Below are 57,671 nucleotides of genomic sequence, written 5' to 3' on the forward strand. Positions count from 1 at the left end.
TCCCCGCCGCGGCCTGCCTGTCCCGGGTCGCCGATTCGGCGCCCGCGCTCGCGGGGACCCTGACCGGGGCGCTGGGCGGGGCGGCGACCGTGCCCGCGGGCTGGCGGGAGGCCTGCCGGACGCTGGCGGGGTGTGCGCTGCCCCGGCTCGCCGGCACGGACCTCATCGAACTCGCCGGGCAGCTGGCAGCCACGGAACCGGCCACCCCGGGTGGACAATTCCGGCATGGCACACAAAACATCCGAACCGCTCGCGGCCGGCACCACCACGACGCTCACCCTGGATGAACGCATCACCGGAGCCCTCGTCGGCGCGGCCGTCGGGGACGCGCTCGGCGGCCCCGTCGAGGGCTGGACACCCGAGCAGATCGCCGAGCGTCACGGCGGCCGGGTGACGGGCGTCGTCGGGCCCTGGTACGGCGACGACTGGCGCACGGCACGCCCCATCGCCCCGTACCACAAGGGGGACGGACACGTCACCGACGACACCTTGATGACCCATGCGCTGGTCCGGGTGTACGAGAAGGTGCGCGGCCACCTCGACGCGTACGCCGTCGCCGACCACCTCGTACCGGACCTGATGTCACGGCCCCGCTGGATCCCGGAGCTGGAGGCCGAGGCGCTCCCCCTCCAGCGGATCTTCCTCGCCGAGAAGTGGATCGTCACGCGGCTGCACTACGGGCACGCCGACCCCCGCGAGGCCGGATCGGGGAACATCGTCAACTGCGGGGCGGCGATGTACATGGCCCCGGTCGGCCTCGTGAACGCCGCCCACCCGGAAGCGGCGTACGCGGAGGCGCTCGACGTCGCCGGCGCCCACCAGTCCTCGTACGGGAGGGAGGCGGCCGGGGTCCTGGCCGCCGCCGTCGCCGCCGCGTGCGCCCCGGAGGCCAGCCCCGCCTCCGTCGTCGAGACGGCACTGGCGCTCGCCAAGGACGGCACCCGGTCGGCGATCGAGTCGGCGTGCGAAGTCGCCTCCCGCTACACGGACTTCGAGTCCGCGCTGGTGCCGTTGCGCGCCGCCGTCGCCCCGTTCGACACGGTGGGGCCCCACTACCGCGACCCCTCTCTCGGCGCCCGGCGGCCCTCGCGGCTGCACTCCGTCGAGGAACTGCCGGTGGCGCTCGGAATGCTGCTCGTCGGTGACGGCGACTACCGGCACACGGTGCTCGGCTCGGTCAACTACGGCCGCGACTGCGACTCGATCGCCACGATGAGCGGCGCGCTCGCGGGCGCGCTCCACGGCGAACAGGCGATCCCCGCGACATGGGTGAAGACGGTCGCCGAGGCCAGCCGCCTCGATCTGCACGCCCCGGCGCGGGCCCTCGCGGAGGTGGCCCGCGAGATCTTCGTACGGGACACGAAGCGGCGCCGCGCGCACGAGGCGGCTTTCGCCGCACTGACGGGCCCCGGCCGGTGACCGTACGCCTGACCTGGGTCCAGCCCGAGGACCTGGTGGGTCACGAGCTGCGCCAGGCCGCACAGGACGGCCGGGACGTCGGGGACGTCAGGGACGTCGAACAGCGCTGGTACGCGGCGGGCGGCGCCCCCGCCCCGGAGCGTGCGGGGGCTTCGGAGCCCCCCGCGCCGCGCGGCCTGCGGGCGCTCGCCGAACAGCTGCTGGACGAACTCGCGCTCATCGAGAGCCCGTTGGCCGAGGACGAGCCGACCGGGCTCTCCGGGATCCGGGCCGCCTGCACCCGATGGCCCGCCCCGCGCACGCGCCCCGTGACCCTCGGGCCCGACCGTCTGCACGCGGCCTGGCTGGGCCGGGCCGCGGGCTGCCTGCTGGGCAAACCGGTCGAGAAGCTTCCGCTGGCCGGCATCCGCGCCCTGGCCCGCGCCACCGGCAACTGGCCGCTCACCACATGGTTCACCGCCCGGGGCCTGCCCGGTGAACTGGCCGCAGCCCACCCCTGGAACCGCCGCTCGGCGCCCACCTCCCTGGCGGAGAACATCGACGGGATGCCGGAGGACGACGATCTCAACTACGCGTTGCTGACCGTGCTGTTGCTCCAGAGGCACGGACGCGGTTTCAGCACGTCCGACCTCGCCCGGCTGTGGCTCGACGAGCTCCCGGCGGGCCGCGTCTTCACCGCCGAGCGCGTCGCGTACCGCAATCTGCTCGACGGCGTCGAGCCGCCGGACACGGCGCGTCACCGCAACCCGTTCCGGGAGTGGATCGGCGCCCAGATCCGGGCCGACGTGCACGGCTGGACCCACCCCGGCGACCCGGGCGCCGCCGCGGAACAGGCCCACCGGGACGCGGTCCTGACCCACACGGCCAACGGGGTCTACGGCGCGATGTTCACCGCCGCCGCCCTGGCGGAGGCGGCGGGCGGGGAGACGGATGTGCACGGCTGCCTGGCGGCGGGGCTGCGCGTGGTGCCGCCCCGCTCCCGGTACGCCCGCGCGGTGCGCCTGGGTGTCCAGGCGGCGCGCGCGGAACGGGACTTCGACACGGTCGTGGACCGTCTCCACGACACCTACGGATCCACCCACCACTGGGTGCACGTCCTGCCCAACGCGGCGCTCCTCGCCGCCGCCCTCACCCACGCGGACGGGGACTTCGGCCGCTCCATCGGCTGCGCGGTGTCCGGTGGCTGGGACACCGACTCGAACGGTGCGACGGCCGGCTCGCTCGCGGGGCTGCTGGCCGGGCGGGCCGCCGCACTGCCCGACCACTGGACCGCCCCGCTCAAGAACCGCCTCGCCACGTCCGTGCCCGGATTCGACTCCGTCGGCTTCGACACCCTCGCGGAACTGACCTACCAGGAGGTACGCCGCTCATGACAGCGATCGCGGTGCTCGGAAGCACCAACATGGACCTGGTCGCCTACGTCGCCCGGGCACCCGGGCGCGGGGAGACCGTCACCGGGCGGGAGTTCCGGACCGTCCCCGGCGGCAAGGGGGCGAACCAGGCCGTCGCCGCGGCCCGCGCGGGAGGGGAGGTGGTGATGATCGGCGCGGTCGGGACCGACGAGTACGGTTCGCTGCTCCGCACGAACCTGGAGCACGCAGGCGTGGACACGGAACTGCTGCACACCGTGGCGGGGCCCAGCGGCACCGCGCACATCGTCGTCGACGACGAGGGGGCCAACGCGATCGTGGTGATCCCCGGCGCGAACGGCTCGGTGACCGCCCTCGGCCCCGGAGGGCAGGCAGCCGTCGCCGCGGCGGGCCTGCTGCTCCTGCAGCTGGAACTCCCGATGGCCGCCGTGACCGAAGCGGCGCGCACGGCGAAGACCCACGGTGTGAGGACGATCCTCACCCCCTCCCCCGTGCAGCCGCTGCCGTCCGGGCTGCTGGACGCCGTCGACCTGCTGATCCCCAACGAGCACGAAGCGGCGGCACTGACCGGCTACGAGGAACCGCACGCCGCGGCGCAGATCCTGCTCCGCGAGGTCCCCGAGGTGGTGATCACGCTCGGCCGAAAGGGCTGCCTGTACGCGGCCCGGGGCAGCGAACCGGTCCTCTTCCCGGCCCCGGAGGTGACCGCGGTCGACACGACGGGCGCCGGGGACACCTTCGTCGGCACGCTCGCCGTGGCGCTCGGCGAGGGCCGGGCCGTGCCCGAGGCGGTGGCCTGGGCGTCCTCGGCCGCGGCGCTCTGTGTGCAGAGACCCGGCGCCTCGACGTCCATGCCCTACCGCAGTGAGATCGGTGCGGCATGACTGCTGCTCCGACGACGCCGCCGCTCGCCGGCCTGCGGGTCCTGGATCTCGCCACACTCTTCGCCGGGCCGCTCGCGGCCACCATGCTCGGGGACTTCGGGGCCGAGGTCATCAAGGTCGAGCACCCTCGCAAACCCGATCCCTCGCGTGGTCACGGCCCCGCCAAGGACGGCATCGGCCTGTGGTGGAAGCTGCTCGGCCGGAACAAGCGCACACTGACCCTCGATCTCTCCGCCCCCGGCGGCCGGGACGTCCTGCTGCGGCTCGCCGCGGACACCGACGTGATCATCGAGAACTTCCGGCCGGGCACCCTGGAACGCTGGGGACTGGGCTGGGAGGAGCTGCGTGCCGTCAACCCCCGGCTGGTGCTGGCCAGGGTCACGGGCTTCGGGCAGAAGGGCCCGTACGCCCACCGGCCGGGCTTCGGCACGCTCGCCGAGGCGATGAGCGGCTTCGCCGCCGTCACCGGGGAGCCGGACGGGCCGCCGACCCTGCCGCCGTTCGGGCTCGCCGATTCGATCGCGGCGCTGGCCACGGCGTACGCGGTGATGACGGCGCTGGCCGGGCGTGACCGCACCGGAGCCGGGCAGGTCGTGGACATGGCGATCATCGAGCCGATCCTGACCGTGCTGGGGCCGCAGCCTCTCTGGTACGACCAGCTCGGCTACGTCCAGCCGCGCACCGGCAACCGCTCCCGCAACAACGCGCCGCGCAACACCTACCGCACCGCCGACGGCCACTGGGTCGCCGTCTCGACCTCGGCCCAGTCGGTCGCGGAACGCGTGATGCGACTGGTGGGGCGCCCGGAACTGATCGAGGAGCCGTGGTTCTCCGCGGGGAGCACACGCGCCGAGCACGCGGACGAACTCGACGAGGCGGTGGGCCACTGGATCGCGCGGCGCACCCGGGAGGAGGCGGTGGACGCGTTCGAGAAGGCCGAGGCGGCGATCGCGCCGATCCACGACGTGCGGGATGTGATGGAGGATCCCCAGTACCGGGCGCTGGGCACGATCACCGAGGTCGACGATCCGGAGCTGGGACCGCTGCGGATGCAGAACGTGCTGTTCCGGCTCTCGGAGACCCCGGGGGCGGTCCGCTGGGCCGGCCGGCCGCACGGAGCGGACACGGACGAGATCCTGGCGGAGGCCGGCCTCTCCGCGCCGGCGATCGCGGAGCTGCGGGACGAGGGCACGCTGTGAGCAGCCCGGAGGTGGCGCTGACCTGGCTGTACGTTCCCGGGGACCGTCCCGGGGTGGTGCGCAAGGCGCTCGGCTCGGGCGCGGACGTGGTGATCGTCGACCTGGAGGACGCGGTCGCCCCGGACCGCAAGGAGTACGCGCGGAAGGCGACGGCGGAGCTCCTCTCGGATCCGGTCACGGTGGACCCGCTGTCCGTGCCGGTCCATGTCCGGGTGCACGGCGAGGACGACGTGAAGGCACTGGCGGGGCTGCCGGGGCTGGCCGGGATGCGGCTTCCCAAGATCACACACGCGGCGTCCGTGCACCATGTCGCGGCTCTTGCGCCGGGCGTACCGCTGTATCCGCTGCTGGAGTCCGCACTGGCCATCGAGCACGCGTACTCGATCGCCGGGGCACATCACGCCGTACGGGGGGTCGCACTGGGCGAGGCGGATCTCCGGGCGGACCTGGGGGTCCAGGGCGATCCCGGTCTCGACTGGCCGCGCAGCCGTGTGGTGACCGCCGCACGGGCCGCCGGTCTCGACCCGCCCGTGATGTCGGTGTACCCCGATGTCCGGGACCTGTCCGGGCTGCGGTCGTCCTGTGCGCACGGGAGGGACCTCGGTCTGCTCGGACGGACGGCGATCCATCCCCGCCAGCTGCCGGTCATCGAGCGGGCGTTCCGGCCCACGGCGCGCGAGGTCGAGGCGGCGGAACAGATCCTGGAGGCGTCCCGGACCGAGGCGGGGGCGCAGGCCCTGCCGGACGGGAGGTTCGTCGACGCCGCGGTGGTCGCGACCGCGGAACGGACACTCTCGCTGGCGCGGCGGCGTTGAGGCCGTGGCATGCGCGAAGGGGCCGCCGGACCTCTACGGTCCGGCGGCCCCTTCGGCGGTCTGCGGAGCGTCAGCTCCTGTCGGCCTTCTGCGGAGTTTCGCCGGCCTCCGACCCCGTCGCCTGCGACTCGGGATCATCGGCGTCGGCGTCCGGGGAGGAGCCCGCGCCGGAGGAGGCGTCGGCGGCCGGGGAGGAGCCTGCGCCGGAGGAGGCGTCGGCGGCCTTCTCGCCGTCCTTGGTGAGGTCCACCGCGGCCGGCTCGACGATCTCCTCGCGGCCGGGGCGCGTCCTCGCCGAGATCACGATGTACGTCACGGCGAGCGCGAACACGATGATCGCGGTCCACACGTTGAGCCGGAGGCCCAGCACGTGGTGCGCCTCGTCGACACGCAGGTACTCGATCCAGGCGCGTCCCGCGCAGTACGCCGCGACGTACAGCGCGAAGGCCCGGCCGTGTCCGAGCTTGAAGCGGCGGTCCGCCCAGACGACCAGGAGCGCGACGCCGACGCACCACAGCGACTCGTACAGGAACGTCGGGTGGTAGGTGCCCTCGACCCGGTTCGCGCCCTCGCTGATCTTCAGCGCCCAGGGCACGTCCGTCGGCTTGCCGTACAGCTCCTGGTTGAACCAGTTGCCCCAGCGGCCGATCGCCTGGGCGAGGGCGATGCCGGGGGCCAGCGCGTCCGCCCAGGCGGGAAGCGGGATCCCACGGCGGCGGCAGCCGATCCAGGCACCGACCGCGCCGAGCGCGATCGCGCCCCAGATCCCGAGGCCGCCCTCCCAGATCTTGAAGGCGTCCACCCAGTTCTCACCGTCGCTGAAGTACAGCTGGTAGTCGGTGATCACGTGGTAGAGCCTGCCGCCGACCAGGCCGAAGGGCACGGCCCAGACGGCGATGTCGGCGACGGTGCCGGCTTTGCCGCCTCTGGCGATCCAGCGCTTGTTGCCGAACCAGACGGCGACGAAGACACCGATGATGATGCAGAACGCGTAGCCGCGGAGCGGGATCGGGCCGAGCTCGATCACCCCGGTCGACGGGCTGGGAATGAAGGCAAGGTTCATGACGAGGTCGACGCTACCCTGCCGGACGGGACGTACGGCAAGCCGTCCGGCAACTTCTGGATAACGGGACCCCCGGCGGAGTATCCGCCGGGACGCCCTCCCGGCCTACGGCGTGGCCCCGACGGTGCCCGGTTTCTTGCCCTTGTTCGCCTCTTCGACCCACTTCTTGAGGTTGGCCACGGAGATCTGCTCGTCCCCCTTCTTCGGGAAGACCGACTCGCCGTTGAGCAGCGCGGTCGGCGTGCCCTCGAACCCGCCCTCGGTGAAGGCCTTGTTGGACTTCTCGACCCAGCCGTCGTGCGTGCCGTCCTCCACACAGCTGCGGAAGGCGGGGGTGTCCAGGCCGTCCACCTTGCCGGCCAGCTCGATCAGCTTGGCGTTGTCGCCGAAGGCGTCGTCGGTCTCCGCGGGCTGATTGCGGTAGAGGACGTCGTGGTACGGGGCGAACTTGCCGACGTCCTGGGCGCAGGCGGCCGCGTTGGCCGCGCGCAGCGACCCGCTGCCGCCGAGATTGCCGTCGATGATCGTGGCCAGGTGGTACTCCACCTTGAGCTGTCCGCTGTCCGTGAGCTCCGTGATCGTGTCGCGGAAGGCGTTCTCGAACTGGGCACAGACCGGGCAGCGGAAGTCCTCCCAGATCGTGAGCGTGGACGGCGCGTCGTCGGCTCCGACCTGGAGGGCGAGTCCGTCCTCCCCCATCGCGCCGGACGGGGTGACGGCGGGCCCCGCTTCGCCGTCCTTCCCGCTCTTGCCGGCGTTGGCGGCGATCACGCCGATCACGGCGGCGAGCGCCAGCACTCCCACCACGGCGGTCGAGACGATCAGCGTGCGGCGGCGGCGGTCCCGCGCCCGGTCCTGCTCACGCTGCTGGACGAGCCGGTCACGCGCGGCTCTTCTTCGGTCTTGGTTCTTCTCGCTCACACCGCGTGAACGAACCGGGGAGGCACGTCAGCGCCTCCCCGGTCCCAGGTCCACCCGTACGGATGACGAGTGCTGTCAGCGCTTTCGAACGCCTTCGGCCAGTTCGCCCGCCAGCGCACGGACGGCGGCGAGGCCCGCGGCCTCGTCCGGGGCGTCCAGCATCCGCTTGACGAAGGCCGAGCCGACGATCACCCCGTCGGCGAAGCCCGCGACCTGCCGGGCGTGCTCGGCGGTGGATACGCCGATGCCCACGCAGACCGGCAGGTCGGTGGTGGCGCGGGTGCGCCGCACCAGGTCCTGGGCCTGCTCGCCTACCGATTCGCGGGTGCCGGTGACACCCATCAGCGAGGAGGCGTACACGAAACCGGAGCCCGCCGCCGTGATGGTGGCGAGGCGCGCGTCCTTGCTGCTCGGGGCGACGACGAAGACGGTGGCGAGACCGTGCTTCTCGGCGTGCTCCCTCCACAGTCCGGACTCCTGGACCGGCAGGTCGGGCAGGATGCACCCGGCGCCGCCCGCGTCGGCGAGTTCGGCGGTGAAGCGCTCCACGCCGTAGCGGTCGATCGGGTTCCAGTACGTCATGACGAGGATCGGCGCGCCCGTCGCCTCGTGCGCCTCGCGGACCGTGCGCATGATGTCGGCGATCTTGACCCCGCCGCGCAGGGCGATGTCGTCGGCGGTCTGGATGACGGGCCCGTCGAGCACCGGGTCGCTGTGCGGGAGTCCCACCTCGATGACGTCGGCGCCGCCCGCGACGGCGGCCTTGACGGCGGCGATGCCGCCGTCGACGGTCGGGAAGCCGCCGGGCAGGTAGGCGATGAGCGCCGCCCGGTCCTCGGACGCCGCCCCGGCCAGCGTCGCTTCGAGAAGCTCTCGGTTGCCGCTCACTTGGTGACCTCTTCCTCTCCGTCGGCCACATCGGCCTCGACGACCGCGTCGGCACCGCCGTACAGCCCGAAGTACCGCGCTGCCGTGTCCATGTCCTTGTCGCCGCGGCCGGACAGGTTGATCAGGATCAGCCCGTCCTCGCCGAGCTCCCGCCCGACCTCCAGGGCCCCGGCCAGCGCGTGCGCGCTCTCGATGGCCGGGATGATCCCCTCGGTCCGGGAGAGGAGGCGCAGCGCCTGCATGGCGGCGTCGTCGGTGACCGCGCGGTACTCGCCGCGGCCGACGTCCTTGAGGTAGGCGTGCTCGGGGCCGATTCCCGGGTAGTCGAGCCCGGCCGAGATCGAGTACGGCTCGGTGATCTGGCCTTCCTCGTCCTGGAGGACGTAGGAGCGGGAGCCGTGCAGGATCCCGGGTTCGCCCGCGGTCAGGGTCGCCGCGTGCTCGCCGGTCTCCACGCCGTGTCCTGCGGGTTCGCAGCCGATCAGCCGGACGCCCGCGTCCGGGATGAAGGCGTGGAAGAGGCCGATGGCGTTGGAGCCGCCGCCGACGCAGGCGACGGCGGCGTCCGGCAGCCGGCCGGTGCGCTCCAGGATCTGGCGGCGGGCCTCGACGCCGATGACGCGGTGGAAGTCGCGGACCATCGCCGGGAAGGGGTGCGGCCCGGCGACGGTGCCGAAGAGGTAGTGGGTGCGGTCCACATTGGCGACCCAGTCGCGGAACGCCTCGTTGATGGCGTCCTTGAGGGTCCGGGAGCCGGACTTCACGGCGACGACCTCGGCGCCGAGCATGCGCATCCGGGCCACGTTCAGCGCCTGGCGCTCGGTGTCGATCTCGCCCATGTAGATGGTGCACTCGAGCCCGAAGAGGGCGCAGGCGGTCGCGGTGGCGACACCGTGCTGGCCCGCTCCGGTCTCCGCGATGATGCGGGTCTTTCCCATGCGCTTGGTGAGCAGGGCCTGGCCCAGCACATTGTTGATCTTGTGCGAACCGGTGTGGTTGAGGTCCTCGCGCTTGAGGAAGACGCGGGCCCCACCCGCGTGCTCGGCGAAGCGGGCGACCTCGGTCAGCGCGCTGGGGCGGCCCGTGTAGTCGACCATGAGCGCGTTGAGCTCGGCGGCGAAGGCCGGGTCCGCCTTGGCCTTGTCGTATTCCACGGCCACCTCGTCCACGGCGGCGACCAGCGCCTCCGGGATGAACTTGCCACCGAACGCGCCGAAGTACCCCTCGGCGCTGGGGATCAGACCCTCGGGGTCCGGGATGAAGAAGTCGGACGACATGCGACGTGCTCCTCGAATCGCAACGGGTGATGTCACCGTATGCGCCATGAGCGGAGCGCCACGCCGGCCGGTGGACGGTCGGTGCGGTGGGGCGTGCGGATCCCCCTGTACGGCGGGGGGCGACGGCCGGGGCTCGCTACGGCGCGGACCCCGTGCGCCATCGCATGCCGTTGACCTGACCGGGCTCGTCGCCGATCACGTAGCGCACACGCCGGCCGTGCACCCGCCGGGCCGGCGCGCGGCAGCCGCGGTGCCAGAAGGGCGGCGCGCAGCGCCTCGGTTGAGGGTGGCGGAGGGAGACGGCCGGGCGGCAGCCGCGCGCCGGCGGCGCGTGCGGGTCCCGGGCGCTCGCGGCGGCGGGGCGCAGGCCCGGCCGGATGCGGGCGGCGGGACGGTCGGCGGGCACGGGTGGGTTCAGTTCCGTCCGTGCCGGAGGGCCGGGTGGGCGCCGGCGGCGACCAGGTCGGCGACGGCGGCCCGGGGGTCGCGGCCGGTGACCAGGGACTCTCCGACGAGCACCGAGTCCGCGCCGGCGTTGGCGTAGGCGATGAGGTCGTGCGGGCCCCGGACGCCGGACTCGGCGACCTTGACGATGTGGTCGGGGATCTCGGGGGCGACGCGGTCGAAGGTGGAGCGGTCGACCTTGAGGTCCTTGAGGTTGCGGGCGTTGACGCCGATGATCTTCGCCCCGGCGTCCACGGCGCGCTCCGCCTCCTCCTCGTCGTGTGCCTCGACGAGCGGTGTCAGGCCGATCGACTCGGCGCGCTCGATCAGGGAGACGAGCGCCTCCTGGTCGAGGGCGGCGACGATCAGCAGGGCGAGGTCGGCCCCGTAGGCCCGCGCCTCCCACAGCTGGTACGAGGTGACGATGAAGTCCTTGCGCAGGACCGGGATGTCGACCTTGGCGCGGACGGCCTCCAGGTCGGCGAGCGACCCGCCGAAGCGGCGCTCCTCGGTGAGGACCGAGATGACGGATGCCCCGCCGGCCTCGTAGTCCGCGGCGAGCGCGGCCGGGTCGGCGATGGCGGCAAGGGCCCCCTTGGAGGGGCTGGAGCGCTTGACCTCGCAGATGACGGTCACGCCCTCGCCGCGCAGGGCGGCGACTCCGTCCTTGGCCCGGGGAGCGCGCGCTGCGCGTTCCTTGAGCTCGTCGAGGCTGACACGCGCCTGCCGCTCCGCGAGGTCGGCGCGGACGCCGTCGATGATCTCGTCGAGCACACTCACGCGAGCGGCCCCCTTCCGAAGCGGTGATGGGTACAGGATCAGCCATCTCGATGGTATCCGCAGGAGGGCTCAGGGCCCGCATCCGACGGTCCCACGTCCCACTGACTGGTCATTCACGGCGCGAGTGCCGAGCCGAAGGGCAGGTTCCTGACCACGGAGAACGCCAGCAGCAGCGCGCCGATGCCCCACCAGTAGCCGGGTGCGAGACCGATCCGCAGGTTCCGGCCCCGGCCGGCCCGGAACATCCACAGCAGCCAGACCACCGCGAAGACGGCGTAGCCGACGACGGCCAGGGCGTTGGCGCCGAGGGCCGCGGCGAGGTCACCGTGGGCGAAGGCGTGGGCGCTGCGCAGCCCGCCGCAGCCGGGGCAGAACACTCCGGTGAACCGGAGCATGGGGCACACCGGGTAGTGGCCGGGCTCGTTGGGGTCGACCGCGGCGACGAAACCGAAGGCGCCGACGACGGCTGCCATGACCCCCACGGGGGCGGCGAGCCGCCGCAGCCGGGAGGCCGGGGCGGGGGGCGTGTGAAGCTCCGGGCCGGGCACGGGGGCCGGGTCGGGGGCGGCGGCTGCGGGAGAGGCTGAGGCGTCCACGCGCCGATTGTCCCTGGTGTCGCGGAGAGGCGCAGCCCGGTCCGGGCTGCGCCTCGCGTCGTGTCCTGGAACCGGCGCCCTGCCGGAGGACGGTGTCAGGCCGTGATCTGGGCCTGGGAGGCGCGGGCCCTGGCGGCCGCCATCTCGGGGGACTCCTTCGGCATGCCGAGGCCGGCCATCTTCATGGCGAGACCGACGACTCCGCCGAGGATGGCGACGGCGACGCCGGCCCAGAAGCCGAGCGTGTTCGCCGCGACCATGAAGAGGCCCGCGATGCAGAAGCCGATGAAGGAGATGATGACACCGGTCCAGGCGGCCGGGGTGTGTCCGTGGCTGCTGCCCGCCATGAGTTGCTCCTTGTTGGTGGTGCGCTGAAGGTGATCGCTGCTGCGAAAGCTCACTGCCATTGTCCCGCACGTGCCGGGCGACGTGAGGCTGGGGGTCATGCCTCGCGCGTCGGGTCCTCGCCGCGGTCCAGGGCCTTCCACAGTTCCTCGGGCCGGTCGGGGTCGGGGGCGGTGCGGGCCGCCTTGCGGGGGCGGGGGGTGCCGTCGCGTTCGTACCGTCCCGACATGGCCGGCCAGCGGCTGCCGTAGCGCAGGGCCAGCAGTCCGGCGAGCAGGATGAGCAGCCCGCCGGCCGCGGTGACGTAGGGCCAGGCGGTGTGGCTGAGCGCGTGGACGGTGGCCGCGGTGTTGCCCGTGGTCTGCGCCGCCTGCTCGTCCAGGGCCCCTCTGTCCGAGGCGCCGGCGTAGGCGCTCAGACCGGCGCCGAGGCCGCTGAGGGCCAGGAGACCGGCGACGAGCCACCGGCCGGCGCCGCGGACGGCGAACACGGCGACGAGGGCGGCCAGGCCGACGACGGCCAGGGCCGCCGGGAGGCCGGTGACGTCCTGGCCGTCGGCACTGAGCGGCAGGGCGCCGCCGCCGACGGCGGCCTCGCCCTCGGCCCAGGTCTGTCCGGAGGCAAGGAGTACGACGGTGGCACCGGCCGCCCCGAGGAGCAGGCCGGCGGCCAGACTCCGGCGGTTTCCCGCGCTGTCGGGCGCGGAGGCGGCTCGGGCACGGGGCTGGGGTACGGGGACAGCACTCACGTACCCCACTATCCCCTACCGGCTCACCGCGCCCCGAGCCGGTTCGCCGTATGCACGGCCCGCAGGACCGCGGCGGCCTTGTTCCGGCACTCCGTGTCCTCGGCGGCCGGGTCGGAGTCCGCGACGACGCCCGCACCGGCCTGGACGTACGCGGTGCCGTCACGGAGCAGGGCGGTCCGGATGGCGATGGCGGTGTCGGAGTCCCCGGCGAAGTCGAGGTAGCCGACGCAGCCCCCGTACAGACCTCGGCGGCTGGGTTCGAGCTCCTCGATGATCTGCAGGGCGCGTGGCTTGGGGGCGCCGGAGAGGGTGCCCGCGGGGAAGCAGGCGGTGAGGACGTCGAAGGCGGTGCGGCCCTCGGCCACGCGTCCGGTGACGGTGGACACGATGTGCATGACGTGCGAGTACCGCTCGACCGACATGAAGTCGACGACCTCGACGCTGCCGGGGGCGCAGACCCGTCCCAGGTCGTTGCGGCCGAGGTCGACGAGCATCAGGTGCTCGGCGCGCTCCTTCGGGTCGGCGAGCAGTTCGTCGGCCAGCGCCTGGTCCTCCTGCGGTGTGGCGCCGCGGTGCCTGGTTCCGGCGATCGGATGAACCATCGCCCGGCCGTCCTCGACCTTGACGAGCGCCTCGGGGCTGGAGCCGACGACGTCGAAGCCGTCGAATCGGAAGAGGTACATGTACGGGGACGGGTTGGTGGCGCGCAGGACCCGGTAGACGTCCAGCGCGCTCGCCGTGCACGGCGTCTCGAAGCGCTGCGAGGGGACGACCTGGAAGGCCTCGCCGGCCCTGATGCGTTCCTTGACGTCCTCGACGGCGTCCATGAACGCCTGGCCGCCCCACAGCGCGGTGTAGGGCGGGAGTTCGGAGGGCGGCAGCGCGGCGGGAGCGTTCTCCACGGGCCGGGACAGGTCGCGCTCCATGGCGTCGAGCCGGGCCACCGCGTCGGCGTACGCCTCGTCTACCCCGGTCTCCAGGTCGTTGTGGTTGATCGCGTTGGCGATCAGCAGGACGGTGCCGTCACCGTGGTCGAGCACGGCGAGGTCCGAGGTGAGCAGCATCGTGAGCTCGGGGAGCTTCAGGTCGTCGCCGCCGTGCTCGGTGATCCGCTCCAGCCGGCGTACGACGTCGTAGCCGAGGTAGCCGACCATGCCGCCGGTGAACGGCGGCAGACCGTCGCCGCCGACCAGGTCGCGGGGGGTGTGCAGGGTCTCGACGGTGGCCCGCAGCGCCTGCAGGGGGTCCCCGTCGACGGGGACGCCCACGGGCGGGGTACCGAGCCAGTGGGCCTGTCCGTCGAGGGCGGTCAGGGTGGCGGCGCTGCGCACCCCGATGAAGGAGTAGCGGGACCAGGTGCGGCCGTTCTCCGCGGATTCGAGGAGGAACGTGCCGGTGCGCTCGGCCGCGAGCTTGCGGTAGAGCCCGACCGGGGTGTCACCGTCCGCGAGGAGCCGGCGGCTGACGGGGATGACACGCCGGTCGACGGCGAGCTTTCGGAAGGTCTCGAGATCCATGGCGGCTGACCTTATCGGGGCGCGGTGAGCGGAAGGACGTCCTTGTCGAAGCAGGTGCGGTCGCCCGTGTGGCAGGCGGCACCGGTCTGGTCGACCTTCACCAGGACCGTGTCGGCGTCGCAGTCCAGCGCGACGGACCTGACCTGCTGGACGTGGCCGGAGGTGTCCCCCTTGACCCAGTACTCCTGGCGGCTGCGGGACCAGTAGGTGCAGCGGCCCGTGGTGAGGGTGCGGTGCAGCGCCTCGTCGTCCATCCAGCCGAGCATGAGCACCTCTCCGGTGTCGTACTGCTGGGCGATGGCCGGGACCAGTCCGTCGGGTCCGCGCTTGAGGCGGGCGGCGACGGCCGGGTCGAGATTGCTGGCAGGCGTGGTGCCGGGCGTGCTGGTCATGCGCCCCATTGTGCCGCGCCCGGCGGCGCCTTCCGGCAGTGCGTCCACTGGGCGGACCGAGGTCGGCGGTCGTACGCTGGCGGGCATGTCGACCCATGCGAAGCGTGAACGTCTTCTGCTCGCCGACCTGTTGGAAGCGGCGGGTCCCGAGGCTCTGACCCTGTGCAACGGCTGGAAGACCCGTGACCTGGCCGCCCATGTCGTGGTGCGTGAACGCCGTGCTGACGCGGCGGGCGGGATCATGCTGGGGCCCCTGAAGAACCGGCTGGAGCGGGTGCAGGCCGAATTCGCCGCCAAGCCGTACGAGGAACTGATCCAGCTCATCCGTACGGGTCCGCCGCGCTTCTCGCCCTTCGGCCTGAAGCAGCTGGACGAGGCTGCCAACACCGTCGAGTTCTACATCCACGCGGAGGACGTGCGCCGCGCCCAGCCCGACTGGTCGCAGCGCGAACTCGATCCGGTGTTCGCCGACGTGCTGTGGTCCCGCACCGAGCGGACGGCCCGGATGCTGGGCCGCCGGGCCCCGGTGGGCCTGGTGCTGCGCCGCCCGGACGGCCAGACGGTGGTCGCCCACAAGGGCACCCCGGTGGTGACGGTCACCGGGGAACCGGGTGAGCTGCTGCTGTTCGCGGCGGGACGGCAGGACGCGGCGCGGGTGGAGCTGGACGGCGACAAGGACGCGCTGGCCCGGTTGCACACGGCCGAGCTCGGCCTGTAGCCCGGGGCCCGCGGCGGGCGGGCCCCGGGAAGCGCACCCGTGCCGGCCTCTCAGGCGCCGTCACGGGCGCGTACGGGCACCCAGCGTGCCCGGTGGCGGTGCCGCTCGTCCGGGGGTGCCGCGCCGGGATCCCGGCCCGACCCCAGCAGCCCCAGGAGGAATCCCGCCGGGATGGTGACCAGGCCCGGGGTCTGGAGCGGGAAGACGTCGAAGTCCCACTCCGGGAAGAGCGCGACCGGTGTGCCGGAGAAGGCCGGTGACAGGATCATCAGGATCCCGATCAGCGGAAGCGTCCCGTACACGGTCCACCGCACCCCGCGGGCGTTGAAGCGCGGTCGGAACAGGGCGTACAGCAGGACGGGCGGCAGGATGGAGGCCGCTGCCGCGAACGACAGGGAGAGCAGCACCTGCGGGTTGCGGTCGTGGGTGTAGGCCGAGAGGAGTACCGCGAGCGCCCCGATGCCGACGACGGCCCAGCGGGCGTGCCGGATCTCCCTGCTGGAGGCCTTGCCCTCTCCCTGCGCACCCGACTTGACCGTGAAGTCGCGGGCCAGGGACGAGGCCGCGGCGAGGGTTATCCCGGCGACCGCGGCCAGGGTGGTGGCGAACGCGGCGCAGGCCACGAGCGCGAACAGGGGGCTGTCGCGCGGCCCGGCCGCCCCGGGGTCGAGGGCGCTGGTCACCATCAGAAGGGCGGTGCCTCCGGCCGGATCGGCGGCGTGCAGCAGGTCCCGGCCCACGAGGGCGGAGGCGCCGAGTCCGACGACGACGATGCCGGCGCACAGCAGGGCGACGGGGCCCACGGCCCAGATGCCGGCCCGCCGGGCGGTCCAGGCGTCACGGATCGGATGGAGCCGCATCATGATGTGCGGCATGCAGGCGGCGCCGAGTACGAGGGTGGTCTGGAAGCCGATCAGGTCGAGTCCTCCCGCGAGTCCGTGGCCGAACTGCAGCCCGGGGCGCGCGTAGTCGCCACCCGCCTTGCTGCCCGCCTGCGCGGCGTCGAAGAGGGCGAACGGGGACCAGTCGAAGCGTGCGAGGACGAGTCCCGCGAGGAACGTGACCGCTCCCAGGACGACGGCCACCTTGAGGATCTGGATGTAGCCGGTGCCCCGCATCCCGCCGAACGCCGAGTAGCAGACCATCAGCGCGCCGCTGGCGACGGTGCAGCCGGTGAGCGCGCCTTCGGGCAGCCCGAACATGGAGGTCATGACGCGGCCGGCGGTGGTGAGCTGGACGAGCAGCAGCGGGGCCAGTACGACGAGGGTCGCCACGCCGAGCGCACGGCGTACGGATCCGTCGCCGAGCCGGTCGGCGAGGAAGTCGCCCATGGTGAACACGCCCTTGCGGCGCAGGCGTTCCGCGAAGAGGCGCATGACCAGGGCCAGTGAGGCGACGGTCGCCAGGGCGAAGAGCAGACCGTCGAAGCCGGCGAGTGCGACGGATCCGGTGGTGGAGAGCAGCGTGGCCGCGGAGACGTAGTCCCCGGCGATGGCCAGTCCGGCGCCGACGGGGCCCAGGGTGGCACCGCCCGCGTAGAAGTGCTCCGGATCGTCCTGGTCGGCCGCGGCGAGGCCGCACAGCAGCAGGGACACGGCGACGAAGCCGAGGAAGATGACCACGGCCAGGGACCGGGCGTCGATCGCGCCGCTCACCGGGTTCGCTCCCGGGGTACGGCTCTGCAAGGGGCAGCTGAAGGCATGCGGGCCATGGCACCAGCCGGGGCCCGGGCGGCACAGGGTGCGGCGGCGGGGCGCGGCGCCGGAACAGCCCGCCCGGCGCAGGAGTGTGCAGCCGCACAGTCACGGGGCCGCAGCGGCCCGGACGCGGCGGGCAGCCCGTCGAGCCCGCGCGGAGCCGGACGGAGTCCGGGGGAGATCGCGCGCCGGGGCCACGTGCGGGGAGCGGCGGAAAAGGGCGGGGAGAAGGCCCGCGCGGCAGCCGTCACCCGCGGGCCGGACCCCTCCGCCGCCAGCAGCCGCCGCGGACCGTCCCGCTCAGCCCGCCAGCAGCCGCCGCGCCGCCAGGGCCAGGGACACCTCGACCGCGTCCGACGGCCGGGTCAGGCAGCGCCCCGTCAGCTGCTCGAAGCGCCGCAGCCGGTTGAGCACGGTGTTGCGGTGGCAGTACAGCTTCGCCCCCGCCCGCTGTGCCGAGCCGTCCGAGTCCAGCCATGCGGTGAGCGTCTCGATGATCACGTCCCGGTCCGCGGGGTCGAGCCGGTCCAGCGGCCCGAGTACACGGTCGGCGAGTGCCGTTCCGAGGCCGGGTGAGGACACGACGAGCGCGGTGGGCAGGTGCTCGTCGAGCAGGATGGTGCCGCCTGACGCCGGGCAGGCCCGCAGCGCCGTCCCGGCGAGGCGCCGTGCGTCCCCGACGGAGGCGAGCCCGTCGACCACGGAGCTGATGCCGACGCGGGTTCCCGGAGGCGCCGTCAGGTCGTCGGCGAGTGCGGCGAGTTCGGTGGCGGAGGCCGCGGCGGGGCCGGGGGCGGGTGCGTTCTCCGTCTCGCCGTCGGCCCGTGGTTCCGCCTCGGCCGCCACCGGGGCCGCCCCCAGCGGCAGGATGGCGAGTTCGACGTCCCCCGCCGAGTGCCAGAGCGCGGCCGTGCCCTCGGGCAGGGCGAGCGGCGGGCGTCCGGTGCCGTGCGGGACGCGGCGGGCGCCGGCGACCGCGAGCACCGCGTACCGCCCCTGCACCGGAAGGCCCAGCATCACCGCGGCGTCCGGCAGGTCCGCGATCCGGGCGGTGCCGTCCAGGAGGGCCGCCGTCATCAGGCGCTGCTGGTTCTCACGGCGCCAGGAGAGCCGCCGCTCGGCCTGCCGGTAGGCCTCGGCCACCACGCCGCAGTGTTCGTCGACGAAGTTCCAGACGTCCGCAGCGACATGGACGAGGAGCCGGGTGTCCTCGGGGTGGCGGCGGGCCGTGTCGTCGACCAGGTCCTGCCAGACCATCGCCCCGCCCATCCGGAAGGCGTGCATGACCGCGTCGAGCGGTACGCCCTGCTCGGCCCGGCTCTCGCCGATCCACCGGGAGGTGCGGTGGGCGGCCTCCCGGAACTCCCGGGGCTGGATGAGGGAGGCGACGTTGTGCCGCAGTGAGTGGTGGACCTCCTGCCAGATCTCGGAAGGCTCGGTCTCCATCGCGGCGCGGTAGGCGGGTTCCTGCTCCCGCAGCGCCTCGACCAGCCGGTCCGTGAGCTCCGGCAGGGCCTCCAGCAGCCCGCGGGCCGCCCGGTGGAGCACCGCTACGGCCTCGCGGTCGGCCAGGGAGCGGGCGCGGTGCGGCAACGGTGATACGGGGGGCGGTCCGTGCAGCGCCCTGATCCGTGAACGTACGACCTGTGGCATGGCGGCCTCCACCGGGAATCGGCCGGCTGCGGTGTGGCCGGCCCCGGTGCGCGCCCGGCCCGGAATTGGGCGGGCGCACACCGATCGATCCTGACGACCGCAGAATGGCATACCGCCCGGTCGGTACCTAGAGGTCTGCGCGGTTCTTATCATCACGGTCCTGCAACCTCGCCCCGCCCCCGCGGTCCAGCAGCCTCGCGAGTTCGGTCCGGGACCGGACACCGAGTGCGGCGAAGACGTTGCGGAGATGGTGGTCGACCGTCCGCGGACTCACCGAGAGCCGCACCGCCACCTCGCGGTTGGTGGCGCCCTCCGCGACGCAGCGGGCGATCCGCTGCTGCTGCGGGGTCAGCCCGGCCAACGGGCCGGGGCCGCTCTGGTCCGGTACGTCCACCGCTTCCCCGGCGGCCCGCAGCTCCCCTCCCGCCCGCTCGGCCCAGACGCGCGCGGAGCAGCGTTCGAACGCCACCAGCGCGTCCCGCAGCGGGCCGCGGGCCTCACGGGTGCGGCGCAGACGGCGCAGCAGCTGGCCGTGGAGCAGCTGCGTACGGGCGCGCTCGAAGTCGCCGCCCGCACGGTCGTGGTGGGCGAGCGCCTCCTCGTACCGGGCCGCCGCCTCCTCGGGCGACGCCAGCAGGGCGCGGCAGCGGGCCAGCTGGGCGGGGACCTGGGGGTCGGTCGTCCTGGCGGTCCACAGGGTGAACTCCCTCAAAGCCGTGAGGAGTTCACCGGCTCCTTCGTCCGCGCGGCCGGACAGCACCATCGCCTCGATGTAGCACGGCACGGCGAGCATCCGGGTGGCGAAGTGTCCGGTCCCGGGGCCCGGCCTGACCAGCGGACGGAGCCGGGCCGCCGCCTCGCCCGGCCTCCCGGCCGCCAGGTCGGCACGGGCGACCGCCCAGGTGGCGAGCATGGCGGCCTGGGCCAGGCCGTGCGGTCCGGCCCCGGCCAGTGCGGCGTCGGCGTGGGCGGCGCACGCCTCCGCGGGCCCCTCCACCGAGGCGGCGAGCGCGAGCACGGCGTGCAGATGGGTGGCGGAGTTCCGCTGCCCGGTACGGCGGGCCGCGTGCAGCCCTTCCAGCGCGTGCGCCCGGGCCCTGGCGTGCTGACCGGCACGCAGTTCGGCGTAGGCGAGCTGTTCCAGGGCGTGCGGCAGCAGTGCCTCCGGCCCCCGCGTGCGTACGACGGCGAGTGCGCGGGCCCCCGCCCGGCAGGCCGCGTCGACCTCACCGAGCACCAGGGCCGAGGCTCCCGCCCGCAGGAGCTCGCCGGCGTCCTCGGCGCGGTCGGCGGAGTCCAGGCAGCACCTCAGGAGGGCGTGGCCACGGTCGGGGTGCCCGGCGAGCACGGCGCACATGCCGGCCCGGTACTGCGCCATGGACCGGTCGGCGGCGGCGACGGGGACACGGTTCATGGCGTCCAGGTACGCGATGGCGTCCCCCATGTCCCACGCCGCCTCCGCGGCGCCGAAGAGGGCGTCGAGCGTGCGGCGCGGGTCGTGCGGGGCGAGCAGCTCCGCCGCGGTCAGAAGGGCTTCACGGGCGTCGGCGGCGGGACCGTCGCGCAGGGCGAGCATGCCCCGCACGTAGGGCGTGGCGCCTCCGGCGAGGTGGGGGCCGACCCGGGCAAGCATGGCGCGGGCCCTGCCGGTGTCACCTGCCAGCCGCGCGTGCTCGGCGGCCGCGGTGAACCGTGCGGCGCGCAGGGCCTCGTCGGTGGAGAGCGCGGCGGCCCTGGCCAGTGCGGCCGAGCGTTCGCCGTGCGGGCGGGGGGCGACGGCCGCCGCCTCCAGTTGCCCGGCGAGGACGGCGTCCGGCCCGGGTGCGGCACAGGCCCGCTGGACGAGCGCCGGCAGGGGGGCCGGACCGGGCCCGGTGAGCAGCCCGGCGAGAAGCTCGTGCACGGCCCGGCGGCGGCCCGGGGCCGCCCGGTGCAGCACCGCGCGGCGGAGCAGCGGGTGGCTGAAGTGCACGCGGCTGCCCGCACGCTGGAGGGCTCCGGCGGTGCCGGCGGGCGCGAAGAGCACCCGGTCGAGGTGGGCGGTGGCCAGCCCGGCACGGGCGCCGGCCCGGAGCAGCAGGGCCGCGTCGGCACCGGCCCCGTCCGGCTCGTGCTCCTCCGCGGCCGCGGCCAGCAGGAGCAGGGTGTGGGTCTCGGGGGACAGACCGTCCAGATGCCCGGCGTGGGCGTCGAGGACGCTTTCGGCCCCGGGAAGCGGGTACGGCAGCGCGATGCGCCCCGCCAGCTGGCCGGGGGTGAGACGGCCGACCAGTCCGGCCAGCAGCCGGGGGTTCCCGGCCGCCTCGCGCAGGAGTTCGCTGCGTACGACGGGGTCGACGTCGGCGGTGCCGTCGGTGAGCCGGTCCAGGAGCGCGGTCGCCGCGTCGTCGTCGAGCGGGCCGAGTCGCAGCGCGGGCAGTCCGCCGAAGGCGGTCTCGTCGGCTGCGCCGATGACCACCGCGACCCGGCTGCCCGCGCCGAGTCTGCGGGCGGCGAACCCGAGGGCGGCACGGGAGTCGGGGTCCCAGGCGTGCGCGTCGTCCACGCAGACCAGCAGGGGCTGTTCGGCCCCCAGGTCCCGCAGCAGACCGAGCAGCCCGCCCGGGGAGATCCCGGAGCGCAGGATCGTGTCGGGGGCGACGGGCAGGGGGCCGGGCGCGGAGCAGAGCAGGGCGTGCAGTCCGCTGTAGGGCAGGCGCTGTTCGGCGGGGGCCGCGGCGGCGTACAGCACGGGGCCGCCGTGCCCTCCGAGGTAGTGGGCGGCGGCCTGCCGCAGCAGGGCGGTACGGCCGAGGCCGGGCGGCGAGGTCAGCACGAGCGCTCCGCCGTCCCCTGCTCGCAGCCGCGCCAACAAGGTTTCCAGGATGGCCAGTTCACCGCTGCGGCCGTACAGCCGGAGCGGACTGTGCACGGTCGTCGATGGGGTCACACTCTCACGTTACTTCCGCGTAAACAGCGTCGGAAGGCTCGCGTCCGCTCCCTGTTCCCGGCCGCCCCCGAGCGGTGCGGGCTCCCAACGGAACGGCGTCGGCGCTGTGCCGGGGCACAGTCCCGGCCCGTTCCGCAGCGGTCGCCCCTAACTTCGGTGCATGACTGGTGAATTGCGTACACACGACGGTTTGACCCTGCGTTACTGGTCCTGGTCGCGGGATCCGGACGACGCCCTGCCCCCGGTGGTGCTGCTGCACGGCTTCGCCGCGCACGCCCGGCTGAACTGGGAGGGCCCCGGCGTCGTCGAGGCGCTGGTGGCGCGGGGCCGGCGTGTGTACGCCCTGGACGCGCGGGGCCACGGCGAGTCGGACCGGCCGCACGACGACACGCACTACGGCGAGTCGCTGATGGCCCGTGACGTACGGCTGCTCATCGACCGCACCGGCGCGGACCACGTGCACGTCGCGGGCTATTCCATGGGCGCCGTGGTGGCGGTCCTGGCCGCGGCGCAGGACACGCGGATCAGCCGCCTCGTGGTGGGCGGGATAGGTGCCGGCGCGGTGGAGGTGGGAGGCCTGGACACCCGGGCGATGCCACCGGAGCTGGTCTCGGCCGCGCTGACGGCCGACGACGCGGCGGACGTGCCCGAACGGGCCCGGGGATTCAGGCTGCTGGCCGACGCCTCGGGCGCCGACCGTCACGCGCTGGCCGCGCAGATCCGGGCGGTGCACCGGGACGCGCTGCCGCTGGACCGGATCACGGTGCCCACGATGGTGCTGGCCGGCGAGAGCGATCCCCTGGCCGTGCGGCCCCGCGTACTGGCCGACGCGATCAGGGGTGCGGAGCTGGTCATGGTGCCCGGGGATCATCTGACGGCCGTGCGCGACCCGGGCTTCGCCGGGTCCCTCACCCGTTTCTTCGCCGAGGACTGAACGGCCCCGGCGGCACGAAGGGGCCGGACCGCGGTACGCGCGGTCCGGCCCCGGTCGCCCCCCGGATCAGTGCGGGCAGTTGCCCCGGTACTCCGCGATCGTCAGGCTGGCCGACGGGATCGGGCAGAGGAACTGCTCGTAGCGGGTGTCGTTGTCGATGAAGTCCGCGCCGACGATCAGCGTGGGGGTCCTCACCTCCGGCCACGTCTTGTCGAGGTTCCAGCCGGTCAGCGGGATCGCCGCCTTCAGCGAAGGCCGGTCCTTCGCGGCCTCGAGCGTGCCTCCGCCGCCCATGGAGTGGCCCATCACACCGAGCCGGGAGGAGTCGACCCGGCTCCGCACCGAACTGTCCTCGGTCAGGTAGTCCAGCGCGGCGAGCAACCGGCCCCAGCCAGGCGATGCTCGACTCGTAGGCGGTGAAGCCGGGCGAGATCACGACCGCGCCGAACGTGCCGTCCGAGGTGGACGTCGGGTAGTAGATCGTGCCGCCGCCGAAGCCTCTGACGAGCAGCGAGGACACGGACGTCTGTGACGTCGCGTACGAGCCACGGCTCGCCTCGATGCTCGAGTTGCTCGGCGCCGGGCCGCGCTCGTACGGGTTGTCGGCGGCCTGGGCTCCGCCGGGGACGAGCGCGGTGAGCAGACCGGCGGTCGCCACCGCGGCGGCCAGGGCGCCCTTGAAGGTGCGGGAGCGGCTCTTCGACATCCGGTGGCGGCGCGGGGAGATGTCGCCGGAGGGGAGGTGCGTCTGCACGGGGGTTCCTCTCGGTTGTGGCGGGACGGCATCGCGGCAGCCGGCGGCCCCGTCGTCCGGGGGCCTTCGGGTCGCACCGCGTCGGTTGCTCCGTCGTTCGTTGGCCTGCCGTCACTTTCGCGGTGCTTCCCCTGTGCGGGCATCGGCGAGATCGCCGGTCTTCGCTCCGGGCCGCGACCGTCCGGGACCGGCCCGCGTCAGCACGAGGTGGCCGGCCCGCGTCAGCACGAAGGGCCGGACCGCGTCAGCACGAAGGGCCGGACCGCGGTACGCGCGGTCCGGCCCCTGGTCCTCCCGGCAAGGATCAGTGCGGGCAGTTGCCCCGGTACTCCGCGATCGTCAGGCTGGCCGACGGGATCGGGCAGAGGAACTGCTCGTAGCGGGTGTCGTTGTCGATGAATTGTCGAGGTTCCAGCCGGTCAGCGGGATCGCCGCCTTCAGCGAGGGACGGTCCTTCGCGGCCTCGAGCGAGCCGCCGCCGCCCATGGAGTGGCCCATCACACCGAGCCGGGAGGAGTCGACCCGGCTCCGCACCGAACTGTCCTCGGTCAGGTAGTCCAGCGCGGCGAGCAACAGCCAGGCGATGCTCGACTGGTAGGCGGTGAAGCCGGGCGAGATCACGACCGCGCCGAACGTGCCGTCCGAGGTGGACGTCGGGTAGTAGATCGTGCCGCCGCCGAAGCCGCGGACGCTCAGTGAGGAGACGGAGGTCTGGGAGGTGGCGTACGAGCCGCGGCTCGCCTCGATGCTCGAGTTGCTCGGCGCCGGGCCGCGCTCGTACGGGTTGTCGGCGGCCTGGGCTCCGCCCGGGATCAGCGCCGTGACGAGACCGGCCGTCGCGGCCGCCGCGGCGACTGCGAGCTTGACGGTGCGGGAGCGGCTCTTCGACATCCGGTGGCGGCGCGGGGAGATGTCGCCGGAGGGGAGGTGCGTCTGCACGAGGGGGGATCCTCTCGGTTGTGGCGAACCACACCCGCGGCAGCCGGGGCCCGTCGTCCGGGGGCCTTCGGGGGAGCACCGCGTGGGGTGGCGCCGTCATTCGTTGACGGCGCCACTCTGGCGGCGCGCCCACCGCGCGGACATCGGCGAGATCGCCGGTCTTGGGGACCGGCGGTCTCCCTGACCGGGGTCAGCGAACGGGGTGTCCGGCCTCGCGCAGAGCGCCCTTGACCTCGGAGATCCGCAGGTCACCGAAGTGGAAGACGGACGCGGCGAGTACCGCGTCCGCGCCCGCACCGATGGCCGGTGGGAAGTCCGAAAGCCTGCCCGCACCGCCGGAGGCGATGACGGGGACGGTGACGTGGGCCCGTACCGCCTTGATCATCTCGGTGTCGTAGCCGTCCTTCGTGCCATCGGCGTCCATCGAGTTGAGCAGGATCTCGCCCGCGCCGAGCTCGGCGGCCCGGTGCGCCCACTCGACGGCGTCGATGCCGGTGCCCTTGCGTCCGCCGTGGGTCGTCACCTCGAAGGTGCCCTCGGGGGTGCGCCGGGCGTCGACGGAGAGCACGAGCACCTGGCGCCCGAACCGTTCGGCGATCTCGCGGATGAGGTCGGGGCGGGCGATGGCCGCGGTGTTGACCCCGACCTTGTCGGCCCCGGCGCGCAGCAGCTTGTCGACGTCGTCGGGGGTGCGGACCCCTCCCCCGACGGTGAGCGGGATGAAGACCTGCTCGGCGGTGCGGCGCACCACGTCGTACGTCGTCTCGCGGTCACCGCTGGAGGCGGTGATGTCGAGGAACGTCAGCTCGTCGGCGCCCTCGGCGTCGTACAGCTTCGCCATCTCGACCGGGTCGCCCGCGTCGCGCAGGTTCTGGAAGTTGACGCCCTTGACGACGCGGCCCTTGTCGACGTCCAGGCACGGGATGACCCGTACGGCGAGCGTCATCGTTCACCTGCCCGGTAGGCCTCGATCTCGACCTCGACGACCAGGGAGGGGTCGACGAGGCCGGACACGATGATCATGGAAGCGGCGGGGCGGACGTCGTCGAACAGCTCCTTGTGGGCACGGCCCACGTCGTCCACGTCCCGGGCGTGCGTGAGGTACATCCGGGTGCGGACGACGTCCTCACGGCCGAGCCCGACCTGCTTGAGGGCGTCGAACGCGACCTGGAAGGAGGCGACGGCCTGCTCGTACGGCCCGCCCGCGGAGATCTGGCCGTTGACCACCGACGTACAGCCGGAGACCAGGACGAGTCCGCCGGGGAGTTCCACCGCACGGGAGTAGCCGAACTTCTCCTCCCACGGGGCGCCCGAGGAGACGCGGCGTACGGAGTCCGTCATGCGGCGACCGCCTTCAGGGCCTCTTCGAGGGTGAACGCCTTCGCGTACAGCGCCTTGCCCACGATTGCTCCCTCGACGCCCTCCGGGACGAGCAGGGAGATCGCGCGCAGGTCGGCGAGCGAGGAGACGCCGCCGGAGGCCACGACGGGCTTGTCGGTGGCGGCGCAGACGTCCCGCAGGAGCGCGAGGTTGGGGCCCTGCAGAGTGCCGTCCTTGGCGATGTCGGTCACGACGTAGCGGGCGCAGCCCTCGGAGTCGAGGCGGGCGAGCGTCTCGTAGAGGTCGCCGCCGTCGCGGGTCCAGCCGCGGCCCCGCAGCGTGGTGCCCCGGACGTCGAGGCCGACGGCGATCTTGTCGCCGTGTTCGGCGATGACCTTGGCGACCCACTCGGGGGTCTCGAGGGCGGCGGTGCCGAGGTTGACCCGGCGGCAGCCGGTGGCGAGGGCGGCGGCGAGCGAGGCGTCGTCGCGGATGCCGCCGGAGAGCTCGACCTTGATGTCCATGGCGCCGGCCACTTCGGCGATCAGCGCGCGGTTGTCGCCGGTGCCGAACGCGGCGTCCAGGTCGACGAGGTGCAGCCACTCGGCGCCGGAGCTCTGCCAGGCGAGAGCCGCCTCGAGCGGGGAGCCGTAGGAGGTCTCGGAGCCGGATTCGCCGTGCACGAGGCGGACGGCCTGTCCGTCGCGGACGTCTACGGCGGGGAGCAGTTCAAGCTTCGGCATTACAGCGTCTCGATCCAGTTGGTCAGCAGCTGGGCGCCGGCATCGCCGGACTTCTCGGGGTGGAACTGGGTGGCCCACAGCGCGCCGTTCTCGACGGCGGCCACGAACCGCTCTCCGTGCGTGGACCAGGTGACCTTGGGGGCACGGATCTTGTCGTTGGTCACTTCGAGGGACCAGTCGTGCGCCGCGTAGGAGTGCACGAAGTAGTAGCGGGCCTCGGCGTCCAGGCCCGCGAAGAGCTGGGACCCCTCGGGGGCTTCGACGGTGTTCCAGCCCATGTGCGGCACGACGTCGGCCTTCAGCGGTCCGACGGTGCCGGGCCACTCGTCGAGGCCCTCCGTCTCGACGCCGTGCTCGATGCCGCGCTCGAACAGGATCTGCATGCCCACGCAGATGCCCATGACGGGACGGCCGCCCGAGAGCCTGCGGCCGATGATCCATTCGCCGCGTGCCTGCCTGAGACCCGCCATGCAGGCGGAGAAGGCGCCGACGCCGGGGACGAGCAGCCCGTCGGCGTTCATCGCGCGGTCGAAGTCGCGGGTGATCTCCACGTCCGCGCCGACGTGGGCGAGGGCCCGCTCGGCGGAACGCACGTTGCCGAAGCCGTAGTCGAAGACGACGACCTTCTTGCTTTCGCTCACAGTCCTGCCCTCAGTCCCAGATTCCCTGGATCCGCATGATGCCCGCTACCAGGCACATCACGGATCCGATCCCGAGAAGCACGACGACGCCCTTGGGCATCCCCTGCTTCCAGAAGGAGTAGACGCCGCCGGCCAGGAAGAGGCCGACGACGATCAGCACGGTGTTGAGGCCGGTCACAGGGCGCCCTTCGTGGACGGAAGGATCCCGGCTGCGCGCGGGTCGTGCTCGCTGGCGTAGCGCAGGGCGCGCGCGAGCGCCTTGAACTGGCACTCCACGATGTGGTGGGCGTTGCGGCCGTACGGGACGTGGACGTGCAGGGCGATCTGCGCCTGTGCGACGAAGGACTCCAGGATGTGCCGGGTCATCGTCGTGTCGTACTCGCCGATCATCGGCGCCATCTTCTCGGGCTCGGTGTGCACCAGGTACGGGCGGCCGGAGAGGTCGACGGTGACCTGGGCGAGCGACTCGTCCAGCGGGACGGTGCAGTTGCCGAAGCGGTAGATGCCGACCTTGTCGCCGAGCGCCTGCTTGAAGGCGGCGCCGAGCGCGAGGGCGGTGTCCTCGATCGTGTGGTGCGAGTCGATGTGCAGGTCGCCCTCGGTCTTGACCGTGAGGTCGAACAGGCCGTGGCGGCCGAGCTGGTCGAGCATGTGGTCGTAGAAGCCGACCCCGGTCGCGACATCGACCTTGCCGGTGCCGTCGAGGTTGATCTCGACGAGCACGGAGGTCTCCTTGGTGGTCCGCTCCACCCTGCCTACGCGGCTCATGCGTCGTGCTCCTTCTTCAGTTCGCGCACCGCATCGAGGAACGCGTCGTTCTCTTCCGGGGTTCCTGCGGAGACCCGCAGCCACCCCGGTACGCCGTTGTCCCGGACCAGGACGCCCCGGTCGAGGATCTGCTGCCAGGCGGTGTGGCTGTCGGCGAAGCGGCCGAACTGGACGAAGTTGGCGTCCGAGTCGGTGACGGCGAAGCCGAGCTCCCGCAGGCCGCCGACCAGCCGGTCGCGCTCACGCTTGAGCTGCGCGACGTACCCGAGCAGCGTATCGGTGTGTTCCAGGGCGGCGAGCGCGGTGGCCTGGGTGACGGAGGACAGGTGGTACGGCAGGCGCACCAGCTGGACGGCGTCGACGACCGCCGGATCGGCGGCGAGGTAGCCCAGGCGCAGGCCCGCGGCGCCGAACGCCTTGGACATGGTGCGCGAGAGCACCAGGTTGGGGCGGCCCTCGATCAGCGGGAGCAGCGAGGGGTGGTGGCTGAACTCGCCGTACGCCTCGTCGACGACGACCATCGACGGCCGGGCGGCCTGGGCGGCGTCGTACAGCGCGAGGACGGTGTCCGCGTCGACGGCGGTGCCGGTGGGGTTGTTGGGCGAGGTGATGAAGACCACCTCGGGACGGTGCTCGGCGATGGCCTTCCTCGCGGCCTCCACGTCGATCGTGAAGTCCTCGTTGCGCGGCCCGGAGATCCAGCCGGTGCCGGTGCCGCGTGCGATGAGGGCGTGCATCGAGTACGAGGGCTCGAAGCCGATCGCGGTGCGCCCGGGGCCGCCGAAGGTCTGCAGCAGCTGCTGGAGGACCTCGTTGGATCCGTTGGCCGCCCAGACGTTGGTGTACCCGACTCCGTGCCCGGCGGTGCGGGTGAGGTAGCGGGCGAGTTCGGTGCGGAGCTCCACGGCGTCGCGGTCGGGGTAACGGTTGAGGTTCCGGGCGGCCTCGCGGACACGCTCGGCGATGCGGTCGACGAGCGCGTCGGGGAGCGGGTAGGGGTTCTCGTTGGTGTTCAGCCGGACCGGTACGTCGAGCTGGGGCGCACCGTACGGGGACTGGCCACGCAACTCGTCGCGGATCGGGAGGTCGTCCCAGGCGTTGCGCGTGGTGCTGTCGTTGCTCACTGCTGCGGAACCTTCCAGCCGAACCTGGCCTTGAGCGCGGCGCCGTGGGCGGGGAGGTCCTCCGCCTCGGCCAGGGTCACCACGTGGTGGGTGACCTCGGCGAGCGCGTCGCGGGTGTAGTCGACGATGTGGATGCCGCGCAGGAAGGACTGCACCGACAGGCCCGAGGAGTGGCAGGCGCAGCCGCCGGTGGGCAGGACGTGGTTGGAGCCGGCGCAGTAGTCGCCGAGGGAGACCGGCGACCAGGGGCCGACGAAGACCGCACCCGCGTTGCGGACCCGGCCGGCGACGGCGGCGGCGTTCTCCGTCTGGATCTCCAGGTGCTCGGCGGCGTACGCGTCGACGACCTTGAGGCCGTCCTCCAGGTCGTTGACCAGGACGATCGCGGACTGACGGCCGGACAGCGCGGGCTCGATCCGGTCGGTGACGTGCCGGGTCGCGGCGACCTGCGGCTTCAGCTCGGCCTCGGTGGCGGCGGCCAGCTCCTCGGAGTCGGTGACGAGCACCGCGGCGGCCATCGGGTCGTGCTCGGCCTGGCTGATCAGGTCGGCGGCGACGTGCACCGGGTCGGCGCTCGCGTCGGCGAGGATCGCGATCTCGGTGGGCCCCGCCTCGGCGTCGATGCCGATGCGGCCCTTGAGGAGGCGCTTGGCCGCGGCGACGTAGATGTTTCCGGGTCCGGTGACGAGGTTGACGGGCAGGCAGTCCTCGGTTCCGTACGCGAACATCGCGACGGCCTGGGCGCCACCGGCGGCGTACACCTCGTCGACGCCGAGGAGGGCGCAGGCGGCCAGGATCGTGGGGTGCGGCAGTCCGCCGAACTCCTTCTGCGGCGGGGAGGAGACGGCGATGCCCTCGACGCCGGCCTCCTGGGCGGGGACGACGTTCATGACCACGGACGAGGGGTAGACCGAGCGTCCGCCGGGGACGTAGAGGCCGACGCGCTCGACCGGCACCCACTTCTCGGTGACGGTGCCGCCCGGGACGACCTGGGTCGTGTGCGTGGTGCGGCGCTGCTCACGGTGGACGAGGCGGGCGCGGCGGATCGACTCCTCCAGGGCGGCGCGCACGGCGGGATCGAGCGCCTCCAGGGCCTCGGTGATCGCACGGGCGGGAACCCGGATGGAGTCCAGCCGCACCCCGTCGAACTTCTCTCCCCAGTCGATCACTGCCGCGGAGCCACGATGGCGTACGTCCTCGCAGATGGGCCGCACCGTCTCCAGGGCGGCTTCCACGTCGAACTCGGCACGGGGCAGCAGGTCGCGAAGGTCGCCGCCCTCGGGGAGGGCGGTGCCGCGCAGATCGATTCGAGAGATCACACCGCAATTCTCTCAGACCGTTTCCGGCCTCCGGTCGTCCGTATCACTGGCTGATACATGTCCCGGCTGTCACTGCTGACCGTTAGCTTTCACACGGTCACACAGAGGGAAGAACGACTGTACGAAGCGCGGGACAGAACGCGCAGGCGGAGGTGAGGCAGTGACCGAACCGCACGACGGCGAGATCCCCGACGGGCTCAGTGCCGCGGAGCTGGGTATGTGGCAGTCCTTCCGGAACGGCACCACCTACGATCTGCGCTCCCACGATCCGGTCCGCGACGACCCGTTCGCCCCGCACGGCTGGGGGCCGGAGCGGAGCGTCGGCGCCCGGACGGTGGCGCGGCTGCTGCTCAGCGGTCCGCCGGCGCGGCCGGGCCGGGTGGCCGCGCTGAAGCTCAGGGGCGTCCGCATCACGGGGAAGCTGGATCTGGCGGGCGGGCGCGTCTCGCCCTACGTGGAGCTGACGGGCTGCCGCTTCGAGCAGGAGGTGGTGCTGCCCGAATGCCATTTCACGACGCTGCGGATGGTGGGCTGCGCGGTGCCGAGGCTGGACGCGGCCCGGCTGCACACGGAGGGCGACCTCCATCTGCCGCGCTGCCGGATCGAGCGCGGTATCCGGCTGACCGACGCACAGATCGGCACGGACCTGCTGATCAACCAGCTCCGCGTCGGCCCCGACCGGCGCGGCCGTGCCTTCGTGGGCGACGGGATGTCGGTGGCGCAGGACCTGCAGGCCGAGATGATCGAGACGCTCGGCGAGCTGAGTCTGCGCGGGGCGAAGGTCGGCGGCTCGCTCAGCCTGCGCGGCAGCCGGCTGCGCGCCACGGACGGACGGCGGGCGCTGAACGCCCCGCAGCTGAGCGTGGAGCGCACGCTGTACATGACGGAGGCCTGGGTGAGCATCGACACGGGGAACCAGGGCACCACTCCCCCGTTCGGTGTGGCGCGCGGCGGCGGTCCGGCGCGCGGGACGCGGGCGCAGGTCTTCGAGTGCCGTGGCGCGGTGCGGCTCGACGACGGGCGGTTCGGGGACGCGGTGGACCTGCACAAGGCCCGGTTCGTGCTCGCCGACCGTGAGGAGCTGTCGCTGCGCCGGATCGTCACCCCCGAGCTGCGGTTCAACGCGGAGCGCCCCCGGGAGGGCCGGGTCGTGCTGAACGGCGCGAAGGTCGTCACCCTGATCGACGTGTCGAGCAGCTGGCCGGGCCCTGGCGGCCTGGCGATGGGCGGCTTCGTCTACGAGAACCTCGTCCCGTACGGACACTTCCCGCTGTCCCGGCGCCTGGAGTGGGTGCTGGCCGCGACCCCCGAGTACGTGCCGGAGCCGTACGAGCGCCTCGCGGCGGTGCTCCGCAGCTGCGGGGAGGACGCGGACGCCCGGGAGGTGCTGCTGGCCAAGCAGAGGCGCCGGCGCGAGACGCTGCCGCCCGCGGGACGGATCTGGGGCTACCTGCAGGACTGGACCGTCGCGTACGGCTACCGGCCGGGGCGCGCCCTGGTCTGGATGGCGGTGCTCTGGGCGGCGGGCGCGGTGGCCTTCTCCCAGTACCGCCCGGAGTCGATCAAGGGGGACGAGCATCCGCAGTGGAATCCCGCGCTGTACGCGCTGGACCTGCTGGTGCCGGTGATCAATCTCGGGCAGGACGGTTACTGGCTCCTGGAGGGGGGCTGGCAGTGGACGGCGGCGGCCCTGGTTCTGGTGGGATGGATACTGGCCACGACGGTGGCGGCGGGCGCGTCCCGGCTGCTGCGGCGCGGCTGACCGGCGCGCGGGGTCCCGCCCCGCCGGATCCCGCGCGGGCACAGCGATCGAATGGCTGGCCGAGCCCCGGCAGGACGGGCGGTAATCGGCAACGGAAAGGTCGGGAACGAGCCACCTACGGGCGTTTCCTTTGCCCTTTCTTGACCTCGCCGAGGGCAACCCTCCCACTCGCTACAGAAGCTTCACAGAGACCCTCTGGCGCGGCCCCCACCAGGGCTTTTCAATGGTCTGCACCATGGCTTTCCTCCGCGCACTGCTGAGCTCCGCGCGCACGTTCCGATACGGCCCCGGGCTGTCGGCCGGGCTGCCGGCGGACGACGCGGTGATGCTCGACGCCCCCGACGAGCGGCTCTCCCCCGCGTTGGTGGCGGCAGCCCTGGGCGACTTCGAACCCGCGGCCAAGCTCCTCGCCACCACGCGGGACGCCGCGGACTGGGAGACCCGCGACCGCACCCTGGCCCGGCTGGTCGCCTTCGCGCGCGGCCGGGACGACTGGCTCACCGGCTGGCTGGCCGCCGCCCCGCGCGACCCGGACGCCCTGCTCGTCAAGGCCGCCCTGGCGGTGCGCCGCGCGTGGGAGTCCCCCGCACACGCCGAGCTGCTGCGCGAGGTGGGCCCGCTGATCACCGCTGCGGCCGAGGCCGATCCCCGCGACCCGGTGCCGTGGCGGCTCGCGCTCGACCACGCCCGTGGCACGCACGCCACGCACACGGTCTTCGAATCGCTGTGGGAGCAGGCCGTACGCCGCTCCCCGCACCACTACGGCAGCCATGTCGCCGCCCTCCGGTACCTCTCGGCCGAGTGGTACGGATCCCACCGCGAATGCTTCGACTTCGCCGAGCGGGCGGCCGAGGACGCGGCCGGCGACTCCCTCGTGCAGGCTCTCCCCGTGCGCGCGGCCTTCGCACTGCTGCGGGACGAGAGGGCGGCCGCGCGGGCGAACTCCGTGCAAGGTGACCGGATCGACGCCGCCGCCGACCTCGCGATCAGGTTCTCCGCCGGTTTCCCGGCCGGTGATCCCTGGCCGGCGGAGGTCCGCAACCTCCTCGCCTACGTCCTGGTCGCACGGGGCCGCGCGGCCGAGGCGCTGGAGCAGTTCCGGCTGATCGGCCCGTACGCGACCTCGTTCCCTTGGGCGGTCGTCACCGGGGAGGCGCTCGGCGGCTTCCTCGACGCGCGGGCGGATGTCCGGCTCCGGGTGGCCTCTTCGACACCCCTGTGCGGGAGGCCGGAACACAGCGGGCTCCGCGGCCATTAGGCTTGGCCGTTGTGACCACCGCTCGCCTGCCCCTCTTCCCGCTGAACGCGGTGCTGTTCCCCGGCCTCGTGCTGCCGCTCAACGTCTTCGAGGAGCGTTATCGCGCCATGATGCGCGAGCTGCTCGAGATCGACGAGGACGAACCGCGCCGCTTCGTGGTGGTCGCGATCCGCGACGGCCGCGAGACCGCTCCGACGGCCACCGGGATGCCGGACACCCTCGCGGTCGCGCCTCCCGCGGAGCGGGCCCCGGCGGACGGCTTCGGACCCGATCCCCTCCAGACCTTCCACCGGGTCGGCTGCGTCGCGGAGGCGGCCAAGATCCGCGAGCGCGCCGACGGGAGCTACGAGGTCCTGGCGACCGGCACCACGCGGGTCAGGCTTCTCTCCGTCGACGCGAGCGGCCCGTTCCTCACGGCCGAGGTCGAGGAACTGCCCGAGGATCCGGGTGCCGCCGTGGGTGAGGACTCGCCCACGGACGAGGCGGGGGCTCTGGCGGAAGGTGTCCTGCGCGCCTTCCGCAGCTACCAGAAGCGGCTGGCCGGCGCGAGCGAGCGTTCCCTGACGACCGGTGCGGACCTGCCGGACGACCCGTCCGTCGTCTCCTACCTGGTGGCGGCCGCCGCCGTGCTCGACATCCCGTCGAAGCAGCGGCTGCTCCAGGCCCCGGACACCGCCACCCGGCTGCGTGAGGAACTGGCGCTCCTGCGCAAGGAGACCGCGGTCATCCGGCACCTCCCGTCGCTGCCGGCGATCGACCTCACCCGCGACCCCACGTACCCCAACTGACCCGAGGACCTGCCCGGTGGCGAAGAAGTCCAGGAAGCAGCAGCCCGGCGGCACCCCGGCCACGGTGGCTCTCACCGCGGCCGGCACGGACTTCACGGTCCACGCGTACGACCACGATCCCTCCTCCCCGTCCTACGGCGAGGAGGCGGCGGAAGCCCTCGGGGTCCGTGCCGACCGGGTGTTCAAGACCCTGGTCGCCGATGTCGACGGCGAACTGGTCGTCGCCGTCGTCCCCGTCGCCGGATCGCTCGACCTGAAGGCGCTGGCGTCGGCGGTGGGCGGCAAGCGGGCGGCCATGGCGGACCCGGCGGCCGCGGAACGCACCACGGGCTACGTGCGGGGCGGCATCTCTCCCCTGGGCCAGCGCAAGCGTCTGCGCACGGTGCTGGACGCGTCGGCCGCGTCGCACCCCACCATCTGCGTCTCGGCGGGCCGCCGCGGCCTGGAGGTCGAGCTGGCCGCCTCGGACCTGGCCACCCTCACCGGCGCGACCCTGGCCGAGATCGGCCGGGCGTAGCGGGAGGCGTCCGCGCGCGGCAGCGGTCGGGGAGGACGCGCGGAATGGGGATCCGGGCGCGACCGTTGTGTCACAGGTGAACGCGTTCTCTTCCCATGTGCCCGCCGGAGCGGACGGCCGCGCGGCCGTCCGCGAACGGCTGTTGGCGGAACGCGGGGGGACGGAGGCCCGGATCTCGGCCCTGCTCGGTGACTTCGACGGGATCGTCGAGGCGAACGCGCTGGTGGCGGTCGACGACGAGCACGACCCGGAGGGAGCCAGCACCGCCTTCGAGCGAGCCCATGTCGCCTCGCTGCTGGCTCAGGCCCGCAGCCACCTGGGTGAGGTGGACCGGGCGCTGGAGCGCCTGCGGCGAGGCGACTACGGGCGCTGCGAGGGCTGCGGTGAGCCGATCCCTCCGGGCCGTCTGGAGGTACGTCCGGCGGCGACGACCTGTGTGAGCTGCGCCGCGGGCGCACCGCACTGAACAGGTCCGGGCCGTTCCGGGGAGACGCGGTCAGCGCTTGAAGGCGTCCTTGGACTTCTCCTTGGTGCCCCGGCCCTTGCCACGGGCCTCCAGAGCCGCTCCCTTGGCCGCGGTGGTGTCGTCACCGGCCGCGTGGGCCACCTTGCGTACGGCCTTACCGACGACCTGCTCGGCCTTTGCCTTGGTCTTCTCTCCGGCGCTCATGTCGGTCCTTTCGTAGAGGTGCTCACCCGGTCGCCTGCCCCTCACCCCGGAGCGGAAACGGCCTGGAAGCAGAAAGGCGCCGGGAGGGACCGGACGGGGCCCGCGGGCCTGCGGCCGGAGGTTCCGGCCGCCCGGCCGTCGGCCCGGAGGCGGCGGACCGGGCGAACCGCTACGACCGGCCCGGCCCGGCCGGCGGCGTGCCGTCCCCGGCCCCGGGGCCCTCGGCCATGCCGGGTGACGGGCCGGACGCCTTCCCCGATCCCGGTGCGTCGTGGGGCGTCCCGTACGGGAACTCCCACTCGGGCTCGGGGTCCCGGGGCCCGAACAGAGCCGTCAGCCCCAGGTGGACGAGCATCGCCGCGACGGGCCAGGCGAGCACTGCCGCGCCCACGGCGTGCAGTTCCAGCGGCGCGTCGAAGGTGACCCCCTCGCCGACCTCCTTGGCATGGGCCACCACATCGGACGTCGGCCCGAACCAGGTGCCGATCCCCCATGCCAGCAGGGAGCCGAGCAGCCCGCCCAGGGCGAGCCCCACCACCAGAGGGATGCCTCCGCGCCTGCGGAAGAGGAAGACGGCGACGGCCGACACCAGTCCGAAGGCGAGCGCCAGCAGCACGAAGGTGCCGTCGGCCCCCATGGCCTCCTCGCCCTCACTGTTCTTGAGGAACACGGCGGTCTCGTCGGAGACGAGCGGCACCCGCGGCGCGAGCCAGAGCCAGAGCAGACCGAGGCCCACGCCCGCCACCGTGAGCACCGCTGCGATCGCCGCGCCCTGCCGGAGCTCCGCGCGTCGCTCGTCCGCGTCCGGCTGCTCACCGGGCAGGAGGTGTGACCCGGACGGCGGGGCCTGCCACGGGTCGTTCGGCTGGGGCTGGTGCGGCGGCGTCAACGGTGCGGTCACGGTGCCATCGTGCCAGGCCGACGTGCGCACCGCCTCACCGGACCGCCGCCCGCCGGTACGCCCACGTGGCCACGGCGAGCGAGAGCACACCGACCGCCGCGCACACCGCGAGGTCGAGTGCGACGACGGCCCAGTCGGGGTGGGCGTCGAAGGACCGGGACAGCGCCTCGACCCCGTAGGTCGAGGGAAGCAGATCACGCGCCCAGCCGATCGGCCCGGGAAGCCGCTCCGCCGGCAGCACGCCGAGAAGCAGCGCGGCCGACATGCCCAGCTGGCCGAGCAGCGTCGCCAGCTCCTGCCTCGGCGCCAGCAGCCCCAGCGCCGCGCCCAGCCCGGAAAGAGCGGCCCCGGAGAGCGGGACGACGGCGACGAGCACCCACAGATGCGTCATCGGGAGCCCGAACAGCACGCTGCCCGTCACGGCCGTGACGATGGTGCCGGGCACGGTGAACGAGGCGTAGGCCCCGGCCGCCCCCAGCACCACGGCGGCGGGCGGAACCGGCAGCGTGGCGTAGTGGTCGAGCCCGCCGCCGGCCCGGAGCTGGCCGAAGTACTGGGCGAGGAGATTCAGCGCCACGAAGGCCACGACCAGCACGCTGGACCCGGCGACGACGGCCCGTGCCTCCGACCCGCCGTCGACGACCCCGCGCATCAGGACCATGATCCCGACGGACTGGAAGGTCGCGACGAAGAGCAGGGGGATCCGCGCGACCCTCGCCCGCGACAGCTGCGCCCGGTAGACGGCGGCAAGCGACGGAAGCAGTCCGGCCCGCGGCGCGAGGGCCGCGGGGACGGTGCGGGCGGGCCGGCCGGTGCCCGCCGCGGGGGTCCTCACCTCCGGCCCGGTCACCTGCGCGGACTCCGTGGGAACGATGCTCGTCACTTGGCAGTGCTCCCGTTCGACTCCGTCACGTATCCCGACACCCTCACCGTCCTGATCACGCTTTCACCAGCCCCTCGCCGGCCCTGGCGGCGTCCCCGCCGAGCGCCAGGTAGACGTCCTCCAGACTGGGCGTGGCCAGCGTGAAGTCGTCGAGCGAGGAGAAGGCCGCCCCGCCGGTCACCGCGGCCACCGCGGCCCGCGCCTCGTCCGGTCCGAGCCGCAGCACCCATGTGCGCCCCGACTCCTGGGCGGACTCACGGAGCGCGGCCACCTCCGGGACGTCGAGGGGCGCGCGCTCGCGCCACACCAGCTCGACCCGGACATCGCCGGCGACCCGCTCCTTGAGCCCGGCCGGTGTGTCACAGGCGATGACCTTGCCGCGTTCCATGACGGCCACCCGGTCCAGGACCGTCTCGGCCTCGATGACGTTGTGGGTCACCAGCAGCACGGTCGCCCCGTTCTCGGCCCTCCGCCGGTCGACGGCGGACCATACGGAGCGCCTGGCCACGGGGTCCATTCCGGTCGTCGGCTCGTCCAGCACCAGGACGGACCGCTCGCCGACCAGCGTCGCGGCGAAACAGGCGAGCCGCCGCTGCCCGCCGGACAGCTTCTTCAGCGGGCGCCCGGCGAGCCCGGTGATGCCGAGCTCCTCCAGCACCTCGTCGCGCGCCGCGCGAGCCGCCCGTGCCGGCAGACCCCTGAGCCGTCCGGTGGTCTCCGCGGCGAGCGACACCGTCAGTTCGTCGAGGGCGGTCGACTCCTGGCCGAGATAGCCGATGAGCCGCGAGGCCCGTTCGGGGTGGCGCACGAGATCGTGTCCCAGCACCTCGACGCTCCCGGAGTCGGGGCGCATCAGTCCGGTGAGCTGGCGGACGAGCGTGGACTTGCCCGCGCCGTTGGGTCCGAGCAGTCCGAAGATCTCTCCGCGCCGGACATCGAGGCACACCCCGTCGGTGGCGCGCACCTCGGGGGTGGCGGCGCGGCCGCGTCGGCCGCGGACGGCGGGGTAGGTCTTGACCAGATCACGCACCGCGCACACGGTCCCGGTCCCGGTCTGTGCCTGTGCTGTGCCCGTACTCACGAGGAATGAGCCTACGGGGTCGGATGCCCCGGATCGCGTCCGGGGCCGGACAGTGCCGCCCCGCTCACTCCCCCACGGGAGTGCGCTCGGCGGCGGCCCGTACGTCGATCTCGCGCCAGAACCCCGCGCGGATGGCGTAGCGGTCGTGCTCGTCGATCTGGTCGTCCTTGTGCGCGAGCAGCCCGAAGCGTGCCGCGTACCGCAGCAGTTCGCCGTCGATGCGGTGCGGGATGCGGGGGTACATCGTGGACAGCTTCTGCAGGTGGACGGTCTCCGGCAGCCTCTCCATCCAGCGCCGGGCGAAGACCTGGCCGACCTCGAAGGGGTCACCGCCGACGGTGGTGATGTCCTCCTCCCGGTCCGCCCAGCGCTGTTCCGCGCTGGTGACCTGGGCCAGGGTCGGCAGGGACGCGGTCTCGGCCGGCTCACCGAGAGGGCCGCCGCGCTCGACCCAGCCCTTGTCCGACGACCAGCGCAGCGTCGCGTTGGCGGCGGGCGGCTGTGGTGCGTGCTGCACCGTCTGCGTCCCGGGTGCGCGCAGAGCGGCCAGGTCCTTGGGGGTGGGGACGCCCTTGGGTCCGGGCGCCGGCTGGGCGTGCGGGGCCGCGGACCCGGCGGGTGCGGCCGTGCCGTTGCGGGCGGCGGCCTGGGCCTCCGACGCCCGCTCGGCGGAGGCCGCGAGGGCGGCCTCCGGCAGCGGCGCGGACAGGATCGCGGCGATCTCGGGGCGCGGGACGGGCGGCGGCGCGCACACGCCTCCCGTCTCCTTGGCCCGTACGGCCTTGGTGATCCAGGCGCGGTCGAGCACCCGTCGCTCGTCGGCCTCGGCGACCAGGTCCTCGGACTGGTTGTAGTCGCCGTCGGCGGCCTGCACGGCCCAGAGATGGACGGCGACACCGTGCTCCTTGGCGGACATGAGACCGGGCAGCAGATCACCGTCCCCGGTCACGAGCACCACATCTGAACAGGCCCGGTTCCTGGCCAGCTCGGTCAGTTCGGCGTGCATGGCCGCGTCGACGCCCTTCTGGGCCCAGCGTCCGTCACTGCGGGTGAGGGCGCCCAGCCGAACGGTCACCCGTGGCATGACCCGCAGCCTGCGGTGCTCGGGCTGGGGTACGCGGTCGGGGGCGCCGTCGAACCAGTAGATGCGCAGCAGGGGCTGTTCCGTATCGGCCTCGGCGCGCTCGCGCAGGCCCTGGATCAAGGCCGAGTGGTCGACGGTGATGCGGGAACGGGCGGGCTCTCCGGCCAGCAGACTCGCGGCTGCGCCCAGCAAGTAGCCGGCGTCCACCAGGACGACGCAACGGTCCACGCGTTCCACCCTCTTCCAGTTCGGGAGCGGGTCAGCGGGACCGGGCATGGGGGTGGGTCCGCCGACCCGGGGTTTGCTTACTCAGGGTTTCCTTCGAGTTTGCCCGACGGCACCGGGCTTAAGGTCCGGAACCTCGATCATCGGCGTGGCGGATCGGGAAACGGCGCATGATACCGCCTGAACTACGCTCCGTAATGATCCAACATGCGGCCTATCTGGTGATATGTGAGTCTGACAGCGGTTCTGGACCCCCAGATCTCCCACAGGAGGCATCACGATGGCGAAGAACAAGAACCGCAAGCAGGGCAGCCAGCACGACCGCGCGTCCGCCGCCGAGCGTGGCACGGAGGAGGCCAGGTCGACGGCTTACGAGTCGCAGACCCAGGACCGGTCGCAGGCTCAGGGGAGCCCGGCCGACGTCGCCCGCAAGCACCAGAAGCGTTTCGGCCACAACTGACGGCCCGGACCGGCGGCCGGCAGGCCGAGAGGGGCGCCCCGCCTGCTGGCGGGGCGCCCCTCTCGCGTCGGGCAGGGCCGTCAGCCGGCCAGGCAGGACGGGCCGAGCAGCACCTTGAGGTCGCCGAAGAGAGCGGGGTCCGGCTTGACGCGGTGCCGGTCGAGCCGGAGCACGGTGGTCTTGCGGGGGCCCTGGAGCCTGATGCGCACCTCGGTGTCGCCCCGGTGGTTGCTGAGGACCTCGCCGAGCCGGGAGACCATGGGCGGGGTGACCCTCACCGTGGGGATCGTCAGGATGACGGGTGCGTTGGACCCGGCGTTGGAGATGTCGGGGACCTGCATCTCCATGGCGACGAGGCGCGGCACGTCCTCGCGCTTGTCGAGGCGTCCCTTGACGAAGACGACGGTGTCCTCGACGAGCTGGGTGGAGACCAGCTGGTAGGTCGCGGGGAAGAACATGCACTCGATGGAGCCCGCGAGGTCCTCCACGGTCGCGATGGCCCACGCGTTGCCCTGCTTGGTCATCTTGCGCTGGAGACCGGAGATGATGCCTCCCACGGTGACGATCGCGCCGTCGGAGTGCTCACCTCCGGTGAGCTGCGAGATCGCCGCGTCCGACTTGTCGGACAGGACGTGCTCCAGGCCGAAGAGCGGGTGGTCGGAGACGTACAGGCCGAGCATCTCGCGTTCCTGCGCGAGCAGGTAGGACTTCTCCCACTCGATGTCGGAGAACTCGACGTCGAGCCCGAAGCCCGGTTCGCCGCTGTCCTCCTCGCCGCCGCCGAAGAGGTCGAACTGCCCCTCGGCCTCCTTGCGCTTGACCTGCACCACGTTGTCGATCATCGGCTCGTGGTGGGCGACGAGCCCCTTGCGGGTGTGCCCCATCTCGTCGAAGGCGCCGGCCTTGATCAGCGATTCGACGGTGCGCTTGTTGCAGACGACCGCTTCGACCTTGTCGAGGAAGTCGGGGAACGTGGAGTACTTCCCCTTCGCCTTGCGGCACCTGATGATCGAGTCGACCACGTTCTGCCCGACGTTGCGGATGGCGGTCAGCCCGAAGAGGATCACGTCGTCACCCTGGGCGGCGAAGTTCGACTCGGACTCGTTGACGTTCGGCGGGAGCACCTTGATGCCCATGCGGCGGCACTCGTTGAGGTAGACCGCGGACTTGTCCTTGTCGTCCTTGACGGAGGTCAGCAGGGCCGCCATGTACTCGGCGGGGTAGTTCGCCTTGAGGTAGGCGGTCCAGTAGGTGACCAGCCCGTACGCCGAGGAGTGCGCCTTGTTGAACGCGTATCCGGCGAAGGGCACCAGGACGTCCCACAGCGCCTTGATCGCCGCGTCGGAGAAGCCGTTCTTCTTGGCGCCCGCCTCGAAGAGCACGAAGTTCTTCGCGAGCTCGTCGGCCTTCTTCTTGCCCATCACGCGGCGCAGGATGTCGGCCTCGCCGAGCGAGTAGCCGGCGACGATCTGGGCGGCCTTCTGCACCTGCTCCTGGTAGACGATCAGGCCGTAGGTGAGGCCGAGGACCTCCTTGAGCGGCTCCTCCAGCTCCGGGTGGATCGGGGTGATCTCCTGGCGGCCGTTCTTGCGCTCCGCGTAGTTCGTGTGCGAGTTCATTCCCATCGGGCCCGGCCGGTAGAGGGCCGAGACGGCGGAGATGTCCTCGAAGTTGTCGGGCTGCATCTGGCGCAGCAGCGAACGCATGGGGCCGCCGTCGAACTGGAACACCCCGAGCGTGTCACCGCGGCAGAGCAGCTCGTACGTCTTGGGGTCGTCCAGGGGCAGGGAGAGCATCTCCAGGTCGATGCCCTTGTTGGCCTTCACCATCTTGATGGCGTCGTCCATGATCGTCAGGTTGCGCAGGCCGAGGAAGTCCATCTTCAGCAGGCCGAGCGACTCGCACTGGGGGTAGTCCCACTGCGTGATGGTGACGCCGTCGGTGTGCCGGACCCAGATCGGCGCGTGGTCGACGATCGGTTCGCTGGACATGATCACGCCGGCCGCGTGCACACCCATCTGCCGCACCAGGCCCTCGACACCCTTCGCGGTGTCGATGACCTTCTGCACGTCCGGCTCGTTCTCGTACATGCCCCGGATCTCGCCCGCCTCGCTGTAGCGGGGGTGCTTCGGGTCGGTGATGCCGTTGAGGTCGATGCCCTTGCCGAGGACGTCGGCGGGCATGGCCTTGGTCAGCCGGTCGCCCATGGCGTACGGGTAACCGAGGACGCGGGCGGAGTCCTTGATCGCGTTCTTGGCCTTGATCTTGCCGTAGGTGCCGATCATGGCGACCTTGTCGGCGCCGTACTTCTCGGTCACGTACCGGATCACCTCGACGCGCCTGCGCTCGTCGAAGTCGATGTCGACATCGGGCATGGACACGCGCTCGGGGTTGAGGAAGCGCTCGAAGATCAGCCCGTGGGTGATCGGGTCGAGGTCGGTGATGCCCATGGCGTACGCGACGATCGAACCGGCGGCGGAACCACGGCCGGGACCCACGGCGATGCCGTTGTTCTTGGCCCACATGATGAAGTCGGCGACGACGAGGAAGTACCCCGGGAACCCCATCTGGATGATGATGTCCATCTCGTACTCGGCCTGCTTCTGCCGGTCCTCGGGGACGCCTCCGGGGTAGCGGCGGTTCATGCCGACCCGGACCTCCTCCTGGAACCAGGTGATCTCGGTGAAGCCCTCCGGGATGTCGAACTTCGGCATCAGGTCGCGCTTCTCGAACATGCCGGTCGTGTCGATCTGCTGCGCGACCAGGAGCGTGTTGGCGCAGCCCTGCTGCCAGGCGTCGGAGGAGTCGACGCCGTACATCTCGTCCGTCGTCTTGAGGTAGTAGCCCGTGCCGTCGAAGCGGAAGCGGTCGGGGTCCGAGAGGTTCTTGCCGGTCTGGATGCAGAGCAGGGCGTCGTGCGCGGTCGCCTCGTTGGCGTAGGTGTAGTGGGAGTCGTTCGTGACGAGCGGCGGGATGTCCAGCTTGCGGCCGATCTCCAGGAGCCCGTCGCGGACCCGGCGCTCGATCTCGATGCCGTGGTCCATCAGCTCCAGGAAGTACTTGCCCTCTCCGAAGATGTCCTTGTAGTCGGAGGCCGCCTGGACCGCTTCGTCGAACTGTCCGAGCCGCAGCCTGGTCTGCACCTCACCGGAGGGACAGCCGGTGGAGGCGATCAGGCCCTCGGACCACTGGGAGATCGTCTCCTTGTCCATGCGCGGCCACTTCTGCAGCCAGCCCTCGGCGTACGCGTCCGAGGAGAGCTTGAAGAGGTTGTGCAGTCCGGTGCTGTTCGCCGCCCAGATGGTCTTGTGCGTGTAACCACCGGAACCCGAGACGTCGTCCCGCTTCTGGTGCGGCTGGCCCCACTGGATCTTGCGCTTGTGCTTGCGCGACTCGGGGGCGACGTACGCCTCGATCCCGATGATCGGTGTCACCCCGGCCTTCTGGGCCGAGTGGAAGAAGTCGTACGCCCCGTGGAGGTTGCCGTGGTCGGTCATCGCGATGTGCGACATGCCCATGTCGTTGCACGCCTCGAACATGTCCTTGAGCCGCGCGGCACCGTCCAGCAGCGAGTACTGGGTGTGGACGTGCAGGTGCGTGAATGGCGGCTTGCTCACGGCGCTGTGCCTCCGGGAAAACTGGGGATGACGGTCGGGGGGGACAGCGTGGAAGTCTACGTCTCCGAGGTGACGGGCGACGGGCACTCCGGGGTACGGTCGCGCGTTGGAAGACCGGGGACGCCCGTCCCTTTTGTCATGAACGCCATGTACCAGGAGGCACCCAGCGATGTCGGACACGCAGACCGGCGCAGAGCAGCGCGGGGAGCAGATTCTCACCGTTTTCGACACCGCTTTCGGGCAGCTCCTGGCTGCCGATCCCGCAGCCTTCCGGGTGAAGTTCCGCAAGATGGCGGGCTCGGCCTTCGCGTTCTACCGGGGCTCGGCCGGCCTGTTCTACGCCGACCTGGACCGCGAGCAGCACACCGGTGCCTATCTGGACGAGCGCACGAGCAGGGTGTGGATCCACGGTGACCTGCACGCCGAGAACTTCGGCACGTACATGGACGCCAACGGCCGGCTCGTGTTCAACGTCAACGACTTCGACGAGGCCTACGTGGGCCCCTTCACCTGGGACCTCAAGCGCTTCGCCGCCTCCGTCGCCCTGATCGGTTACGCGAAGGCGCTGGGCGACGACCAGATCACCGAGCTCGTCCGGGTCTACGCCACCGCCTACCGGGAGCGCATCCACGCCCTGGCGACGGGCGCCAAGAACGACGAGGTGCCGCCCTTCACCCTGGACACCGCCGAGGGCCCGCTGCTCGGCGCGCTGCGGGACGCCCGCGCACTGACCCGGTTCGGGCTGCTGGACTCGATGACGGAGATCCGGGACTTCGAACGCCGGTTCACCGCCGACGGGGGCGCGATCGACCTGGACGCGGCCACCCGCTACAAGGTGCTCGCCGCGTTCGACGGCTACCTGGAGACGCTGCCCGAGTCGAGCCTCACCCGGCCCGATTCGTACCGGGTGAAGGACGTCGTCGGCCGCAGGGGCATCGGCATCGGGTCGGCGGGCCTGCCCTCGTACAACATCCTTCTGGAGGGCAACAGCGACGCCCTGGAGAACGACGTGGTGATCTACCTCAAGCAGGCGCAGACCCCGGCGGTGTCCCGGCACATCACCGACGCGGCCGTGCGGGAGTACTTCCAGCACGAGGGGCACCGCACGGTGATCTCGCAGCGCGCGCTCCAGGCACACGCCGACCCGTGGCTGGGCTGGACCGAGCTGGACGGGTCCGGTCAGCTGGTCGCCGAGGTCTCCCCGTACGCCGTCGATCTGGACTGGTCCGACATCGACGAGCCGGACGAGATCGCGGCGGTGGTCGCCGATCTCGGCCGGGCCACGGCGACGATGCACTCGGCGGCGGACGACGAGAGCGGGCACTCGCTGGTCCCGTTCTCCACGGAGCGCGCCATCGACGCGGCCATCGCGGCCGACGAGGAGGGCTTCGCCGAGCTGCTGGTCGACTTCGCGCACAGCTACGGCGCCCGCGCCCGTGCCGACCACCAGATCTTCGTCGACCTCTTCCGCAACGGCCGCATCCCGGGCCTGTAGGACCTCTCAGGGATCCTTAGAGCTCGCTTACAGGAACGCATGGCACACTCTCCGGCGATGGACGTATCAGGGACGCAGATCAGAGCGGTACGCGCGGCGCTGTTCACCGCGCTCGTCGTCACGCTCTCGTCCGCGTCCCATGTGCTGCTCTCCCGGGTCCCGCTGCCGCTGACGGCTGTCGCCCTGCTGGCGGGGGCCGTCTTCTCCGTGGCGTTCGCTCTGGCGGGCCGGGAGCGCGGCTTCGGTGCGATCGCGGGCCTGCTGATTCCGCTGGAGCTCGCCGCCGACACGGTGTTCACCACCGGCCAGCACCTCTGTTACGGGGCGGCGGGCGGCCCCGTCGCGGGCCCGCTGCGCTCCGTGGGCGTCGACGTGCTCTGCGGCGGTGAGTCCGGACGCGGTGCGGACGGACTCACCGGTGTGGCCTCGGTCGGCACACCGCTGGCCGGGGTGACCTCCGAGAGCGGCCACGCAGCCGCCCTGCTGGCCTCGCCGGGACCCGCTGTCCCCTGGCTGCTGCTGGCCGCCCACGTGTCGGTGGGCCTGCTGGCCGCCGCCTGGCTGCGGCACGGCGAGTCGGCGCTCGCCGGGCTGCTGCGCGCGGCGGCCGCCGTGGCCTTCCGGCCGCTGCTCACGGCGGTCGCGGTGGCCGGCACGGCGCGGCACCGCACACGGCCGGGCGCCCGGCGCGCCGGGCGCCCGCACCCGCTCGCCCCCACCCGCCTCCTGGTGCACTCCGTGGGACGGAGGGGCCCTCCGCGCTCGGCGTTCGCCCCTGCCTGAGTCGCGGTAAGACCCCTTTCGAGCCACCCACACCTCTACGGAGCACCCCCATGAGCAAGCGCAACAGCCAGGCCAACAAGTCCGCCGCCCGCGAGCGGCTGCGCGTGGAGCGCGAGCGCCAGGCGAAGAAGGACAAGGCACGCAAGCAGATCGTCGTCGGTGTGTCGGTCGTCGCCGTGCTGGCGATCGCCGGAGGCGTCAGCTACGGCGTGATGCAGCTGAACAAGCCCTCCGCCTGGGAGGCCGCGGCGGACGCGAAGAACGTCACCGCGCCCAAGAACACGTCGGGCGACGACGGCACGACCGTCGTGATCGGCGAGGCGAGCGCCAAGAAGACCCTGGAGCTGTACGAGGACTCGCGCTGCCCGGTATGCGCCACGTTCGAGCAGGCGGTCGGCGAGACCGTCGACAAGGACGTCGAAGCCGGCAAGTACAAGATCAAGTACGTCGGCGCGACCTTCATCGACAACGCGGCCGGCGGCGAGGGCTCGAAGAACGCCCTGAGCGCGCTGGGCGCGGCCCTCGACGTGAGCCCCGAGGCCTTCCTGGAGTACAAGACCGCCCTGTACTCCGCGAAGTACCACCCCGAGGAGACCGACGACAAGTTCGCTAAGGACAGCTACCTGATCGAGGCGGCGGAGTCGGTGGACGCGCTGAAGGGCAACAAGGCCTTCCAGAAGAACGTCGAGGACGGCACGTTCGACGCCTGGGCGATCAAGATGTCCAAGGCGTTCGACAAGAGCGGGGTCCAGGGCACGCCGACCCTCAAGATGGACGGCAAGACGCTCACCGCCGAGGGCAGCAAGAACGCTCCCATGACCGTGGCCGACTTCAACACGGCGATCACCAAGGCACTGAAGGGCTGATCCGCCCGCGGACCGACGGCCGGACAGGAGAACCCACGGCCGGTCGGGGACGACGGGCGCAACTCCTGGCGACATCCGGCCAACAGGCGGGGGGAAATTCTCCCTTTTCCCCCCCCTTTTCTCTTTCCCCCCCCCAAGGGGTGGCCCCCGGCCAGCACAAACTCCGGCGATCCGCTGCCCGACGGCATACTCCTGTGGACCCGCGTCACCCCCGCCCCCGACGCCGTGCCCGGCTCGGGCCTCGGCGCCGACACGCCGGTCGCCTGGGAGATCGCCGAGGACAGGGACTTCACCCGGATCGCCGCCCGGGGCACGGCCGTCGCGCGGGCCGCCTCCGACCACACCGTCAAGGCCGACGTCCGAGGGCTCCGGCCGGCGACGGCGTACTGGTTCCGCTTCTCCGCGGGCAGCACGGTCCTCTCCCCCGTCGGCCGCACCCGCACGGCGCCCGCCGCCGGGGCGGCCGTCCCCGGCATCCGCTTCGGAGTGGTGTCCTGCGCCAACTGGGAGGCCGGCTGGTTCTCCCCGTACCGCCATCTCGCGGCCCGCGCCGACCTGGACGCCGTCCTGCACCTGGGCGACTACATATACGAGTACGCGTCGGGCAGTTACCCGACCCAGGACACCGTCGTACGCCCCCACGCCCCGCTCCACGAGATCCGCACCCTCGCCGACTACCGGCTCCGGCACGCCACGTACAAGACGGACACCGACCTCCAGGCGCTGCACGCCGCCCACCCGGTGATCGCGATCTGGGACGACCACGAGTTCGCCAACGACGCCTGGTCGGGGGGAGCCGAGAACCACACCCCCGGCACGGAGGGCTCCTGGGCCGCCCGGGTGGCCGCGGCGAAGCAGGCGTACTTCGAGTGGATGCCGGTCCGTGCCTCCACCGAGGGCACCGTGTACCGGCGCCTGAGCTTCGGCGGCCTGGCCGAGCTGCACCTGCTCGACCTGCGCAGCTTCCGCTCCGAGCAGGCGTCGATCGGGAACGGCGCGGTCGACGACCCGGAGCGCTCGATCACGGGGCGGGCACAGCTGGACTGGCTCAAGGCCGGGCTGACCGCGTCGGACGCGCGCTGGAAGCTGGTGGGCACCTCGGTGATGATCTCGCCGGTCGCCTTCGGGGCGCTTCCGGCCCACCTGCTGACGCCGCTCGCGGAGCTGCTCGGGCTGCCCGGTGAGGGGCTGGCGGTCAACGTGGACCAATGGGACGGCTACACGGACGACCGCAAGGAGCTGATCTCCCATCTGCGGGACCACGCCGTCACCGACACGGTCTTCCTGACCGGCGACATCCACATGGCGTGGGCCAACGACGTACCCGTGAGAGCGGCGACGTATCCGCTGTCCGCGTCGGCGGCCACGGAGTTCGTGGTGACGTCGGTCACCTCGGACAACCTGGACGACATCCTGCGGGCGGCTCCCGGAACCGTCTCGGCGGTCGCGGCGACCGCGGTCAGGGCCGCCAACCGCCATGTGAAGTGGATCGACATGGACTCGCACGGCTACGGCGTCCTGGACGTGACGGCCGAGCGCTCGCAGATGGACTACTACGTGGTCTCCGACAAGACCAGCAGAGAGGCGACGGCGTCATGGGTCCGCTCCTACCGCACGCGCAGCGGCACCCAGCGGATCGAGAGGGCCGACGCCCCGGTGCGGTGACCGGCCCGGGCCGCGCACCCCGGTGCGCGGCCCGTTCCCGCTACAGCGTGGCGAGGAAGCCGAGCGAGACCTTCCACGTCAGGTCGGCGGCGGCCTGGTCGTAGTCGGGGAGGTCCGGGTCGGTGTACAGGTGCCCGGCGCCGGGGTAGCGGTAGACCTCGACGTCCGCGCCGGTCCGCTGCATCTGCAGGTACCAGCTGTTCAGCCAGTCCGGCGACTCGAACGCGTCGGGGTCGGCGACGTGCAGCTGTACGGGCAGCTCGTCCACCGAGGCGTTCTCGGCGATGTCCGACGTGCCGTGGAGCAGCAGCAGCCCGCGCGCCTTCGCATCGCCGAGTGCCAGGGTCTGCGCGACGGACGCCCCGAACGAGAATCCCGCGTAGACGAGGCCCTGGTCGGAGTAGGGCGCGGCGGCCAGGACGGCGCGCTTGAGCAGCTCGTCCTTGCCCACCTGCTCCTTGAAGGCCATTCCGTCCTCGACGGTGTCAAAGGTGTGCCCCTCGAAGAGATCGGGCACGCGCACCTCGTGCCCGGCCGCACGCAGCCGGTCGGCAGCCGCGTGCACAGCGGGCCGCAGACCAAAGGTCGAGTGGAAAAGCATGATGTTCATGAGGCCCATGGTGCCAGCTGTGCCCCGACGCTTGGAGGACGAGGGAATGGAGAACGTACTGCGACCGATGCTGGTCGTGGGTGGATCGCTGGTGGTCACACTGGCGCTGGGCTGGCTGGTGGACCTGCTGCTCCGGCGCGCCGACAGCCGTCACCACGAGACTCCGGTCTGGGGACTGCTCCGGCTCTGCCGCCCTCCCTTGCAGGTGGTGATCTGTACCGCGTTGCTGAGGGCGAGCTTCGACCAGCTCCGGATCGACGTGGTACGGGACAACCGGGCTGCGATCGGTCAGGTCCTGACCCTGGTGCTGATCGCGGCGTCGGCCTGGCTGGTGATCCGCGTCGCGGCCACGATCGTGCAGTCCTCGTACGCCCGCTACGCGACGTCCACCCGCGACCCGGCCCGGGTCCGCCGGGTCCGCACACAGGTCACGCTGATCCAGCGTGTGGTCACCGCCGTGGTGGCGACGGTCGCCGTCGCGGCGATGCTGCTGACCTTCCCGGCGATGCGGACGGTCGGCACCTCGATGCTGGCCTCCGCCGGTGTGCTCGGCATCGTCGCCGGTGTCGCGGCCCAGTCGACCCTCGGCAATCTCTTCGCCGGCTTCCAGATCGCCTTCGGCGACATGGTCCGGATCGGCGACACGGTGGTGGTGGACGGTGAGTGGGGCACCGTGGAGGAGATCACTCTCACCTTCCTCGCGGTCCGGACCTGGGACGAGCGGCGGATCACGATGCCCGTGTCGTACTTCACCAGCAAGCCGTTCGAGAACTGGTCGCGCGGCGGGGTGCAGATGACGGGCACGGTCTTCTTCCAGCTCGACCACTCGGCCCCGATCGCCGCGATGCGGGACAGGCTGCGTGACATCCTCGGCGAGTGCGCCGCCTGGGACGGGCGCGACTGGTCCCTGGCCGTCACGGACAGCACTCCCACGACGATCGAGGTACGGGCGGTGGTCACCGCGAAGGACGCGGACGACATCTGGACGGTGCGCTGCGCGGTGCGGGAGCAGATGATCGGCTGGCTCCGGGACCACCACCCGTACGCGCTGCCCCGGGTCGTGACGTCGCCCGCGGCGCTGCCGCCGGGCGACCACTGGCGGGAGCTGACGGGCGCGGACACCGGCCGGCCTTCGGCCAACGGCAGGGTGCCGACTCCGGAGAAGGCCCCCCGCACGGGACGCGGCTGATCAGCCGCGCTGCGGGCGGGCCGCGTCAGCGCAGGCTGCGTACGTCCAGGTAGCGCAGCACCCGGTCCACCACCTCCGGGTCCGAGCCGGGCTCGCTGCGGGCGGCGAGCACCGCGTGGCGGGCGGCCGACATCATCTCGCGCTGGATCCGGTTGACCTCCTTGAACCGCTGGGCGCGCTGCGCGTATGCCTCGCGGCGCTCCTCGTCGACGATGTCGGGGCTGATCCGTGCCCCGATGTCGTACGCCGCGCGCAGCAGCCGCTCCAGGACCTCCTCCGGGAGGTCCTCGGTGCTCTGGACCTCCTTGAGACGGGTCTTGGCCGCCGCTGCGGCACGGAGCGCGAGGTCACGCTCCAGGGCCTGCTCGGCGTCGGTGTCCGCGCGGACGCCGAGCTTGCGCACCAGCCACGGCAGGGTGAGGCCCTGGAGGACGAGGGTGGCCATGATGACGGCGAAGGCGATGAACACGATCTCGTCCCGGCCGGGGAACGGCCTGCCGTCGTCCGTCTCCAGCGGGATCGCGAGCGCCAGCGCGACGGAGGCCACTCCCCGCATGCCGGCCCACCACATGATGACGGTCTCGCGCCAGCTGGTCGGGATCTCCTCGCTGTAGTCGCGGCGGGTGTGCAGCCGCTTGGCGAGCCACGTGGCGGGCAGCAGCCACAGCAGCCGTACGCCGACGACGACCGCGACGACGGCGAGCCCCCAGCCCGCGAGGCGCAGTTCGCGTCCGTCGGCGGTGCCGAAGACGTTCTGGAGTTCGAGGCCGATCAGGCCGAAGGCGACACCGGTCACGAGGGTGTCGACGATCTCCCAGAAGGACCGGCCGGTGAGCCGCCCGAGGACGTCGTCGGCGTCCGCGGTGTGCTCGGCCAGGAAGAGCGCGGTGGTGAGGACGGCGAGCACACCGGAGCCCATCAGCTCCTCGGCGAGTACGTAGCTGACGAACGGCACGAGCAGCGTCAGGCCGACCTGGAGGGTGGCGTCACCCAGGAAGCCCATCAGTTTGATGGTGAGCCAGCCGAGCACCAGGCCGACCACCACGGCGACCACCGCGGAGAGGACGAGCAGCCCGAAGGCGGCGGGCAGGGAGAAGGTGCCGCTGACCGCGGCGGCGATCGCGACGTGGTACAGGACGATGGCCGTGACGTCGTTGAACAGGCCCTCGCCCTCCAGGATCGACACGAGCCGTCGCGGCAGTCCCACCGAACCGGCCACGGCCGTCGCCGCGACCGGGTCGGGCGGGGCGACGAGCGCGCCCAGGGCCACGGCGGCGGCGATGGGCAGGCCGGGCACCATCGCGTGGGCGACCGTGGCCACGGCAGCCGTCGTGACGAAGACGAGGGCGACGGCCAGCAGGAAGATCGGCCGCCGGTTGGCGGCGAACTGCCGCCAGGAGGTGCGCTGCACGGAGGCGTAGAGCAGCGGCGGCAGGACGGCGGGCAGGATGAACTCCGGCGGGATGTCCACGTCGGGGACGAAGCTGGCGAAGGCCATGACGATCCCGGCGAGGGTCATCAGGATCGGCGCCGGCAGGCGCAGGCGCTCCCCGAGCGGCACCGTGACCACCGCTCCGAGGAGGAGCAGGAGCAGGAGCGCCATCTGGTCCACGTTGTGCCTTCCGCAGCGCGCCGGACCCCCGGGGGCCCGTTGATCAGCCGGTCAGACCTCCCAGCGTGCCACGCGGGACCGGCGGACCTGTGGCATCCCCCGCGAGGTCAGAGCGCGCGGCGCATGGCCCGGTGCGGTATCCCGGCGTCCGGGAATTCAGGGCCGTACGCCGTGTAGCCGAGCCGCTCGTAGAAGCCGAGCGCGTGCGTCTGGGCGTGCAGGTCCACGGCGGTCAGGCCCAGCGCGCGGGCCTCCGCCTCTACGGCGCGTACCAGTGCGGCCCCGACGCCCAGGCCACGGGCCGCGCGGGCCACGGCGAGGCGGCCGAGGGACCCGACGGTGTGGTCGCCGCCGGTCTTCCCCGCCGCGTCCGCACCGTGCAGCAGCCGTCCCGTGCCCAGCGGGGAGCCGTCCGCGGCCACGGCGAGGACATGCACCGCCGAAGCGTCGTGTTCGTCGTACTCGATCTCCTCGGGCACCTGCTGCTCACCGACGAAGACCTCTTTGCGGACCTGGAAGCATGCCGCGAGGTCGCTCTCGTCGAGAGCCCTGCGGGTGCTGTACGGGCCGGCCCCGGGGTTCATTCGCTCTCCGCCGCGATCGTGTCGAGGGCGTGACGCAGGTCGTCCGGGTAGCTGCTCTCGAATTCGACCCAGCTGCCGTCGGCCGGGTGCTCGAAGCCGAGCCGGACCGCGTGGAGCCACTGCCGGGTCAGCCCGAGGCGCTTCGACAGCGTGGGGTCGGCCCCGTACGTCAGGTCGCCGACGCACGGGTGGCGGTGCGCGGACATGTGCACGCGGATCTGGTGCGTGCGCCCGGTCTCCAGCTTGATGTCGAGCAGGCTGGCGGCGCGGTAGGCCTCGATGAGGTCGTAGTGGGTCACGGAGGGCTTGCCCTCGGCGGTGACGGCCCACTTGTAGTCGTGCTGCGGGTGACGGCCGATGGGGGCGTCGATCGTGCCGCTCATCGGGTCCGGGTGGCCCTGGACCAGCGCGTGGTACTTCTTCTCGACGACCCGGTCGCGGAACTGGGCCTTGAGCAGGGTGTAGGCCCGCTCGGACTTGGCCACGACCATCAGGCCGGAGGTGCCGACGTCCAGCCGGTGCACGACGCCCTGGCGTTCGGAGGCGCCCGACGTCGAGATGCGGTAGCCGGCAGCGGCGAGGCCGCCGATGACCGTGGTACCGGTCCAGCCGGGACTGGGGTGGGCGGCGACGCCCACCGGCTTCATGATGACGACTATGTCGTCGTCGTCGTGGACGATCTCCATGCCCTCGACGGGCTCGGCGACGATCTGGACGGGAGCGGGCGCCTGGGGCATCTCCACTTCCAGCCAGGCGCCGCCGTGCACCCGCTCCGACTTCCCGGCCACCGCCCCGTCCACCTGGACCTTCCCGGCAGCGGCCAGCTCGGCGGCCTTGGTGCGGGAGAAACCGAACATCCGGGAGATGGCGGCGTCTACACGCTCGCCCTCCAGGCCGTCGGGTACGGGCAGGGTGCGGACCTCGGGATACGTACTCACCAGTCGAGTATGCCTTGCGCCCACTAGTCCTTGTGCACGGTGCCGTCCGGGTCCAGGCCCTTGAAGGAGAGGATCACGATCAGGATGCCTCCGCAGACGATCGCGGAGTCGGCGAGGTTGAAGACGGCGAAGTGGGCGGGGGCGATGAAGTCGACCACCGCGCCCTTGAACACGCCGGGCGCGCGGAAGATGCGGTCGGTCAGGTTGCCGAGCGCTCCTCCGAGCAGCAGGCCGAGGGCGATGGCCCAGGGCAGGCTGTAGAGCTTGCGCGCGAGCCGGATGATCACGACGATCACGACGGCCGCGATGGCCGTGAAGATCACGGTGAACGCCTCGCCGATCCCGAAGGCGGCGCCCGCGTTCCGGATCGCGTCGAACTTCAGCCACTCGCCGAAGATCTCGATCGGTTCCTCGTGCTCCAGCTTGGCGACCACGATCATCTTGCTGACCAGGTCCAGGAGGTAGGCCAGGACGGCCACGCAGAGGAGGACGAGGATCCGCTTCCTGCCCCGGCCGCTGCCGGGCTCGTCGGCCCCCGCCGGGGCCGGGCCCTCCGAGGCCTGCTGGGGCTCAGCCCCGTCGGCCCCCTCGGCATCAGGGATATCCGGCGTACCGATGATGCGCTCCGCCTCTGCCACGTGAGTCCCTCAACCTAGGTGCCTGACTGAGGACGAGGGTACGACACACCCGGGCGATCAGGGGCCTCAGGCTCCGGAACGTCCGCGCCCGACCGCTCCCCCCACGCCTTCGGCCGGATCCGGCCGGTTCGAACCGGCCGGGCGGGGACGAACCGGCCTCGCCGGCGGCCCCGCCCCCGGCCGCCCCGCCCCGCCCGGCCCTCCCCCGCCTCCCGGGCTTCCGGGCTTCCGGTTCCGCCCGGACGGCTCCGCCTCGCGCTCGTACGCACGGAACCGCTCGTACGCACGGGACCGCTCGCACGAGGTCCCCCGGGTCACGCGGCCGTGCTAGCCGCGCCGCTCCTGCTTCTGCTTGTCCTCCACGCAGAGCGTGGCGCGGGGGAAGGCCTGCATCCGCGCCTTGCCGATCGGCTTGCCGCAGACCTCGCAGAGCCCGTAGGTCCCCGCGTCGAGCCTGGCGAGGGCTCGCTCCGTCTGGCTCAGGGTCTCCTGGGCGTGGGCCGCCAGGGACAGCTCGTGCTCCCTGGTGATGTTCTTCGTGCCGGTGTCCGCGTCGTCGTCACCGGCCCCGTCCCCGGAGTCGCGCATCAGTCCGGCCAGGGCCGCGCCCGACGCCTCCAGTTCGGTGCGCAGTCGGGTGACCTCGCCGGTCAGCTCGGTCCGCGCCGCGTCGACCTCCTCAGGAGTCCAGGGGTCCTCCCCCGGCCTGACCGCCAGGTCTCCGGGCGCCGCGCCGGCCCTGGCCGGGGGGACCGCTGTCGCGACGCCCTCTCCTGCAGCCGTGGTCCGGGCCGCGCTCTTCTTGGCTACCACCGTGTGGGCTCCTGTCTCCTCGGCGGCCCGGGCCGCCCCCGTGGCCTTCTTCGACGCCTTCTTGGCGGCGCTCTTCTTCGACGTGCTGCTCTCCGCCGGCCCGCCGTGCGCCGGGTCCTGACCGCTCTGTTCCCGCTCCGGCGGGAGTGCCGCCGCCTTCTTCCCGGCGGCCGCCCTCCCCGCCGCTCTCTTCGCCGTCTTCCCGACCGGCTTCTCCTGGCCCGCCTCCGGGCCGGCCTCCTCGCCCGCGCTCCCGGTCTCCTCCTCGGCAGCCGCAGCCGTGGATCTCGCGGACGCCGTTCTCGATGCGGCGGTCTTCTTCGCCACCATGGCCGCGGCCCCTTCACATATTGTGATCTTGCACGCGAATCGTGCTGGGACGATAAATCGACCCCGGCTCCGCGGCAACGGGGCACGCCGCCGGTTGGCCCTGCCCGCGGGCGGGCGGTGGCCCCGCCTGCAACCGTTGTGCCCAGCTCCCCGCGCGGTAATCCGTCCCCGCGCGCTCTCCGGGGCTCCGTCCGTCCCGTCTGGCCATTCGGGTCAAGACCGCCCCGCGGATCAACCGGTCGGCGGTCGTCCGTACGGGCCCGTACACTGGCCGCAGCGAGAGGCATGGATGGGACGAGTAGCGTCGTACGCAGCCAGGAGCGACCCGGGGACGGTGGGAGCCCGGGGGCGAGCGCGCCGTGAAGATCACCCCGGAGCCGCCGGAAGAAAGCTTTGGACAGTGGGTCCCGCCCACGGGTCCGAGGCAGGTAGACCCGGCATCGCGACCCCAATGAGGGGGCCACGGGTGCATGCCCGCGGCCAAGGAGGGTGGTACCGCGGGAGCTGATCCGGCTCTCGTCCCTCCGACGGAAGTGGAAGACGTCCGCCGGAGGAAGCCCGCACATGACATCGCCGCAGTACCGCCAGGTACCCGCCCAGGTCGACCTGCCCGCCCTCGAGCACGCCGTGCTCGACTTCTGGCGCGACAGCAAGGTCTTCGCCAAGAGCCTCGAACAGTCCGAGGGCCGCCCCGAGTGGGTCTTCTACGAGGGCCCCCCGACGGCCAACGGCATGCCCGGGGCCCACCATATCGAGGCCCGCGTCTTCAAGGACGTCTTCCCGCGCTTCCGCACCATGCAGGGCTACCACGTGGGCCGCAAGGCCGGCTGGGACTGTCACGGGCTGCCGGTCGAGCTCGCGGTGGAGAAGGAGCTGGGCTTCAACGGCAAGAAGGACATCGAGGCCTACGGCATCGCCGAGTTCAACGCGAAGTGCCGCGAGTCCGTCACCCGCCACACCGACGCGTTCACCGAGCTCACGACCCGTATGGGTTACTGGGTCGACCTCGAGGACGCCTACCGCACGATGGACCCGGAGTACGTCGACTCCGTGTGGTGGTCGCTGAAGGAGATCTTCAACAAGGACCTGCTGGTCCAGGACCACCGCGTCGCCCCCTGGTGCCCGCGCTGCGGCACCGGCCTCTCGGACCACGAGCTCGCCCAGGGCTACGAGACGGTCGTCGACCCCTCGGTCTTCGTGCGCTTCCCGCTGACGAGCGGGCCGCTGGCGGGCGAGGCCGCGCTGCTCGTCTGGACGACGACCCCCTGGACCCTGGTCTCCAACACCGCCGTCGCCGCGCACCCCGACGTCACCTACGTCGTCGCGACCGACGGCGCGGAGAAGCTGGTCGTCGCGCAGCCGCTGGTCGAGAAGGCGCTCGGCGAAGGCTGGGAGCCGACCGGCGAGACCTTCACCGGCCGCGACATGGAGCGCTGGACGTACGAACGCCCGTTCCAGCTCGTCGAGTTCCCGAGCGAGGCGCACTACGTCGTCAACGCCGAGTACGTCACGACGGAGGACGGCACGGGTCTGGTCCACCAGTCCCCCGCGTTCGGCGCCGACGACCTCCTCGTCTGCCGCTCGTACGGCCTTCCGGTGGTGAACCCGGTCCGCCCCGACGGCACCTTCGAGGAGGATCTCCCGCTGGTCGGCGGGGTCTTCTTCAAGAAGGCCGACGAAGCCCTGACCGAGGACCTGGCGTCACGAGGCAAGCTCTTCCGCCACGTCCCGTACGAGCACAGCTACCCGCACTGCTGGCGCTGCCACACGGCCCTGCTGTACTACGCGCAGCCGTCCTGGTACATCCGCACCACGGCGGTCAAGGACCGGCTGCTCCAGGAGAACGAGAAGACCAACTGGTTCCCGGACTCCGTCAAGAACGGGCGCTTCGGCGACTGGCTGAACAACAACGTCGACTGGGCGCTGTCCCGCAACCGCTACTGGGGCACCCCGCTGCCGATCTGGCGCTGCGAGGACGACCACCTGACCTGTGTCGGCTCCCGCGCCGAGCTCTCCGAGCTCACCGGCCGCGACCAGTCGGACCTGGACCCGCACCGCCCGTTCATCGACGAGATCACGTTCACCTGCTCGCACGAGAACTGCCAACTGGAGGCGTACCGCGTCCCGGAGGTCATCGACGCCTGGTACGACTCCGGTTCCATGCCGTTCGCGCAGTGGGGCTACCCGTACAAGAACAAGGAGATCTTCGAGAGCCGCTACCCGGCGCAGTTCATCTCGGAGGCCATCGACCAGACGCGCGGCTGGTTCTACACGCTGATGGCCGTGGGCACCCTCGTCTTCGACAAGTCCAGCTACGAGAACGTCGTCTGCCTGGGCCACATCCTCGCCGAGGACGGCCGGAAGATGTCCAAGCACCTGGGCAACATCCTCCAGCCGATCCCGCTGATGGACCAGCACGGCGCCGACGCGGTCCGCTGGTTCATGGCGGCGGGCGGCTCCCCCTGGGCGGCGCGCCGCGTGGGTCACGGCACGATCCAGGAGGTCGTCCGCAAGACGCTCCTCACGTACTGGAACACGGTGGCCTTCCAGGCCCTGTACGCCCGTACGTCGAAGTGGGCCCCGTCCGCCGCCGATCCGGCACCCGCCGACCGCACGGTCCTGGACCGCTGGCTGCTGAGCGAGCTCGGCACCCTGGTGGACGAGGTCACCAAGGCTCTGGAGGGGTACGACACGCAGCGCGCCGG

Annotated in this window: 52 protein-coding genes and 4 pseudogenes (2 of these 56 running past the window's edge); 20 read left to right on the forward strand and 36 right to left on the reverse strand. The window is 72.4% G+C overall.

The window, feature by feature from the left end:
• The 6 genes in view from OO67_RS23560 to OO67_RS23585 are tightly spaced (each overlapping or abutting the next) and all read left to right on the forward strand, a layout consistent with a single transcriptional unit that may run on beyond the window.
• On the forward strand, positions 1-287 hold the end of the coding sequence (locus OO67_RS23560) for an ADP-ribosylglycohydrolase family protein (protein ID WP_244300300.1). The gene continues 967 nt to the left of window position 1, outside the view; 287 of the gene's 1,254 nt are visible here — the last part of the coding sequence; its start codon lies off the left edge, out of view; its stop codon occupies positions 285-287.
• Positions 226-1,419 carry an ADP-ribosylglycohydrolase family protein gene (locus OO67_RS23565; protein ID WP_051709704.1) on the forward strand — a complete coding sequence of 398 codons (1,194 nt, stop codon included), beginning with the start codon at positions 226-228 and terminating at the stop codon, positions 1,417-1,419. The genes OO67_RS23560 and OO67_RS23565 overlap by 62 nt, the downstream gene beginning before the upstream one ends.
• Entirely contained in the window at positions 1,416-2,792 is a 1,377-nt protein-coding gene (locus OO67_RS23570) for an ADP-ribosylglycohydrolase family protein (protein ID WP_033303225.1), read from the forward strand. Before OO67_RS23565 ends, OO67_RS23570 begins: the two co-directional genes overlap by 4 nt.
• Positions 2,789-3,673 carry a ribokinase gene (gene rbsK / locus OO67_RS23575; protein WP_033303226.1) on the forward strand — a complete coding sequence of 295 codons (885 nt, stop codon included), beginning with the start codon at positions 2,789-2,791 and terminating at the stop codon, positions 3,671-3,673. The genes OO67_RS23570 and rbsK overlap by 4 nt, the downstream gene beginning before the upstream one ends.
• Positions 3,670-4,872, forward strand: a complete 1,203-nt coding sequence (locus tag OO67_RS23580) for a CaiB/BaiF CoA transferase family protein (protein ID WP_033303228.1) — start codon at positions 3,670-3,672, stop codon at positions 4,870-4,872. The genes rbsK and OO67_RS23580 overlap by 4 nt, the downstream gene beginning before the upstream one ends.
• Positions 4,869-5,687, forward strand: a complete 819-nt coding sequence (locus OO67_RS23585) for an HpcH/HpaI aldolase/citrate lyase family protein (protein WP_033303230.1) — start codon at positions 4,869-4,871, stop codon at positions 5,685-5,687. Before OO67_RS23580 ends, OO67_RS23585 begins: the two co-directional genes overlap by 4 nt.
• A 70-nt stretch (positions 5,688-5,757) precedes the next feature.
• Here OO67_RS23585 and lgt read toward each other — a convergent pair whose 3' ends face one another.
• From lgt to hisI, 11 genes are all read right to left on the reverse strand, one after another.
• Entirely contained in the window at positions 5,758-6,750 is a 993-nt protein-coding gene (gene lgt / locus OO67_RS23590; RefSeq protein ID WP_033303232.1) for a prolipoprotein diacylglyceryl transferase, read from the reverse strand.
• Positions 6,751-6,855: 105 nt separating this feature from the next.
• Positions 6,856-7,671 carry a DsbA family protein gene (locus OO67_RS23595; protein WP_033303233.1) on the reverse strand — a complete coding sequence of 272 codons (816 nt, stop codon included), beginning with the start codon at positions 7,669-7,671 and terminating at the stop codon, positions 6,856-6,858.
• A 75-nt stretch (positions 7,672-7,746) separates the two neighbouring features.
• Positions 7,747-8,559, reverse strand: a complete 813-nt coding sequence (gene trpA, locus OO67_RS23600) for a tryptophan synthase subunit alpha (RefSeq protein WP_033303234.1) — start codon at positions 8,557-8,559, stop codon at positions 7,747-7,749.
• A complete protein-coding gene (gene trpB / locus OO67_RS23605) occupies positions 8,556-9,836 on the reverse strand; it encodes a tryptophan synthase subunit beta (protein ID WP_033303236.1) in 1,281 nt (426 codons plus the stop codon). The genes trpA and trpB overlap by 4 nt, the downstream gene beginning before the upstream one ends.
• Positions 9,837-9,972: 136 nt before the next feature.
• On the reverse strand, positions 9,973-10,242 hold the full coding sequence (gene trpM / locus OO67_RS40665) for a tryptophan biosynthesis modulator TrpM (RefSeq protein ID WP_341864650.1): 270 nt from the start codon (positions 10,240-10,242) through the stop codon (positions 9,973-9,975).
• 8 nt (positions 10,243-10,250) lie between these two features.
• On the reverse strand, positions 10,251-11,060 hold the full coding sequence (gene trpC, locus OO67_RS23610; RefSeq protein ID WP_033303238.1) for an indole-3-glycerol phosphate synthase TrpC: 810 nt from the start codon (positions 11,058-11,060) through the stop codon (positions 10,251-10,253).
• A 113-nt stretch (positions 11,061-11,173) separates the two neighbouring features.
• Positions 11,174-11,656: a DUF2752 domain-containing protein gene (locus OO67_RS23615; protein WP_033303240.1), complete on the reverse strand. Its 483-nt coding sequence runs from the start codon at positions 11,654-11,656 to the stop codon at positions 11,174-11,176.
• Positions 11,657-11,751: 95 nt separating this feature from the next.
• The gene (locus tag OO67_RS23620; RefSeq protein WP_033303421.1) at positions 11,752-12,003 is read right to left on the reverse strand and encodes an HGxxPAAW family protein; all 252 of its coding nucleotides are present in this window, start codon (positions 12,001-12,003) and stop codon (positions 11,752-11,754) included.
• Between the two features lie 95 nt (positions 12,004-12,098).
• A complete protein-coding gene (locus tag OO67_RS23625) occupies positions 12,099-12,758 on the reverse strand; it encodes a TIGR02234 family membrane protein (RefSeq protein ID WP_033303241.1) in 660 nt (219 codons plus the stop codon).
• 14 nt (positions 12,759-12,772) lie between these two features.
• Complete coding sequence (locus OO67_RS23630; protein ID WP_033303242.1) at positions 12,773-14,266, reverse strand: anthranilate synthase component I; 1,494 nt, start codon at positions 14,264-14,266, stop codon at positions 12,773-12,775.
• A gap of 11 nt (positions 14,267-14,277) precedes the next feature.
• On the reverse strand, positions 14,278-14,658 hold the full coding sequence (gene hisI / locus OO67_RS23635) for a phosphoribosyl-AMP cyclohydrolase (protein WP_033303244.1): 381 nt from the start codon (positions 14,656-14,658) through the stop codon (positions 14,278-14,280).
• Positions 14,659-14,743: 85 nt separating this feature from the next.
• Here hisI and OO67_RS23640 point away from each other — a divergent pair.
• Positions 14,744-15,295: pseudogene (locus OO67_RS23640) on the forward strand (TIGR03085 family metal-binding protein); the annotation flags it as partial.
• Positions 15,296-15,426: 131 nt separating this feature from the next.
• Here the strand turns inward: OO67_RS23640 and OO67_RS23645 are convergent.
• The 3 genes from OO67_RS23645 to OO67_RS23655 form a co-directional block, all read right to left on the reverse strand.
• The gene (locus tag OO67_RS23645; RefSeq protein ID WP_033303248.1) at positions 15,427-17,031 is read right to left on the reverse strand and encodes a sodium/solute symporter; all 1,605 of its coding nucleotides are present in this window, start codon (positions 17,029-17,031) and stop codon (positions 15,427-15,429) included.
• Between the two features lie 342 nt (positions 17,032-17,373).
• Positions 17,374-18,726, reverse strand: a complete 1,353-nt coding sequence (locus OO67_RS23650) for a PucR family transcriptional regulator (RefSeq protein ID WP_033303250.1) — start codon at positions 18,724-18,726, stop codon at positions 17,374-17,376.
• Positions 18,727-18,853: 127 nt separating this feature from the next.
• Positions 18,854-21,655, reverse strand: a complete 2,802-nt coding sequence (locus OO67_RS23655; RefSeq protein ID WP_382056370.1) for a helix-turn-helix transcriptional regulator — start codon at positions 21,653-21,655, stop codon at positions 18,854-18,856.
• 160 nt (positions 21,656-21,815) lie between these two features.
• Here OO67_RS23655 and OO67_RS23660 point away from each other — a divergent pair, with 160 nt between their 5' ends.
• Positions 21,816-22,589, forward strand: coding sequence for an alpha/beta fold hydrolase (locus OO67_RS23660; RefSeq protein WP_033303252.1), 774 nt, complete (start codon positions 21,816-21,818; stop codon positions 22,587-22,589).
• A 66-nt stretch (positions 22,590-22,655) separates the two neighbouring features.
• Here the strand turns inward: OO67_RS23660 and OO67_RS23665 are convergent.
• The 10 genes and pseudogenes from OO67_RS23665 to hisD form a co-directional block, all read right to left on the reverse strand.
• Positions 22,656-23,295 (reverse strand): annotated as a pseudogene (locus OO67_RS23665) (poly(ethylene terephthalate) hydrolase family protein).
• Positions 23,296-23,647: 352 nt separating this feature from the next.
• A pseudogene (locus tag OO67_RS23670) lies at positions 23,648-24,234 on the reverse strand (poly(ethylene terephthalate) hydrolase family protein).
• Positions 24,235-24,472: 238 nt separating this feature from the next.
• Positions 24,473-25,228: an imidazole glycerol phosphate synthase subunit HisF gene (gene hisF / locus OO67_RS23675; RefSeq protein ID WP_033303253.1), complete on the reverse strand. Its 756-nt coding sequence runs from the start codon at positions 25,226-25,228 to the stop codon at positions 24,473-24,475.
• The gene (locus OO67_RS23680; RefSeq protein WP_033303254.1) at positions 25,225-25,623 is read right to left on the reverse strand and encodes a RidA family protein; all 399 of its coding nucleotides are present in this window, start codon (positions 25,621-25,623) and stop codon (positions 25,225-25,227) included. The genes hisF and OO67_RS23680 overlap by 4 nt, the downstream gene beginning before the upstream one ends.
• A complete protein-coding gene (gene priA, locus OO67_RS23685; protein ID WP_031099004.1) occupies positions 25,620-26,345 on the reverse strand; it encodes a bifunctional 1-(5-phosphoribosyl)-5-((5-phosphoribosylamino)methylideneamino)imidazole-4-carboxamide isomerase/phosphoribosylanthranilate isomerase PriA in 726 nt (241 codons plus the stop codon). The genes OO67_RS23680 and priA overlap by 4 nt, the downstream gene beginning before the upstream one ends.
• The gene (hisH, locus tag OO67_RS23690) at positions 26,345-26,986 is read right to left on the reverse strand and encodes an imidazole glycerol phosphate synthase subunit HisH (protein WP_033303256.1); all 642 of its coding nucleotides are present in this window, start codon (positions 26,984-26,986) and stop codon (positions 26,345-26,347) included. The genes priA and hisH overlap by 1 nt, the downstream gene beginning before the upstream one ends.
• Before the next feature lie 10 nt (positions 26,987-26,996).
• A complete protein-coding gene (locus OO67_RS39095; RefSeq protein WP_014045382.1) occupies positions 26,997-27,164 on the reverse strand; it encodes a hypothetical protein in 168 nt (55 codons plus the stop codon).
• Positions 27,161-27,754 carry an imidazoleglycerol-phosphate dehydratase HisB gene (gene hisB / locus OO67_RS23700; RefSeq protein WP_031098999.1) on the reverse strand — a complete coding sequence of 198 codons (594 nt, stop codon included), beginning with the start codon at positions 27,752-27,754 and terminating at the stop codon, positions 27,161-27,163. The genes OO67_RS39095 and hisB overlap by 4 nt, the downstream gene beginning before the upstream one ends.
• Positions 27,751-28,878, reverse strand: a complete 1,128-nt coding sequence (locus OO67_RS23705) for a histidinol-phosphate transaminase (protein ID WP_033303257.1) — start codon at positions 28,876-28,878, stop codon at positions 27,751-27,753. Before OO67_RS23705 ends, hisB begins: the two co-directional genes overlap by 4 nt.
• On the reverse strand, positions 28,875-30,197 hold the full coding sequence (gene hisD, locus OO67_RS23710) for a histidinol dehydrogenase (protein ID WP_033303258.1): 1,323 nt from the start codon (positions 30,195-30,197) through the stop codon (positions 28,875-28,877). The genes OO67_RS23705 and hisD overlap by 4 nt, the downstream gene beginning before the upstream one ends.
• Before the next feature lie 160 nt (positions 30,198-30,357).
• Between hisD and OO67_RS23715 the strand changes: the two genes are divergently transcribed.
• The 5 genes from OO67_RS23715 to OO67_RS23735 all read left to right on the forward strand — a co-directional run bounded on the left by OO67_RS23715 (position 30,358) and on the right by OO67_RS23735 (position 34,988).
• Complete coding sequence (locus OO67_RS23715; protein ID WP_033303260.1) at positions 30,358-31,959, forward strand: hypothetical protein; 1,602 nt, start codon at positions 30,358-30,360, stop codon at positions 31,957-31,959.
• 223 nt (positions 31,960-32,182) lie between these two features.
• Positions 32,183-33,217: a hypothetical protein gene (locus tag OO67_RS23720; protein ID WP_033303262.1), complete on the forward strand. Its 1,035-nt coding sequence runs from the start codon at positions 32,183-32,185 to the stop codon at positions 33,215-33,217.
• An 11-nt stretch (positions 33,218-33,228) separates the two neighbouring features.
• Positions 33,229-34,005 (forward strand): LON peptidase substrate-binding domain-containing protein, encoded by a 777-nt coding sequence (locus tag OO67_RS23725; RefSeq protein WP_033303263.1) that lies wholly within the window; start codon positions 33,229-33,231, stop codon positions 34,003-34,005.
• Positions 34,006-34,021: 16 nt separating this feature from the next.
• Positions 34,022-34,522 (forward strand): Cys-tRNA(Pro) deacylase, encoded by a 501-nt coding sequence (gene ybaK, locus OO67_RS23730; protein WP_033303264.1) that lies wholly within the window; start codon positions 34,022-34,024, stop codon positions 34,520-34,522.
• A 76-nt stretch (positions 34,523-34,598) separates the two neighbouring features.
• Positions 34,599-34,988, forward strand: coding sequence for a TraR/DksA family transcriptional regulator (locus OO67_RS23735; protein WP_078598208.1), 390 nt, complete (start codon positions 34,599-34,601; stop codon positions 34,986-34,988).
• A 30-nt stretch (positions 34,989-35,018) separates the two neighbouring features.
• Here the strand turns inward: OO67_RS23735 and OO67_RS39100 are convergent, their stop codons facing one another.
• The 5 genes from OO67_RS39100 to OO67_RS23755 all read right to left on the reverse strand — a co-directional run bounded on the left by OO67_RS39100 (position 35,019) and on the right by OO67_RS23755 (position 39,378).
• Positions 35,019-35,192: a hypothetical protein gene (locus OO67_RS39100; RefSeq protein ID WP_167748671.1), complete on the reverse strand. Its 174-nt coding sequence runs from the start codon at positions 35,190-35,192 to the stop codon at positions 35,019-35,021.
• 169 nt (positions 35,193-35,361) lie between these two features.
• Positions 35,362-36,123, reverse strand: coding sequence for a hypothetical protein (locus OO67_RS23740; RefSeq protein ID WP_033303265.1), 762 nt, complete (start codon positions 36,121-36,123; stop codon positions 35,362-35,364).
• Between the two features lie 4 nt (positions 36,124-36,127).
• Positions 36,128-36,976, reverse strand: coding sequence for an ABC transporter permease (locus OO67_RS23745; protein ID WP_033303267.1), 849 nt, complete (start codon positions 36,974-36,976; stop codon positions 36,128-36,130).
• 55 nt (positions 36,977-37,031) lie between these two features.
• Positions 37,032-38,015, reverse strand: a complete 984-nt coding sequence (locus OO67_RS23750) for an ABC transporter ATP-binding protein (protein WP_078598197.1) — start codon at positions 38,013-38,015, stop codon at positions 37,032-37,034.
• A 106-nt stretch (positions 38,016-38,121) separates the two neighbouring features.
• Positions 38,122-39,378, reverse strand: a complete 1,257-nt coding sequence (locus OO67_RS23755) for an NYN domain-containing protein (protein ID WP_033303269.1) — start codon at positions 39,376-39,378, stop codon at positions 38,122-38,124.
• Positions 39,379-39,646: 268 nt separating this feature from the next.
• Here OO67_RS23755 and OO67_RS23760 point away from each other — a divergent pair, with 268 nt between their 5' ends.
• Entirely contained in the window at positions 39,647-39,826 is a 180-nt protein-coding gene (locus OO67_RS23760; RefSeq protein WP_033303271.1) for a hypothetical protein, read from the forward strand.
• A gap of 80 nt (positions 39,827-39,906) precedes the next feature.
• On the opposite strand, the gene dnaE is transcribed toward OO67_RS23760, so the two are convergent.
• Entirely contained in the window at positions 39,907-43,443 is a 3,537-nt protein-coding gene (gene dnaE, locus OO67_RS23765; protein ID WP_033303272.1) for a DNA polymerase III subunit alpha, read from the reverse strand.
• A gap of 169 nt (positions 43,444-43,612) precedes the next feature.
• Here dnaE and OO67_RS23770 point away from each other — a divergent pair, with 169 nt between their 5' ends.
• The 4 genes and pseudogenes from OO67_RS23770 to OO67_RS23785 all read left to right on the forward strand — a co-directional run.
• Entirely contained in the window at positions 43,613-44,938 is a 1,326-nt protein-coding gene (locus OO67_RS23770; RefSeq protein ID WP_033303273.1) for a DUF2252 domain-containing protein, read from the forward strand.
• Positions 44,939-44,995: 57 nt separating this feature from the next.
• Positions 44,996-45,721: a hypothetical protein gene (locus tag OO67_RS23775; RefSeq protein WP_033303274.1), complete on the forward strand. Its 726-nt coding sequence runs from the start codon at positions 44,996-44,998 to the stop codon at positions 45,719-45,721.
• Between the two features lie 50 nt (positions 45,722-45,771).
• Complete coding sequence (locus OO67_RS23780; protein WP_033303275.1) at positions 45,772-46,587, forward strand: thioredoxin domain-containing protein; 816 nt, start codon at positions 45,772-45,774, stop codon at positions 46,585-46,587.
• 162 nt (positions 46,588-46,749) lie between these two features.
• A pseudogene (locus OO67_RS23785) lies at positions 46,750-48,252 on the forward strand (alkaline phosphatase D family protein); the annotation flags it as partial.
• A gap of 40 nt (positions 48,253-48,292) precedes the next feature.
• Here the strand turns inward: OO67_RS23785 and OO67_RS23790 are convergent.
• Positions 48,293-48,871: a dienelactone hydrolase family protein gene (locus tag OO67_RS23790; RefSeq protein WP_033303276.1), complete on the reverse strand. Its 579-nt coding sequence runs from the start codon at positions 48,869-48,871 to the stop codon at positions 48,293-48,295.
• Positions 48,872-48,908: 37 nt separating this feature from the next.
• Here OO67_RS23790 and OO67_RS23795 point away from each other — a divergent pair, with 37 nt between their 5' ends.
• Positions 48,909-50,051, forward strand: coding sequence for a mechanosensitive ion channel family protein (locus tag OO67_RS23795; RefSeq protein WP_033303277.1), 1,143 nt, complete (start codon positions 48,909-48,911; stop codon positions 50,049-50,051).
• 25 nt (positions 50,052-50,076) lie between these two features.
• Here OO67_RS23795 and OO67_RS23800 read toward each other — a convergent pair whose 3' ends face one another.
• The 5 genes from OO67_RS23800 to OO67_RS23820 all read right to left on the reverse strand — a co-directional run bounded on the left by OO67_RS23800 (position 50,077) and on the right by OO67_RS23820 (position 54,966).
• Positions 50,077-51,663 carry a Na+/H+ antiporter gene (locus OO67_RS23800; protein ID WP_033303278.1) on the reverse strand — a complete coding sequence of 529 codons (1,587 nt, stop codon included), beginning with the start codon at positions 51,661-51,663 and terminating at the stop codon, positions 50,077-50,079.
• Positions 51,664-51,770: 107 nt separating this feature from the next.
• Entirely contained in the window at positions 51,771-52,247 is a 477-nt protein-coding gene (locus OO67_RS23805) for a GNAT family N-acetyltransferase (RefSeq protein ID WP_033303279.1), read from the reverse strand.
• Complete coding sequence (locus tag OO67_RS23810; RefSeq protein WP_033303281.1) at positions 52,244-53,185, reverse strand: RluA family pseudouridine synthase; 942 nt, start codon at positions 53,183-53,185, stop codon at positions 52,244-52,246. The genes OO67_RS23805 and OO67_RS23810 overlap by 4 nt, the downstream gene beginning before the upstream one ends.
• Positions 53,186-53,208: 23 nt before the next feature.
• Positions 53,209-53,823, reverse strand: a complete 615-nt coding sequence (gene lspA, locus OO67_RS23815) for a signal peptidase II (protein ID WP_033303282.1) — start codon at positions 53,821-53,823, stop codon at positions 53,209-53,211.
• 327 nt (positions 53,824-54,150) lie between these two features.
• Positions 54,151-54,966 (reverse strand): TraR/DksA family transcriptional regulator, encoded by an 816-nt coding sequence (locus OO67_RS23820; RefSeq protein ID WP_033303284.1) that lies wholly within the window; start codon positions 54,964-54,966, stop codon positions 54,151-54,153.
• 564 nt (positions 54,967-55,530) lie between these two features.
• Here OO67_RS23820 and ileS point away from each other — a divergent pair.
• Positions 55,531-57,671 carry the 5' portion of an isoleucine--tRNA ligase gene (gene ileS, locus OO67_RS23825; RefSeq protein ID WP_033303285.1) on the forward strand. It continues 1,009 nt past the right edge of the window, so 2,141 of the gene's 3,150 nt are visible here — the first part of the coding sequence; it begins with the start codon at positions 55,531-55,533; its stop codon lies beyond the right edge, outside the window.

The organism is Streptomyces atroolivaceus, assembly GCF_000717025.1.
Taxonomy (GTDB): Bacteria; Actinomycetota; Actinomycetes; order Streptomycetales; family Streptomycetaceae; genus Streptomyces; species Streptomyces atroolivaceus.

Bases quoted from the DNA above. Each gene is read 5' to 3' on its own strand.
- OO67_RS23565 (WP_051709704.1), top strand. From the start codon at position 226: ATGGCACACAAAACATCCGAACCGCTCGCGGCCGGCACCACCACGACG.
- rbsK (WP_033303226.1), top strand. From the start codon at position 2,789: ATGACAGCGATCGCGGTGCTCGGAAGCACCAACATGGACCTGGTCGCC.
- OO67_RS23580 (WP_033303228.1), top strand. From the start codon at position 3,670: ATGACTGCTGCTCCGACGACGCCGCCGCTCGCCGGCCTGCGGGTCCTG.
- lgt (WP_033303232.1), bottom strand. From the start codon at position 6,750: ATGAACCTTGCCTTCATTCCCAGCCCGTCGACCGGGGTGATCGAGCTC.
- trpB (WP_033303236.1), bottom strand. From the start codon at position 9,836: ATGTCGTCCGACTTCTTCATCCCGGACCCCGAGGGTCTGATCCCCAGC.
- OO67_RS23620 (WP_033303421.1), bottom strand. From the start codon at position 12,003: ATGGCGGGCAGCAGCCACGGACACACCCCGGCCGCCTGGACCGGTGTC.
- OO67_RS23630 (WP_033303242.1), bottom strand. From the start codon at position 14,266: ATGGATCTCGAGACCTTCCGAAAGCTCGCCGTCGACCGGCGTGTCATC.
- hisI (WP_033303244.1), bottom strand. From the start codon at position 14,658: ATGACCAGCACGCCCGGCACCACGCCTGCCAGCAATCTCGACCCGGCC.
- OO67_RS23650 (WP_033303250.1), bottom strand. From the start codon at position 18,726: ATGCCACAGGTCGTACGTTCACGGATCAGGGCGCTGCACGGACCGCCC.
- OO67_RS23660 (WP_033303252.1), top strand. From the start codon at position 21,816: ATGACTGGTGAATTGCGTACACACGACGGTTTGACCCTGCGTTACTGG.
- hisF (WP_033303253.1), bottom strand. From the start codon at position 25,228: ATGACGCTCGCCGTACGGGTCATCCCGTGCCTGGACGTCGACAAGGGC.
- OO67_RS23680 (WP_033303254.1), bottom strand. From the start codon at position 25,623: ATGACGGACTCCGTACGCCGCGTCTCCTCGGGCGCCCCGTGGGAGGAG.
- priA (WP_031099004.1), bottom strand. From the start codon at position 26,345: ATGCCGAAGCTTGAACTGCTCCCCGCCGTAGACGTCCGCGACGGACAG.
- hisB (WP_031098999.1), bottom strand. From the start codon at position 27,754: ATGAGCCGCGTAGGCAGGGTGGAGCGGACCACCAAGGAGACCTCCGTG.
- OO67_RS23720 (WP_033303262.1), top strand. From the start codon at position 32,183: ATGGTCTGCACCATGGCTTTCCTCCGCGCACTGCTGAGCTCCGCGCGC.
- OO67_RS39100 (WP_167748671.1), bottom strand. From the start codon at position 35,192: ATGAGCGCCGGAGAGAAGACCAAGGCAAAGGCCGAGCAGGTCGTCGGT.
- OO67_RS23760 (WP_033303271.1), top strand. From the start codon at position 39,647: ATGGCGAAGAACAAGAACCGCAAGCAGGGCAGCCAGCACGACCGCGCG.
- OO67_RS23770 (WP_033303273.1), top strand. From the start codon at position 43,613: ATGTCGGACACGCAGACCGGCGCAGAGCAGCGCGGGGAGCAGATTCTC.
- OO67_RS23775 (WP_033303274.1), top strand. From the start codon at position 44,996: ATGGACGTATCAGGGACGCAGATCAGAGCGGTACGCGCGGCGCTGTTC.
- OO67_RS23780 (WP_033303275.1), top strand. From the start codon at position 45,772: ATGAGCAAGCGCAACAGCCAGGCCAACAAGTCCGCCGCCCGCGAGCGG.
- OO67_RS23790 (WP_033303276.1), bottom strand. From the start codon at position 48,871: ATGGGCCTCATGAACATCATGCTTTTCCACTCGACCTTTGGTCTGCGG.
- OO67_RS23795 (WP_033303277.1), top strand. From the start codon at position 48,909: ATGGAGAACGTACTGCGACCGATGCTGGTCGTGGGTGGATCGCTGGTG.
- OO67_RS23805 (WP_033303279.1), bottom strand. From the start codon at position 52,247: ATGAACCCCGGGGCCGGCCCGTACAGCACCCGCAGGGCTCTCGACGAG.
- OO67_RS23820 (WP_033303284.1), bottom strand. From the start codon at position 54,966: ATGGTGGCGAAGAAGACCGCCGCATCGAGAACGGCGTCCGCGAGATCC.